This window comes from Viridibacterium curvum (assembly GCF_039544165.1).
In the GTDB taxonomy this organism is placed as follows: domain Bacteria; phylum Pseudomonadota; class Gammaproteobacteria; order Burkholderiales; family Rhodocyclaceae; genus Viridibacterium; species Viridibacterium curvum.
Genome location: NZ_BAABLD010000002.1, coordinates 224,318 through 278,662 on the forward strand (window position 1 = coordinate 224,318; position 54,345 = coordinate 278,662).

A 54,345-nucleotide genomic window follows, 5' to 3' on the forward strand; every position below is an offset into this window, starting at 1 on the left:
CGGCGTGCTGCTGGATCTGGTGGGTGGTGACGATGCCACGGCCAAGGACATCGCGATGCACATAGCGGCCAGCAAGCCGAAGTCGCTGGACGCTTCGGGCGTTGCGCCCGAGCTCATCGAGACCGAGCGTCGCGTGGCCATCGAAAAAGCCAAGGAATCGGGCAAGCCGGAAGAGATGCTGGCGAAGATCGCTGAGGGCACGGTGCAGAAGTTCCTGAAGGAAGTGACCCTGCTGTCGCAAGTCTTCGTCAAGGCTGAAGACGGCAAGCAGACCATCGAGCAATTGCTGAAGAGCAAGTCCGCATCGGTGGCAAGCTTCACGCTGTACCTCGTTGGTGAGGGCATCGAGAAAAAGGTCACGGACTTCGCTGCTGAAGTCGCTGCCCAGGCTGCTGCTGCCCAGGCTCGCTGAGTCTGCGGGGCGGGCATATGCCCGCCCTGACATTGAATACCTGTGGCGCCGTTCGGCGCCACACCAACCCCACAGGAGAAAAGATGGCTGCTGCCTACAAACGCATTCTGCTCAAACTCTCCGGTGAAGCCCTGATGGGGGATGATGCCTACGGTATCAACCAGTCGGTGGTTTCCGGCATCGTGGCCGATGTGGCCGAAGTGGCGAAGCTGGGGGTCGAGATCGGTGTGGTCATCGGTGGCGGCAACATCTTCCGTGGTATGGCTGGCGCTGCGTCTGGCATGGATCGCGCAACGGCTGACTACATGGGAATGCTGGCAACCATCATGAATGCGATGGCACTTGCCGACGCATTCAACCACGCGGGTATCGGTGCGCGCGTGCAATCGGCACTGCGTGTCGATCAGGTCGTGGAACCCTACATCCGTGGCCGCGCAATCCGCCACCTTGAAGAAGGCCGTGTGGTCATCTTCGCCGCCGGAACCGGCAATCCCTTCTTTACGACTGATACGGCCGCCGCGCTGCGCGGCAGCGAGATCGGTGCGCAGATCGTCTTCAAGGCCACAAAGGTGGATGGTATCTACACGGCCGATCCGAAGAAGGATCCGACGGCGACCCGTTATACGACTGTGACGTTCGATGAGGCCATTGCCCGCAACCTGCAGGTCATGGATGCTACGGCTTTTGCACTGTGTCGCGACCAGCGTCTGCCGATCAAGGTCTTCAGTATCTTCAAGCCAGGCGCGCTGCTGCGCGTGGTGAAGGGTGAAGATGAAGGCACGCTGGTTCACGTTTGAAGGGGCTGAATAATGATTCCCGAACTGAAGAAAAATACTGAAGCCAAGATGCAGAAGTCGATCGAGGCGCTCAAGAACGACCTCGGCAAAGTGCGTACGGGCCGTGCGCACGCTGGTCTGCTCGATCATGTGATGGTCGATTACTACGGCTCGCCCACTGCCGTTCCGCAAGTTGCCAACGTGACCTTGCTGGATGCCCGTACTCTGGGTGTGCAGCCTTGGGAAAAGAACATGGTTGCCAAGGTGGAAAAGGCGATTCGTGAGTCTGACCTAGGCCTGAATCCTGCCGTGATGGGCGACATCATCCGTGTGCCGATGCCTGCGCTGACCGAAGAGCGTCGTCGTGATCTGATCAAGGTGGTCAAGAGCGAAGGTGAGAACGCCAAGGTGGCGATCCGTAACCTGCGTCGTGATGCAAATACCTCTTTGAAGGATGCACTCAAGGCCAAGGAAATTTCCGAAGACGAAGACCGTCGCACGCAGGAAGACGTCCAGAAGCTGACCGACAAATACATTGCTGAAGTCGACAAGCTCCTCGCGCAAAAAGAACAGGACCTGATGCAGGTTTGATTCAGGCCTGACCATCACGTCCTGCGGAGCCCGGCCTCATGCCCCTGTCGCGTCTGTTCAGCTCTACGCGTGAAATTCCCGAATCCTCGGTTGTGCCCCGACATATTGCCATTGTCATGGATGGCAACGGGCGCTGGGCCAAGAAGCGCTTCCTGCCCCGCGTGGCAGGGCACAAGCGTGGCGTGGAAACGGTTCGCTCCGTAGTGCGGCTGTGCATCGACCACGGTGTCGAGCACCTGACACTGTTCGCGTTCAGCTCGGAGAACTGGCGTCGTCCGCCGGACGAGGTGTCGTTCCTGATGAACCTGTTCATGCAGGCATTGCGGGATGAAGCAGCCCGACTACACAAGAACAACATCCGCCTGCGCGTTATTGGCGACCTGTCACGCTTTGATCCTTCGCTGGTTGAAGTCATCCGGGAGGCCGAGGCGCTGACAGGGGCCAATACTGCGCTGACCCTGTCAGTGGCGGCCAACTATGGCGGCCGCTGGGATGTGCTAAATGCCATCAACAATATGGTGGCTGAGCATCCGGAGAAGGCTGGGCGTTACGAGGAGGCCGATCTGGCTCCCTATCTGACCCTGGCCGATGCGCCTGAGCCTGATCTCTTCATCCGAACGGGGGGCGAGCAGCGCGTCAGCAACTTCTTGCTCTGGCAGTTGGCTTACACAGAGTTCTACTTTACTGATCGCTTGTGGCCGGATTTTGATGCTGAAGCATTTGGCGAGGCGATTGCGTCGTTCCGTCAGCGCGAGCGTCGCTTTGGCCGCACCAGCGAACAGCTCGACAAGCCCGCTGGGGAAAACTGATACATGCTCAAGACCCGCGTCATTACCGCCCTGATTGTCGGTGCCATCCTTGCAGTGGCCTTGTTTGCCTTTCCTGATTGGGCATGGGCCTGCTTCGTTGCTGCGATCGTCTGGCTGGCGGCCGGTGAATGGTCTCGCTTGCTGAAGTCCTCAACGGTCGAGCGTCATGTTTTTGCAGTGTTGGCTGTGCTGCCTGTGCTGGGGTTTGGCGTTGCCGGTTCAGGGCCTGGCGTGAAGCAGGATCTGATGGTTCTCGGCGGAGCTGCATATGGATGCGCTTTGGCTCTGTGGCTGTTTTCGGTACCAGTCCTGTTGCGCTATGAGCTTGGTTTGAGCGGCTTTTACGGTCGTTTCATTTATGGACTGATCGTCCTGGTGCCGGCTTCCATCGCCATGGTTGAGCTACGCCGTGATGAGCCTTTGCGCTTGTTGGCGTTCATGGCACCGGTCTGGATTGCTGATACGGCCGCTTATTTCGTCGGGCGTCGGTGGGGAAAAGTCAAACTGGCGCCTACGATCAGCCCGGGCAAGAGTCGCGAGGGCGCATATGGCGCCCTGGTGGCAGTTGCGCTTTACGCGCTGGCCATGCACCTGCTGGTTCCTGCTGTGGCCAGTTGGATGCCACTACTGGCTTGGCTTGGCCTTGCCTTGGTTTATACGGCAATGAGCATTGAGGGAGATCTGTTCGAGTCTCTGCTCAAGCGTCGCGCTGAAGTGAAGGACAGCGGCAACATCCTGCCCGGACATGGTGGTGTTCTGGACCGCATTGACAGTCTGTTGCCGACGCTACCTCTGGCTGGCCTGATATGGTTGATCTGTCGCTGACATGAAGCGCCAATCCATCACCATTCTCGGTTCGACCGGATCCATCGGTTGTAGCACGCTGGACGTTGTGGCGCGTCACCCGGACCGCTTTGAAGTGTTTGCGCTGAGTGGGCACAGCCGTGTCGCAGAGTTGGCTGAGCAATGCCGTCAGCACCGTCCGCGTGTTGCCGTGGTGGCAGGGCCGTCCGAGGCACAGCAGCTGCGCACGCTGGTGGGTGCAGACACTGCTACCGAAGTGCTGTACGGCCCGCAGGCGCTGGAACAGATAGCCTCGGCGGCCGAGGTCGACACGGTCATGGCAGCGATCGTAGGCGCCGCTGGATTGCCGTCGTCCCTCGCTGCGGCGCGCACGGGCAAGCGTCTCCTGCTCGCCAACAAAGAGGCGCTGGTCATGGCCGGCGAGCTGTTTCTGGAGGCTGTGCGCACTGGAGGTGCCACCTTGTTACCCATAGACAGTGAACACAACGCAATTTTCCAGTCCTTACCAGTCGGTTTTGACTACGGTTTGCGCGAGTGTGGCGTGCGTCGCATCGTCCTGACTGCCTCTGGGGGGCCTTTCCGTGACACCCCGATCAAGCAGTTGGCCGACGTGAGCCCGGATCAGGCATGCGCGCATCCCAACTGGGTCATGGGGCGCAAGATTTCTGTGGATTCCGCCACCATGATGAACAAGGGGCTGGAAGTCATTGAAGCCCATTGGCTGTTCGGGGTAGAGGCGGAGCGCATTGCGGTGGTGATCCATCCGGAGAGTGTCATCCACTCCATGGTCGATTACATCGATGGTTCCGTGATTGCCCAGCTTGGCTTGCCTGACATGCGGACCCCCATTGCCCATGCGCTGGGATTTCCGGATCGCCTGGTGTCCGGAACCGGCATGCTGGATCTTTGTCGAACTGGCAAGCTCAGCTTCCAGGACCCCGATTTGCAGCGCTTTCCCTGTCTTCGTCTTGCCTATGACGCGCTGCAAGCCGGCGGTAGTGCCGCGACGGTGCTTAACGCGGCCAACGAAATTGCGGTCGCGGCATTTCTCGACGGGCGTTTGCGGTTCGATCGCATTGCCTCGCTGGTTGAGGCGGTCATGACGCGCATGCCGGTCGTGCACCTTGATGATCTGCCGACAGTTGCAGGCGTCGACGGTGAGGCACGTAGCCGCGCACGCGAGCAACTGGAAGCCCGGGCAGGACACTGAGGGAGCGCTCTCCATGGCCTTGCTGCAAACAATCCTGGCTTTCATTGTTGCCATTGCGGTTCTGGTGGTCATTCACGAACTGGGGCATTACCTTGTAGCGCGCTGGTCTGGTGTCAAGGTTCTGCGTTTCTCGTTCGGTTTTGGTCGCGTCCTCTGGTCGCGTCGTGCGGGTCAGGACGACACGGAGTGGGCCATTTGTGCCTTTCCCCTTGGCGGCTACGTCAAGATGCTGGATGAGCGCGAAGGCGATATCGTGCCGGCGAAAGAACTGCACCGAGCCTTCAATCAGCAGTCTGTTTGGGTGCGATCCCTGATTGTGCTTGCCGGGCCAGCGGCAAATTTCCTGCTCGCGATCGTCGTGTACTGGGTGTTGTTCATGACCGGGCAGTTTGAGGTTGCATCGACCGTGGGCAGTGTTCAGCCCGGGTCTGCTGCGCAGCGTGCCGGCCTGAACAGTGGCGATCGCATCGTCGAAGCCGGGGGAAAGGAGCTGCAATCCTGGGGTGATTTGCGCTGGGCAGTCATTGAGTCGGCTATCGACGGAGCAACCTTGTCGTTGCTCGTGCAGTCTGCCGACGGTGAGCGCGTAGAGCGCAAGCTCGACCTGCGAGGCGTGTCGATCGATGATCGTCAGCCTGACCCCATGCAGCAAATTGGTTTGCGTCCGCCCATGCCGCAGGTTTCGCCGGTGGTGGGGCGTGTGTTGCCTGGCAGTCCGGCCGAAAAGGCTGGTATCCAACCCGGGGATCGCATCGTGTTGCTGGATGAGGTGGCTATCCCGCATTTCCAGGTGTTTGCCGATACGGTGGCAGCGCTATCCGGACACACGGTGCCCGTGCGTGTTGAGCGGGCAGGCAAGCTGGTCGATCTGACCGTCAGCATCGAGTCTGTCGCGGGCAGTCAGCCGCCGCGGGGGCGTGTGGGCATCGAAGTAAAGCCGGACCCTCAGGCACAGCGGATCACGATGACCGAAGTGTTCTATGGGCCGGTCGATGCGCTGGGCAAAGCGATGGAGTCAACGTGGACTACGACAGCATTCAGTCTCAAAGTCATGTGGCGAATGTTGCGTGGCGATGTGTCACTCAGCAATGTCAGTGGCCCCTTGACCATTGCGGACTACGCAGGCAAAAGCGCAAGGGCAGGGCTGGACTCTTTTGTCAGCTTCATTGCGCTTGTCAGCATCAGCCTGGGGGTGCTGAACCTGCTGCCGGTACCGCTGCTGGACGGTGGGCACTTGCTGTATTATCTCGCTGAAATCATTCGTGGAAAGCCGCTCTCCGAGCATGTAATGGAGCTTGGTCAGCGCGTCGGCTTCGTGCTTCTCGGCTGCCTGATGCTTCTCGCTTTCTTCAACGACATCAATCGACAGTTTTCCGGCCTGGGCTGATGACCAAGACAATTCTTTCCGCGGCGCTGGCTGCTCTTTTTGCGCCCGCCGTATTCGCGCTGTCACCCTTCGTCGTGAAGGACATCCGGGTTGAAGGTGTACAGCGAGTGGAAGCCGGCACGGTCTTTAATTACCTGCCAATCCGCATTGGAGACACCGTCGATGATCAACGGATCGCACAGGCACTGAAGGCACTCTATGCCACCGGCTTTTTCCGCGACGTGCGAATCGAGGCAGAAGGGGCCGTTCTGGTTGTGCAGGTGGACGAGCGTCCGGCTATCGCACGCATCTCGATCAGCGGCAATGATGAGTTCAGCAACGATGTTCTGCTCAAAGGTTTAAAGGATGCAGGTATTGCGGAGGCCCAGACTTTTGACCGCTCCGTGCTTGACCGTGTCGAACAGGAAATCAAGCAGCTTTACCTGACCAAGAGCTATTACGGTGTGACCGTACGCACAACGGCATCGCCACTCGAACGCAATCGCGTTGCGATCAATATCGAGATCAATGAGGGTCAGATCGCGACGATCAAGCGCATTCGTATCATCGGGGCCTCGGCTTATTCCGAGAGCAAATTGCTGGATCTGATGAACCTTGGTGAGTCTGGATGGTTCACCTGGTGGAATAAACGCGATCGATATTCGCGCCAGCGGTTGCAGGGGGACCTTGAAGAGATCCGCTCCTGGTATCTAGATCATGGTTACGCTGATTTCGCCATCGAGTCTTCGCAAGTATCGATCACGCCCGACAAGCGAGACGTGTACATCACCATCGGAATTCGCGAAGGCGTGGCTTACAAGTTTTCCAATGTCAAGCTGGCGGGGGACTTCCTCGTACCCGAAACCGAGCTGAGCAAGCTGGTTAATATCAAGCCGGGCGAAGTCTATTCCCGTGAGCGTCTTAACGAGATTTCACGCAAGTTGACGGATCGCTTGGGCAATGATGGTTACGCGTTCGCCAACGTGAATCCCATTCCGGAACTGAACCGGGAAAAGCGCGAAGCTGCTGTCACCTTTTTTATCGATCCTGGTCGACGCGCGTACATCAATCGCATCAATATCTCGGGTAACAATAAAACGCAGAGTGAGGTCATCCGTCGCGAAATCCGGCAGATGGAGAGCGCCTGGTATGACAGGGAGCGTGTAGATCGCTCCAAGTCGCGTATCGAACGTACGGGGTTCTTCGAGGAAGTCACGGTTGATACCGATGCTGTACCCGGGACTTCGGATCAGGTCGATCTCAACGTTAAGGTGAAGGAGAGGCCGACGGGTAACCTGTCTGTCGGCGTGGGTTACTCTCAGACGGAAAAAGTCGTTCTCAGCGGGTCGGTATCGCAGAACAATCTGTTCGGTACAGGCAATGCACTGACCTTGCAGGTGACCTCAGGGCGCGTGAATCAGAATTTGCAGCTGTCCTACACCAATCCCTACTACACCCAGGATGGGGTCAGTCGTGGTTTTGATCTCTACCAGCGCAAGGTTGATACCGGCGAGCTGGCTGTGGGGCGTTATGCCACGCGTTCCCAAGGTGGTGGCGTGCGTTTCGGTGTGCCGGTTGCGGAAGACGATACTGTCAGTTTTGGTCTGTCGTACGACAAGACAGACATTGGGGTTTTTGACGACAGTCCTGTCAAGTATCGGACCTTCGTTCAGGAAAACGGGGATACCGCGACGACGCTTCTCGGAAATGTTGGTTGGTCCCGCGATCGGCGCGATAGCGTGATTTATCCGATGCGCGGAACCTATCAGCGTATCTATACCGATGTGGCGATTCCAGTGGCGGATCTGCGATACGCACGCGTCGGATACTCGATCCAGAGCTTCTTCCCCATGACGGAGCGCGTCGCTTTGTTGATGGCAACAGAACTGGGGGCGGCTTCTGGCTATGGTGGCAAGTCTTTGCCTTTCTATAAGAACTACTATGCTGGCGGGATAGGCTCGGTGCGTGGTTACAGGGATTCTTCTCTGGGCGATGAGGTGCTCGACAAGTACGGCAACCGTACGGGCGAGTCGTATGGAGGCGCGCGTCTTGCGACAGGCTCGTTGGAACTGCTCTTTCCGATGCCTGGCATGAAAGAGAAGGACCGCAGCATGCGTCTGAGCACCTTCCTTGATGCAGGTCAGGTCTGGCCCAAGGGCGAGGGCATGAACCTGTGGGAGATGCGCTATTCCTACGGTGTGGCCATGAGCTGGGCGTCGCCGATCGGGCCGATGAAGTTCAGTCTGGGGTTCCCGATCAACAAGAAGGAAGGGGACCGTACCCAGAAATTCCAGTTCCAGCTTGGCCAGATTTTCTAGGAGGCTTGCCATGAGCCGTTTCCTGTTTGTCCTGCTGTCATGTCTGGCGTTGTTGAACGGTGTTGTCCATGCCGCCGACGGCATGCGTGTCGGCTTCGTCAATGCCGACAAGATCATGCGTGAGTCCGCACCCGCTTTGCGCGTTCAGAAAAAACTCGACAAGGAGTTCGAGAAGCGTGATGCCGACTTGCAGCGTGTCGCCAAGCAGTTGCAGACCATGCAGGATGCGCTGGAGAAGAACTCCGTGACCATGCCGGAATCCGAGCGCAGAACGCGCGAGCGCAATTTCAACGATCTCAATCGTGAGTTCCAGCGCAAGCGCCGAGAATATCTTGAAGACCGCAACCAGCGTCAGAGTGAAGAGATGTCTGGCGTACTGGATCGCGCGAACCGCGTGATCAAACAGGTTGCCGAGGCCGAAAAGTACGATCTGATCGTGCAGGAAGTCGTGTATTTCAACCCGGCCATCGACATTACCGACAAGGTCATCAAGGCGCTTGCCGACCCTGTAGCACCACCGACCAAATGAGTGATCACAGCCGTACTCTTTCCGAGATTGCAGCCGCATTGGGCGGTGAGTTGCAGGGTAATGGACAGCTGCGCATTCGCCAGGTGGCGCCGCTGGAGCGTGCCGGAGAAGCCGAGATCGGATTCGTGGCACATGCCAAGTACCGCAAGGGTCTCGAAACGACGCAAGCGGCCGCGCTGATCTTGCCGCGCTCACTGGCGGATGCGTGGTCTGGGCCACGCATCGTTGTTGACGATCCTTACCTGTATTTCGCACGCGTCTCGCAGTTGCTGAATCCTCCGCCAGCGGTCGTGCGGGGTATCCATCCCTCGGCCGTCGTGCTCAGTCCTGTGCCTGCCAGTGCAAGCATCGGGGCTCTGGCATACGTGGGTGAGAACTGCAGCATCGCTGAAGGTGTTGTGGTGGGGCCGGGTTGCGTGATCGAGCAAGGGGTGACAATTGGCGAGGCGACGTGGTTGCATTCTCGCGTTGTCATCAAGTCAGACTGCGTACTGGGTCGGGAATGCATCCTGCACTCCGGTGTCGTGATCGGTACTGATGGTTTTGGTATTGCACGTCGCAAGGACGGGAGTTGGGAGAAGATTCCCCAGATCGGCCGGGTGGTAATCGGAGATTGCGTCGAGATTGGTGCCAACACCTGTATTGACCGCGGCGCGCTGGATGACACGCTGATCGGTAACGGCGTCAAGCTCGACAACCTGATCCAGATTGGCCATAACTGTCAGGTAGGTGACAACACTGCGATGGCGGCCATGAGTGGCATTGCCGGCAGTACGAAGATTGGCAAGCGTGTACTCGTGGGTGGAGCGTCTGGCGTGGCTGGGCACATCGAGATTGCTGACGACATTGTCTTGTCGGCGCATTCCAGTGTCACCAAGAGCCTGACCGAGAAGGCCGTCTACACCTCGGTAATCCCCGTGCAGCCGCATATCGAATGGGCACGCAATGCCGTCCAGGTCAAGCATCTGGACGCGATGGCCGATCGCATCAAACAGCTTGAAAAACGATTGAACGAACTGGAATTGAAAGAAGGGGAGAAGAACGAGTGAGCGCGATGGAAATCCTTGAGATCAAGAATTACTTGCCGCATCGTTATCCGTTCCTGCTGGTCGATCGAGTGATCGAGATGGAACTGGGCAAGCGTCTTGTCGCGATCAAGAACGTCACAATCAACGAAGAGTTCTTCAACGGACATTTTCCGCACATGCCGGTGATGCCGGGCGTATTGATTCTCGAGGCCATGGCGCAAGCCTGTGCCGTACTGTCGTTCAAGACGCAGGGCATCCTGCCGGATGACAAGACCGAGTTGTACTTCGCTGGCATCGACAATGCGCGTTTCAAGCGCCCGGTCGTGCCGGGTGACCAGCTGCGCTTTGAAGTGCAGATTGACCGCACCATGCGCGGTATCTGGAAGTACAAGGGTGTGGCCTACGTCGGCAGTGACGTGGCTGCTGAAGCTGACCTCATGTGCGCGATCAGGCTCAATAAATGATTCATCCCACAGCCCTTGTCAGCCCGAACGCGAAGATCGGCGCGCGTGTCCAGATCGGGCCGTACTCGGTGATCGAAGATCATGTCGAGATCGGCGACGACACCGTTGTCGGCTCGCACGTTGTGATCAAGGGGCACACGACCATTGGCCGTGAGAACCGCATCTTCCAGTTCTGCTCGATCGGTGAAATTCCGCAGGACAAGAAGTACGCTGGCGAACCGACGCGGCTGGAGATCGGTGATCGCAACACGATTCGTGAGTACTGCAATTTCAATATCGGTACGGCGCAGGATGCGGGTGTTACGCGTATCGGTAGCGACAACTGGTTCATGGCTTCTGTCCATATCGGTCATGATTGCCAGGTTGGCAGCCAGACCATCATGGCGAACAACGTCACCCTCGGTGGGCATGTGCACGTCGGTGATTTCGTCATCCTTGGAGGCATGGCCGCCGTGCATCAATTCACCATCATCGGCGCACACAGCATGGCCGGTGGTGGTGCGATCATCACCCAGGATGTGCCTCCCTTCGTGATGCATGCCGGCAATCCTACGACACCGCATGGCATCAACAGTGAAGGCTTGCGTCGTCGTGGCTTCTCTGCCGAGGCCATTGCTCAGATCAAGCGTGCCTACAAGGCCATCTACCGCGAAAACCTCACGCTGGCCCAGGCGCGTGAAGAAGTCGCACAGCTTGCAGCGGCAACGCCAGAGCTGCAGGTCATGATGGACTTCTTCGAAGCCTCGAAGCGCGGCATCATCCGCTGAGCATCATGCGTATCGCCATGGTGGCCGGTGAGGCCTCGGGGGATCTGCTGGCCAGCCATCTCATGAGAGCCCTGCGGGTGCATCTTCCCGATGTGCAGTTTTTTGGCATCGGTGGCCCTCGCATGGAAGCAGAGGGATTTGATTCCTGGTGGTCGGCTGAGCGTCTGGCCGTAAACGGAATCGTCGACGTGCTTTTCCGATATCGTGAGCTGCTGGGCATTCGCAATGGCTTGGTTAAGCGCTTGCGCGCCGAGCCGCCAGATCTGTTCATCGGTATCGACGCTCCGGATTTCAATCTTGGTCTCGAAGAGAAGTTGCGTAAGTCGGGGATCCCGACGGCGCACTACGTCAGCCCCACCATTTGGGCCTGGCGTGGCAAGCGCGTCTTCAAGATCAAGCGCGCCGCAGATTGCGTGCTATGCCTGTTTCCATTCGAACCCGTGCTGTTCGAAAAGCATGGCGTCCGCGCGCATTTCGTGGGCCATCCATTGGCGGACGAGTTTCCGCTGAAACCTGACCGCGAAGCAGCGCGCGAGTTGCTGGGAATTCCCAAGGCGCCCAAGGTGGTGGCATTGCTGCCCGGGAGCCGCAATGGCGAGGTCAGCAGACTGGCCGATGATTTTGTGGCGACAGCCCGAATCCTGCACGAACGTCATCCGGAGCTTCGTTTTGTCGTGCCGCTCGTGACACGGGCGACTCGCCATCTATTCGAAGAGGCCATCCGGCGGGCCGATGCACAGGAATTGCCGATCCGCATCCTCTTTGGTCATTCGCGTGAGGCCATGACGGCAGCAGACGCGGTGCTCGTTGCGAGTGGCACGGCGACACTGGAGGCTGCTCTTCTCAAGCGCCCCATGGTCATTGCTTATCGCCTTGCGAGCCTCTCGTATCACATCATCAAACGGCTGGCCTATCTACCCTACGTGGGTTTGCCTAACATTCTCGGGCGTGAGTTCCTTGTGCCGGAGTTCATCCAGGATGCCGTCAATCCAGCAGCCATGGCGGACGCTATCGAGAAATGGCTCAACGACCGTACTGCATGTGAAGCCCTGGCCGAACGGTTTGACGCGATTCATCACGAGTTGCGGCAGGACAATGCGGCGCGTGCTGCCGAAGCGCTGCTGCCGCTGTTGAGGCGGAGATGAGTGCCGTGCTGCTCATCGCGGGGGCGGATGAAGCGGGGCGTGGGCCTCTGTGTGGGCCTGTTGTTGCTGCTGCCGTGATTCTTGATCCGGCGCGCCCTATCGCTGGACTTGCGGATTCCAAGAAGCTCTCGGAAGCGGCACGTGATCGGTTAGCTCCGTTGATCCAGCGGGATGCCTTGGCCTGGGCGATTGCAGAGGCCAGTGTCGAGGAGATCGACCGTCTCAACATCCTTCACGCCAGCATGTTGGCGATGCGGCGTGCCATCGAGGCGCTGAGCGTTGTGCCGAACGAGGCGCTCATTGATGGCAACCGCATTCCTCCCGGGTTGAGAATGCCCGCCAGGGCGATTGTCAAAGGGGATGCCAAGGAGCCCGCCATTTCCGCAGCCTCCATTCTCGCCAAGACGCATCGCGATGCCTTGTTGGTGGCGCTGGACCGCGACTATCCCGAGTACGGCTTTGCCCAGCACAAGGGCTATCCCACGGCAGCTCATCTGGAAGTGTTGGCACGCCTGGGGGCGACGCCGCACCATCGCCGCAGTTTTGCTCCGGTGCGCGAGGCTCTCGCGCAGTTGCCTGTTCAGGCCTCGTTGCTGTGATGAAGCTCATCCAGTCTCGCGACAATCCGACTTTCAAACACCTGCGCGCCCTGGTCGAGGAGTCCCGTTACCGGCGCGAGCAAGGCCGGACCGTGCTTGATGGCGCCCATCTCATCAAGGCCGCCAGTGCCGCGGGCGTTGTTTTTCACCGTGTTGTGGTCACCGCCAAGGCAATGCGGCAGCAGGAGGTGCAGCGAATCGTCGAGGGCGGCTTGCCCTCGCGATGTGAGTTGCTTGAGGTCTCAGAGACCTTGCTGCGTCAGATCAGTCCAGTCGATACGCCAGCGGGCATCGCTGCAGAAATCGAGATTCCACGTCACTCGCCGGTCAATGTGTGCGGCGACGTGTTAATGCTGGAAGCCGTTCAGGATGCGGGCAACCTTGGTACTTTGCTACGAACAGCGGCGGCTGCCGGTGTTGGGCGCGTTGTGCTCAGCGCACAGTGTGCGCAGGCATGGTCACCCAAAGTCCTGCGTGCCGGAATGGGCGGGCACTTTGCACTCCACATTACTGAGGGAGCCGACCTGACAGGTGAATTGTCCACTTGGCAAGGCCCCGTGCTGGCTACTGCGCTGACAATAGACGCCGTAGACCTTTACGCCACTGACTTGCGAGCCCCCGCAGTCTGGCTGTTCGGTTCGGAGGGGCAGGGCTTGAGCGCTGCCATGCTGCAACGTGCAACGCAGCGTGTGCGCATACCCATGCCGGGCGGCACAGAGTCCCTGAATGTTGCCGCCGCCGCCGCTGTCTGCCTGTTCGAACAACTCCGTCAGCGTCGTATTTGATCTATATCCAGAAACCTTGTCGTGGTTTTCCCTAGGCTACGGACAAGGAGTGTTGTATGGATATCGAGCCAATCGAGAAAGTCGCCAGGGCTGGCGTGAGCAAAGCGGCACTGATGGTGAATGATCTGCCTCGCTACATATTGCGTTGCGTGCTGGCAGGTTTGTATCTGTCGATTGTGGTGCTGGTGTATTGGTGCCTCATCGAAAACCTGCACGGCAGTCCGTTCGGCAAAGTGCTCGCGTCTGCGTTTTTCGGTGTTGGGCTGTCGGTGATTGTTTTCACCCAGTCCGAGCTGTTTACCAGCAACAACATGTATCTGGCTGTCTCCTCTGCGGGTGGTCGAACCCTCTGGCGTCAGGCCTGGTGGCTGTGGGGCATTTGCTGGGTGGGGAATCTCATCGGCGCTTTGCTGTTGTGTGTGTTACTGGTCGGGGCGGGCGTGCTCGCCGAGTTGCCGGCCAGCCATGCCTTGCATGCGGGCGCCCTGCACAAGGCACATCAAGGAGCGCTTGCGATATTCAGCAAGGGAATTCTAGCCAACTGGGTTGTCTGTCTTGCCGTCTGGGTGGCGATGCGGGTGAAGGAAGATCTCACCAGGATTGTGGTGATGATTCTCGTGGTTTTCATCTTCCTGTATCTGGGGTTTGAGCACTCCATTGCCAATATGGGGACTTTCTCGATGTCCATGCTTGGACAGGGCACCCTGACGCTTGGGGATGCTGTGTTCAATCTCTTGTTCAGTACGCTTGGCAATATCGTTGGTGGTGCTGTCTTCGTCGGGCTGGCTTACCAGTTCCTCGAAGCGCCGAAGGCGTCTGACACAGCCAGTCGGGCGACTGTCACTGAAGCTGCGGGCGAGCCGCAAGGGCCGTTGATACGGCAAACTCGCTGAGACCCAGATTCATCGAGTCTTGTCGCGGACCAGACGTTGCTTCTCGCGCTCCCAGTCGCGCTGCTTCTCGGTCTCGCGCTTGTCGTATTGTTTTTTACCCTTGGCGAGGCCGACTTCCATCTTGATGCGGCCGCGCGTGTAGTGCAGGTCCAGCGGAACAAGCGTGTAGCCCGCACGCTCCACCCGGCCGATGAGTTTGGCGATCTCGCCCGCATTCAGCAGCAGCTTGCGCGTTCGCACAGGATCCGGATTGACGTGTTTCGAGGCCTCCGGCAGCGCACTGATGTGCATGCCGATGACTACGACCTCCTCGCCGCGCAGAATCACATAGGCCTCCTTGATCTGCACACGCCCAGCGCGGATCGCCTTGACCTCCCAGCCTTCGAGGATCAGACCGGCTTCGTATTTCTCCTCGATGAAGTAGTCGTGGAAGGCCTTGCGGTTATCGATGATGCTCATGCGGAGAAGGGCTACCGGGCGGGAAAAGGAAGAAAGAGGCTACGCGGGCTTGCGCTAGAATCGCGATTTTAGCAGCGCAGCGTCCGCCCTTACTCCCGATGGCTTCCGAAGTCCGCAAAGTCGTCCTCATCGAGCATTCCGCACAGCGCATGTTTGCACTGGTCGATGGTGTCGAGGACTATCCCGCGTTCCTGCCCTGGTGCGGCGGCGGCGAAGTGCTTGAGCGTACTGATAGCCTCACCACGGCCGTTCTGCACGTCAATTACCACGGCATTCGCACGCACTTTTCCACCCGGAACGAAAAGGTGTTTCCCGGCAGCATGCGGCTTAACCTCGTTGAGGGTCCGTTCAAGCATCTTGAGGGAGAGTGGTTGTTCAAGGCGCTAGGCAACGCAGCCTGCAAGATCGAATTCAACCTGCGCTACGAGTTCTCCAGCAAGCTGCTGGAGAAGGCGCTGGGTCCGGTCTTCAATCACATTGCCAATACCTTCGTCGAAGCATTCGTCCGGCGTGCCAACCAGCTCCAGCAGGAGAAACCATGAGCGAGCAGCAGATCCAGGTTGACGTCTGTTACGCCTTGCCCGGCAAGCAGGAGCTGGTGTCACTGACTTTGCCTGCCGGCAGCACCGCCCAGACCGCCATCGAAGCCTCGGGGCTGCTGTCGCGTTATCCCGAGATTGACCTGGAAAAGAACAAGGTCGGCGTCTTCGCCAAACTGGTCAAGCTCGACGCTCCTTTGCGCGATCGTGATCGGGTGGAGATCTATCGCCCCTTGATTGCTGACCCCAAGGAAGTCCGCCGCAAGCGTGCGGAAGAGGGCAAGGTCATGAAAAAAGGCGGCGGCACGCTCGAGGCGTAAACCGCCGCCCTCTGGCGGAGGTGCTCAGTTGCAGTCGCGGGCGATCTGGGCGCGGACGCGCTCGGCTTCGCGTGCCATCTGTTCGTCCTCCATGAAGACGCGTTCGCCGTTGGCGTCCAGCTTTGCCACGCGGCCACCCTTCTGAAGCATGGCCAGATTGCCGCGCAAGCTTTCGCAATGGCGGCGCTTCTCGTCAGCCTTGTCAGCCTCCGCCTTGCGTTTCGCCTCTGCCTCCTTGTCCGCAGCCTGCTTCTGCTTGTATTCCAGATCACGTTCCTGCCAGGTCTTCGGGCCGGACTGGGATGCCGCTGGCGAGGACTGTCCAGCGGCAGACTTGTCGCCGCTTGCCGCTTTTTCCTTGTCTCCGCCACTCGCTGTGCTGGACTTGCTGCTGTCTGAGGGCGGGCCCGGGCGGGCTGCCGGCTTGTTCGTGACCTGCGTCTTGCTGTCAGGCGGAGGTTGGTCCGAGTAATGCGTGCGCCCGTTCGCGTCTTTCCATGAATAGATCTGCGCCACCACGCCTTGCATGGCGAGCAGGCTGGCTATTGCGACGGAGGAAACGAGCAGTCTGTGCAGGGACATCGTGGGGGCTCCTGGCGGAAATGTGGCGTCGATACTGGGCTGCCGGGGGTATTTTTGCCAGAGGCGGCTGACGAACGTATAATGCGCCTTTGCAAGAGTGAGGATTATAGACATGCGTTTGATCCAGAAGGCGCTGACGTTCGACGACGTCCTGCTGGTTCCCGCCCACTCCGACGTGATGCCGCGAGACGTCAGTCTCGCCACCCGGCTCACGCGCAACATCCAGCTGAATATTCCCCTAGTGTCTGCCGCCATGGATACGGTGACCGAGTCGCGTCTAGCCATTGCGCTGGCGCAAGAGGGCGGTATCGGCATCATCCACAAGAATCTCAATCCCAGGCAGCAGGCGCAGGAAGTGGCCCGCGTCAAACGCTTCGAGTCCGGTGTCCTGCGCGATCCGATCACGATTCCGCCGACACTGACTGTGCGTGAAGTGCAGGCGCTGACGCGCCAGCACCGGATTTCGGGTCTGCCTGTACTGGATGGCAAGAAGGTTGTGGGCATCGTCACCAACCGTGATTTGCGGTTCGAGGCCAATCTCGACCAACCCGTGTCGGCCATCATGACGCCTCGCGAGCGTCTGGTGACGGTGCGGGAAGGCGCGTCGCTGGAAGAAGCAAAAACCCTGATGCACAAGCATCGCCTGGAGCGCGTGCTGGTGCTCAAGGAAAATGGCGAGCTCTATGGGCTGATCACCGTCAAGGACATCCAGAAGTCGACGGAACACCCGTTTGCGGCCAAGGACACCCATGGGCGTCTGCGCGTTGGCGCAGCTGTTGGCGTTGGCGCCGGTACCGAAGAGCGCTGCGAAATGCTGGTGGATGCCGGTGTGGATGTGATCGTCGTCGATACGGCCCATGGCCATTCGAAGGGCGTGCTGGACCGAGTGCAGTGGGTCAAGAAGAACTTCCCGCAGGTCGATGTGATCGGCGGCAACATTGCAACAGGGGCTGCCGCCCACGCCCTCGTGGACCACGGCGCTGACGGCGTGAAGGTGGGGATAGGTCCGGGTTCAATCTGCACCACTCGTATCGTGGCCGGTGTCGGCGTGCCGCAGATTACGGCCATCGACAACGTCGCGACCGCACTGGTTGGCACGGGCGTGCCGATGATTGCCGACGGCGGTATCCGTTACTCGGGCGATATCGCCAAGGCGATTGCTGCAGGCGCCAACTGCGTGATGCTGGGTGGCCTGTTTGCAGGCACCGAAGAGGCTCCGGGCGAAACGGTGTTGTTCCAGGGCCGCTCTTACAAGTCTTACCGCGGCATGGGCTCGCTCGGTGCGATGGAGAAGGGCTCGGCTGATCGTTACTTCCAGGATGCTGAGAACAACGCGGACAAGCTGGTGCCCGAAGGCATTGAAGGTCGCGTGGCCTACAAGGGCCCGGTGGGTGCCGTCATTCACCAGCTCTGCGGTGGTGTGCGTGCCTCCATGGGCTACGTGGGCTGCCCGAGCATCGACATCATGCACAGCAAGGCTGAGTTCGTGGAAATCACTTCAGCTGGCATTCGCGAGTCGCACGTGCACGATGTGCAGATCACCAAAGAAGCACCCAACTACCACCAAGAGTGATGAGTGAGGAGTGTTGAGTGAGGAGGCGCCGAGTGCGCCTCTTCGCTTTTGCTCCGCTCTCCTTACTCCTTACCCCTCACGGTTTTCAAAATGCACGACAAGATCCTCGTCCTCGATTTCGGCTCACAGGTCACCCAGCTCATCGCGCGTCGTGTGCGTGAAGCGAATGTGTATTGCGAGATCCACCCGAACGACGTGTCGGACGACTTCATCCGCAGCTTCGCGCCCAAGGGCATCATCCTGTCGGGCAGCCACGCGTCGACCTACGAAGACCACGAGCTGCGCGCGCCGCAGGCCGTGTGGGATCTGGGTGTGCCTGTGCTGGGCATCTGCTACGGCATGCAGACCATGGCCGTGCAGCTCGGTGGCGAGGTGAGCTGGAGCGACACGCGTGAATTCGGTTATGCCGAAGTTCGCGCACACGGCCATACGAAGTTGCTGCAGGACATCCAGGACTTCGCTACGGCTGAAGGCCACGGCATGCTCAAGGTGTGGATGAGCCACGGCGACAAGGTCACAGCCTTGCCGTCAGGATTCAAGCTGATGGCCTCGACGCCCAGCTGTCCCATCGCCGGCATGGCGAACGAAGACAAACGCTACTACGCCGTGCAGTTCCACCCGGAAGTGACGCACACGGTGCAAGGTGCAGCGATCTTCACGCGCTTCGTGCGCGAGATTTGCGGTTGCGCCGGTGACTGGATCATGGGCGACTACATTGCGGAGGCCGTCGCGAAGATCCGTGAGCAGGTGGGCGATGAAGAAGTGATCCTCGGCCTCTCCGGCGGTGTGGATTCTTCCGTCGCGGCCGCGCTGATCCACCGCGCGATCGGTGACCAGCTCACCTGCGTGTTCGTTGACCACGGTCTGCTGCGCCTCAACGAAGGCGACATGGTCATGGAAATGTTCGCCGGCAAGCTGCACGCCAAGGTGATCCGTGTCGATGCCAGCGATTTGTTCATGGGTGAGCTCGCTGGCGTCAGTGATCCAGAACAGAAGCGCAAGATCATCGGCCGCCTGTTCGTCGACGTTTTCAAGTCCGAAGCCGAAAAGCTCAAGCAGAGCGGGCAAGGACACAAAGGTGCGACCTTCCTCGCTCAAGGCACGATCTATCCGGACGTGGTCGAAAGCGGCGGCACCAAGACAAAGAAAGCGACGACCATCAAGAGTCACCACAACGTCGGTGGCCTGCCCGAGCAACTGGGCCTCAAGCTGCTGGAGCCGCTGCGCGAGCTGTTCAAGGATGAAGTGCGCGAGCTGGGTGTGGCGCTGGGCCTGCCGCATGGCATGGTCTACCGCCATCCGTTCCCTGGGCCGGGCCTCGGCGTGCGCATTCTCGGTGACGTGAAGATGGAGTACGCCAACCTGTTGCGTCGTGCTGATGCGATCTTCATCGAAGAACTGCGCAAATGCGTCGACGCGGCCACCGGCAAGAGCTGGTACGACTTGACCAGCCAGGCCTTTGTCGTGTTCCTGCCGGTCAAGAGCGTCGGCGTGATGGGCGACGGCCGCACCTACGATTATGTGGTGGCCCTGCGCGCTGTGCAGACGCAGGACTTCATGACGGCTCACTGGGCGCATCTGCCGTACGAGCTGCTCGGCAAGGTCAGCAACCGCATCATTAACGAAGTGCGCGGCATCAACCGTGTGGTCTATGACGTCTCCGGCAAGCCGCCGGCAACGATCGAGTGGGAGTAAGCCGGTGAGCCCGCAGGACGAAGCCTTCATGCGCGAAGCCCTCGCGCTGGCGCGTGAAGCGGGCAGCCTCGACGAAGTGCCGGTCGGCGCCGTTGTTGTGCTCGAGGGCCGGATCGTCGGCCGTGGCTTCAATCAGCCCATCCTGCGGCATGACCCCACGGCGCACGCCGAGGTGATGGCGCTGCGCGATGCGGCGCGCAATATCGGCAACTATCGCCTGCCGGGGTGTTCCCTCTATGTCACGCTGGAGCCCTGCCTGATGTGCAGCGGCGCCATCATGCATGCGCGCGTGGCGCAGGTCGTGTTCGGCGCGACCGACCCCAAGACCGGTGTGGCGGGGAGCGTGCTGGACGTCTATGCGGAAGCGCGCCTCAATCACCACGCCAGCATCACTGGCGGTGTGCTGGCCGAGGAATGCGGCCAGTTATTGTCGAGCTTCTTCGCCGCGCGTCGCCAGAAACCCCTGTTGGCCTGAAACCCTTCGTTGTGTCCGGTCCCATCGGGACTCAGGCGGCCCGTCAGGCGGAGCGCGGTGTAAGCTAATGGCCCATGAATACATCGGCTACCCGCCCTGTCATTGCCCTGGTTGCGCCTTCGGCATTCCTGCCCGATATCGAGGCACTCGATATCGCGGTGGCGACGATGCAGGAGCAGGGCTGGACAGTGAAATACGATGAGGCGCAGCTGCTCGGCCGCTTTCAGCGCTTCACGGCGCCTGATGCAGAGCGTCTTGCTGCGCTCTATGCGGCGGCTGAAGATCCGGAGGTCAATGTCGTGATGGCCTTGCGCGGGGGATACGGCCTCAGCCGGCTGCTCGGCGACATCGATTTTGCGCGTATCGCCGCCGGCAACAAGCTGTGGGTAGGGCACAGCGACTTTACTGTTTTCCAGCTGGGTCTGCTTAGGCACGCGGGCCATGCCAGCCTGGCCGGCCCGATGGCGGCGACGGATTTCGGTATCACGCAGCGCAGCTCTTTCACCCTGCAACATTTCCGCCGCTGGTTCGAGGCGCCGGACGACACGATTCACGTGCCCCTGGACTGTGGCTGGCAGGGCGAGCTGCGGGGGCTGCTGTGGGGCGGCAATCTGACCATGCTGACGCATCTGGTTGGTTCACGGCATTTGCCACGGATCGATGGCGGCATCCTGTTCCTCGAAGATGCGGGAGAGCTACCGTTTCGTCTGGAGCGATTGCTTTACCAGCTGTGGCATGCAGACGTGCTGCAGACGCAGCAGGCTCTGGTGCTGGGGCAATTCTCGGAATACCGCTTGGGGCCGCGTGACAACGGTTATGACCTGCCGGACGTCATCGCGCATTGGCAGGACAAGCTGGGCATCCCTGTGCTCAGCGGCTTGCCGCACGGCCACGTGGCGGACAAACTAAGCCTGCCCGTGGGCGGGTTTGCACACATTCAGGCAGAAGCGACGGGCTACCGCATGCGCTATGCCTTCAAGGAAGAGGTTCTGACATGACGCGTCTCGAATTCGGTGATTGGGCTAGCTTCAGCGCGGAGGCCTACGCGATCCGCCATACCGTATTTGTGCAGGAGCAGGGGGTTCCCGAGGAGCTGGAGCAGGACGAGTTCGATCCGCAGTCCCTGCACGCCCTGGTGCGTGATGCTGACGGGAAGGCGATTGCGACGGGGCGCTTGTTGCCGGACGGACATATCGGTCGGCTGTCGGTGCTGGCAAGCTGGCGCGGCAAAGGCGTTGGCCGTCAGCTGATACTGGGCTTGCTGGCGCAGGCCTACAAGCGCGGCCATGGCTCCGTGGAGTTGAACGCCCAGTGCAGTGCGCAGGGCTTCTACGAGAGCATGGGTTTTGAAGTCGTAGGGCCGGTGTTCATGGAAGCCGGCATTCCGCATCAGGCGATGCGCAAGTCCCTGTCCTGAGCGTCTGCTAGAAGTCCTCGAAGCGCTCGACGACGCGTTTGGGGTCATCAAGCAAAACCGGCAGGCCGCAGACCAGTGTGTTCTGCTGGAGCGCGTCGCTGAACGCTTCTGCGTTGCCGACACCTTCGTACACTTCCATCCAGGTCGTTGCGTCGTCGACGCGACGCATCAGGCGTCCCGCTACGCCGGTCTGTGTCTGCATCAGTGAGAACAGACGCAGAACCGCAGCCTGCACCGCAGCGTTTTGCTGCGGCGCCACCCGGTAATAGACGTAGAACGCCGTCACGCAGTGGATCGTCCCGGTTGATCGCTCAGTTGATCGCCTAGTTGATCGTATAGGGCAGGGCGCCGAGGCGCAGGGCTTGCCCCTGCAGGTTGCCAAGGTGCACGTCGCCGCTCTCGAAGGCCGAGATCTGCATCACCGCCAGTGCGTCGAAGCCACCGGCAGGGGCTGGTGAAACAGCCAGCAGCTTGCCGCAGGACTGTTCGCCGAACTCGGCCGAGAACAGGTCGGCGCCCGGCGCGGCTTCGCTGTCGAAACTCACGAGGTACATGCGCTTCTTGAGTTTGCCGAGGTATTGAGTGCGGGCAACGATTTCCTGGCCGGGGTAGCAGCCTTTCTTGAAGTCGATGCCACCGATCAGTTCGTAATTCACCATCTGCGCGACGAATTCATCCTGTGTCGCGGCGGTGATTTGGGGCACGCCGGACTGGATGTCCAGCCAGTGCCAGGCCGCTGTGCCGGCCGGCAGGGCGCCACCGGCCGAAAGCTTCTTCCACAACTCGGCAGCTTGCGCGACGGGAACCGCGATCACCATCCGGCTGGCGTCGATGCGCACCACCTGCACGCCGCCTTGCGAGACGCTCATCACTTCGGGCGGCAGCTTGAGGCCGGCGGCATCCAGCGCCTTGCCAGCGTTGGCACCGGCGAGACCGATCAGCGCCACATCGGGCGTGATGTCCGCCAGACGCAGCTTGCTGCGCAGCACGAACATCGACAGCTTCTTGTGGATGCCAGCGAGGATGTCGGCCGACAGTTGCAGCAGGTAACCGGTGTTGTCGCGCCAGATCGTGAAGCTCGCCAGCATGCGGCCCTTGGGCGAGTTGAAGCTGGAGTATTGCGCGCCGTGCAGCGGCAGCTTCTTGATGTCGTTGGAGAGCAGGTTATGCAGGAAGACGGCTGCGTCTTCGCCCTCGGCGCGCAGCAAGCCAGTGTGGGTGAGGGGGACAATCACGGTGCCGTTGGCAGCACGTTGTACGGACTCTTGAACACTGCCGATCTGTACGTTGCAGGAGGGACCTTCCTCGAACCTGGCGCCAATGTCGTCAAGAAAAACCAGCCAGGGAGATTGCATGGTGTCGATCCTCAGTGAAGCGTAGTGATACGTGTGAAGCAAGGTGCTTGCCCGGTAACGGCAGGCGACTTCGCAGAGCCGGCCAGAACGGCGGCCGGGGCAGCCTTTCAGCTATTATAGATTGGCTGGCCGCGCGGCATTTCAAGGTGTTTAACGCGCGGGATTGCATCTCGTTGTCACGCGCGCAATTCGCAGCATTACTGAAGGCTTTGGCCTCCCCTGCCTGATTCCGGTTCCTGCATGTTCCGTCTATTTTTCCGTTTGTTGCGCTGGAGTGTGTTGATTGTTGCACTCATGACAGGCGTGGCTGTCTGGTATGCGTTCCAGCCACTGCGACAGTCGGCGCCGGTGCTGGATGTGGAAGTGCCGCGTGGCGCATCCATGCGCGAAGTCGCTCGCCTCGTCGCCGAGCAGGGCATCGAGGTTCAGCCGCTGTATCTGGCCTGGCTGGCGCGCCTGAGCGGGCGGTCGCAAAAGATCCAGGCAGGCAGTTACCAGATTCAGGAAGGTGCGACGCCCTGGCAGCTGGTCGAGCTCTTGTCATCAGGTTCGACGACGTACGCGGATGTTGCCTTGATCGAAGGGCACAATTTCCGGCGCATGCGTTCGGTGCTCGATGCCAATCCGGATCTCAAGCATGACACGCTGGGCCGCAGCGACGCAGAGGTGATGGCGCAACTTGGGCTGAGTGGGCAAGACCCCGAAGGGCTGTTCTTCCCCGACACGTATTTCGTCTCGCGTGGTGTCAGCGACCTCGAAGTGCTGCGACGTGCACATGCGCAGATGAAGAAGGTGCTGGCAGCTGAATGGGAGCGACGCGCGCCCGGCCTGCCACTCAAGTCGTTACAGGAGGCGCTGATCCTGGCATCGGTCATCGAGAAGGAAACCGGAGTCGAGGCGGATCGCGACGAGATCGCTTCGGTCTTCATCAACCGGCTGCGTATCGGCATGCCCCTGCAGAGTGACCCGACCGTCATCTACGGCATGGGGGCGGCGTTCGATGGCAACCTGACTCGGCGTGATCTGCAGACCGATACGCCCCATAACACCTATACGCGTCGCGGCCTGCCGCCGACACCCATCGCCATGCCAGGCCGCGCCGCAATACATGCCGCCCTGCATCCGGCCAAGACGGATTTCCTCTACTTCGTGGCGCGCGGTGATGGCAGCAGCCACTTCTCGCGCTCGCTCGACGAACACAACCGCGCTGTGGCGCGTTATCAGAAAGGACGCGGTTGATGCGCGGACGCTTCATCACGTTTGAAGGCATCGACGGAGCTGGCAAGAGCACGCAGATCGCGGCGGTGGTTGCGACCTTGCGTGAGCGCGGGCTGACAGTGGTGCAGTCACGCGAACCCGGCGGCACGCCTTTGTCGGAAAAACTGCGCGAAATCGTGCTGCATGAACCCATGAATCTCGAGACCGAAGCGCTGCTGATGTTCGCTGCACGGAAAGAGCATCTGGCGCAGGTCATCGAGCCGGCGTTGGCGCGTGGCGAGTGGGTGGTGTGCGACCGTTTCAGCGACGCCACCTTCGCCTATCAGGTTGGCGGCCGTGGTCTGGATGCCGCCAAGTTTGCGCAGCTGGAGCACTGGGTACATCCAGGTCTGCAGCCCGACCTGACCTTCCTGTTCGACGTGGCGCCTGCGGTAGCGGCGCAGCGGCTCGCGACGGGACGTGCCGACACGGATCGCTTCGAGCGCGAGCAAACGGGCTTCTTCGAACAGGTGCGTGCGGCCTATCTGCGGCGCGCGGCAGCCTCCGGTGGGCGTTTGCAGGTCATCAATGCTGAGCGTCCGCTGAATACGGTGACGGCGGAAGTACTCGCTGTGCTGGCGGATCGTCTGCCATGAGTCAGCCGACGGATTTCCCCCCTTGGTTGCTGCCCCTCTGGCGCGCGACCATCGCGCAGGGCGCACGCCTGCCGCATGCCTTGCTGTTCGCTGGGGCGCCCGGCAGCGGCAAGCGCCTGTTCGCAGAGCAGCTTGCGCAAGCCTTGCTATGCCAGCGCCCGGATGCCGAGGGCTTTGCCTGCGGCCAGTGCGGATCCTGCAACTGGTTTGGCGCCGACAACCACCCGGACATGCTGCGCCTGGTGCCTGCGGCGGACGAGGCAGGGGAGGACGAGGCTGAAGGCGAAGCCGACAGCGGCAAGAAGGAAAAAAGGAAGTCGCAGCAGATTGTCATCGACCAGGTGCGCGGCATGCAGGGCCTTCTGGAAATCAGCGGCCACCAGGGCGGGCGGCGAATCGTGTTGATCGACCCGGCCGAGGCCATGAACGTGGCAGCTGCCAATGCCCTGCTCAAGTCGCTTGAAGAACCGCCTATCGATGCCGTATTCCTGCTGGTGAGCCACGCCCCGCGCCGTTTGTTGCCGACCATCCGCAGCCGCTGCCAGGTGCGAGACTTCCCGGTGCCGGACGCCGGCGTGGCGACGCAATGGTTGAAAGAGCGCGGGGCTTCGGAGGCGGACGCCGTGCTGGGATTTGCGAGTGGACTGCCGCTGGCGGCGCTCGACTATGTGAAAGGGCCGCTGGCCGAGGCGCGCAAGCGTTTTGCCAACGACATGCTGGGCTTGCCGAAGTCCGACCCGCTCAAGCTGGCCGCGTCGTGGGACAGTTGGCTCAAGGGCAAGGATGCCGAGAAGATCGGCCTCAACATGAGCCTGCTGGTGGGCTGGTTGCAGCGCTGGCTATCGGACGGTGCCCGGCTGGCGGTGGGCGGTCAGGCGCGTTTCTTCCGCGACTTCGCGCCGCAGCTGTCGGTGCAGGTGGCGGGGCGTCTGGAAGTCTGGACGAGTTGTTACAATGAATTGCAGGCGTACCGGCGGGTTGCGCAACATCCGCTTAATGCACGATTGTTTCTCGAAGATGTGTTGTTGCGTGTGGCAAGATCGACCCGGTAGTTTTTCTCCTTGATCGAGGACTGAATGGAAGCTCGCCCCTCTGCTGCCCGCCCGAGTGTGTTGTCGCTCAACATCAACTCCCGCTCGGCCCTGCATGCCGCTTACATGCCCTTCATCAAGAATGGCGGCCTGTTCATTCCGACGCCCAAGGCCTACAACCCCGGCGATGAAGTGTTCATGCTGCTGCAGCTGATGGACGATCCGGCCAAGCTGGCCATCAAGGGCAAGGTTGTGTGGATCACCCCGGCCCACGCGCAGAACGGAAAGACGCAGGGCGTCGGCGTACAGTTCGCGCCGGATGACGCCAGCGCAGCGGCCAAGATCAAGATCGAGCAGGTGCTGGGCAGCGCGCTGGGTTCGAGCCGGCCGACGCACACGCTTTGAATCTGTGAGGAGTAAGGAGTCAGGAGTGAGGAGTTAACATTTCAGGGCCGCAGAGCGGCTCGCTGACTTCAACTCTTCTCTCCTCCCTCCTCACTCCTCACCCGCCTCAAATGTTCATCGACTCCCACTGCCACATCGATTTTCCGGATCTTGCAGATCAGGGCGAAGCCCTGTTCGAGCGCATGGCTGCGGCGCAGGTCGAACAGGCTGTGTGCATCGGCGTCACCATCGAAAATCTGCCGCGTGTGCTGGCGCTGGCCGAGTTGCGGGACAACATTTTTGCCACCGTGGGTGTGCACCCGGAGCACACCGAGGGCGAAGATCCCAGTCTTGAGCGCTTGCTGGATCTGGCAAAGCACCCCAAGGTGGTTGCCATCGGCGAGACCGGGTTGGACTACTACTGGCACAAGGACAAGCCCGAATGGCAGCGTGAGCGTTTCCGCACGCACATTCGCGCCGCAAAGGCCTGTGGCAAGCCCCTGGTGATTCACACACGGGACTCGGCAGACGACGTCATCCGCATCCTGCAGGAAGAGGGCGCTGAACAGGTGGGGGGTGTGATGCACTGCTTCACGGAGACGCAGGCGGTGGCTGATGCGGCCATGGCACTGGGTTTCTACATCTCGTTCTCGGGTATCGTGACCTTCAAGAACGCGCAGCAAATCAAGGGTGTGGCCGCAACAGTACCGCTTGATCGCATCCTCATCGAGACCGATTCACCCTATCTAGCACCCGTACCGTATCGCGGCAAGATGAACGAGCCTTCCTACGTGCCGCACGTGGCAAAGGAAGTCGCCAGCCTGCGTGGCATCAGCGTTGAAGAGTTGGCGGCGGCTGCGAGCGCGAATACGCGGCGACTTTTTACCGGCATGGCCTGTTGAGTTGAACGTTTGCCGCCGCAGGAAATGAAAAAGCCCTCGCTTGAGCGAGGGCTTTTTGTTGCAACAGCCTGCAATCAGAGCGCGCTGACGTCTGCCGTCGTTACGTCACACTGTGCGGTGTCGGACTTCCACTTCTCGCCCAGTTTGGTCGAAGCGTCCGTAGTACGGGTGCCGACGTAGGCATCACATACGGTGGGCGTGCCGCTCTTGTAGTCCTGGATCTTCAGGTTACGCAGGATCGCCTTGTCCGGCACGTTGTAGGGCGAGGGTACCGTGCTGTCCCAGGTCGTATCGATACCGACGATGGTGCTGATGCCGGGACCGCTGAGGCGGGTGCCTGCTGCGTTCTGGTACTTCACGGTCAGGCCATCCAGGTCGATTGTGCGGCCACCTTTGTTCGAAGAGCAGTCACCACAGGTACGCAGGATCTTGCCGGAGCTCGTGTACTTGGCCAGCGAGATCGACTTGCCGGACTTGTCCTTGGTCGTCGTCGCTGTCAGGTCAGACTGGACCATGATGGCGGTGAAGTTGCGTACATACATCTTCGAGTTGAAAGCGTTGTCCTGGAAGAACTTGTCCGGCTTGCTGCCATGCTCGTAGGCGTTATCCAGCATCTGGTAGGCAGTGCTGTCGTAAATCGAGAACGTGCCGCCTTCCGAGTAATTGCCGGCTGCGTGTTCGCAGACCTCTTCCCAGACCACGTTGCGCAGCGTGCAGTTGCCTGCCAGGCAGGAGATACCGTGGCCGCCGCCACCCGCAGCAATGCGGACGTTCTTCACGATGGCTCCATTTTTGAGCGAGAGCACCGAGGGTTGACCTTCCTTGTCTGCCGAGCAGCCGTCAAAGCCATCGACACCCTTTAGCGAGAGCGTCTTGCCACCGCAATCGACTTCGACGCCGTCGATGGTGCCGCCTGCGACGCAGAGGCTGCTGGCACCGGCGGCGGTGCTGGATGTGGCTGACGAGGCTGCAGAAGAGGCCGCCGAAGACGTCGCCGAGCTGGCAACGCTGGAGCTGCTGGTCGTCGTGGCGCTGTAGGAACACCAGGCCGTGCTGGTAAAGGTATTGGTGGGGTAGGCACTGAGATCGCACGCGAAATTGCCTGTCTTGGTGGCATAAACAAAGCTGCCGGCTTTACCCAGTGCTGTGCTGCGGGTGCCTGTCATGGTGCAGCTGCTGCCAACCTGTACGCACTTCGTGTAACCGCTGGGGTAGTCGGTGGCGGCCTGTGCGCCAGAGGCGATACCGGTGAAAAGTGCTACAGCCATCATCCTGCGAATCATTCGTGTCTCCCTGAACTTGAGCTGGTGTTGCGCCACATGGTGCGTGGCCAGAGACATCGACTTCTCATTTCGGCGTTGCCTGTTTGGCAATCTGTGAGTGCAATTTAATTCATCAAAAACATCAATTCCACCATTTGTATGATGAATTTGACGATTCGGTCACGGGGTTCTCTGGCCCGCATGGCGGGTGCCCTGCAGGGGGATGAACACCATCCGACGCCAAGCCGCACCAATACTGGCGCGGTTTGGCGGGGGGTGAAACGATCGTATGAATGCGGAGAAGTTGAGCCCACCCGTCTGGAGACGAGTGGCGTTTCGCTTGGCGGATCGAGGCTGTTTCGGCAGACCCTTGCGGCCTACCGGCAGGTGTTGCCCGCGCTTGAACCCGGATAGGGAATCGAAATTCCCAGGCCGATGGTCCGGTGGCGCTGGTTGTAGTCGATAAGGCTCTCGCCGTAGCCATTGAAGTAATGCAGGTGCCACTGCATCAGCTTGCAGCTGAAAAGGCCGGGAATGCCGAACGGGAAGGCAAAGTCGATCTGCGCGGAGCGCTTTCGGGCAATCAGCGACAGGCTGCTCTCGCGTGACCACCAGTAACGCATCTCCAGGTCGCCGTAACCGAGGTACTTGGTGAGGTCCGGATTGTCGTTGTCCGACGGCCGCTCTGGGATTCGCCACCAGGGGCGGATCTGGATCGCGAAGCTGGTCCCGTCCTGCCAGGTCTTCTCCAGTCCCAATCGGGCGTAGAGACGATTCCAGCTCCGTGATTGCGGCAGGGGCTCGCCATTTGACTGGTGCACGAAGCCAATGTTGAGCATGCGCGGCGTCATCCCGCCCAGGCTGAACTTCTCGCGGAATGCATCGGAGAAACGGTAGGAATAGATTGCCTCCGGCTCGTAGTCACTCGCGCGGAAGGAGCGCGAGTGCTCACCGTCGAACACCTGCCAGTGTGACTGTTGCGAATAGGCGCCCCACAGGCTGTGGCGTTCATTGCCAGCCACCAGTGACTTGAAGCTGAACAGGAACTTGCCTTCGCGCGTGTCGTAGGGGCCTTCCTCCCGCACGACAGCGCTGCGCGTCGGGCTGTGCGCCTCGTTGTTGGGTGAGTGGGTATAGGTCGCCAGCAGGTAGCTCTGTTTGTACTGGCTGAATACGCCGCGGTTTTCCCTCTTGCCGTCCACGTCCGGCGCAGGTGTCCACAAGGTGTCGAGCCGGCTTTGCGGGAGTTCTGCCTTGGGGGCCGAACCCGTATCGGGCGGCGCGACCGCAGTCACTGGCGCATTGATCGGCGGCAGACCGGCCTCGCGACGAAAGCAGTCGAGCTGCTTGGCGACATCGAGATTGCCGCAGGCCTGCAGGGCCTCGATCGTTGGCGTCGGTGCTGCGGCCATCGCGGCGTTCACGGAGCCGAACAGCAGGCCGGCAAGGAGCGGGTGAGCGTTGCGCAATAGATTCATCGGAGATCAGTACGTGTGTTCGACGGCGGGGAAGCTGCCGTCTTTGACCGCAGCGACATAGCTGGCGACAGCGGCCTCGATGCTGGCAGCGCCATCCATGAAGTTGCGCACGAAGCGTGCCTTGCGACCGGGATACACACCCAGCATGTCGTGCAGTACCAGCACCTGACCATGCGTGTCCTTGCCTGCACCGATGCCGATGGTGGCCATGGTAGTCAGTGATTGCGTCAGGGCTGTTGCCAGCTGGGCCGGCACCATCTCCAGCACGACCATGGCAGCGCCGGCCTGTTCCAGCGCCAGGGCATCGTCGCGCATGTGCTGTGCACTCTCTTCGGTCTTTCCCTGCACGCGGTAACCGCCAAGTTGGAAGACCGACTGCGGTGTGAGGCCGATATGGGCACACACTGGCACGCCGCGTTCGACGAGAAAGCGCACCGTCTCGGCCATGAAGGCGCCACCTTCCAGCTTGACCATATGCGCGCCGGCAGCCATCAGCGTGGCGGCATTGCGCATCGCCTGTTCCCGGCTCTCGTGATAGCTACCGAAGGGCATGTCAGTAATCAGCCAGGGGCGCTTGCTACCGCGCGCGACACAGGCCGTGTGGTAGACCATGTGTTCAAGCGTCACGGGCAAAGTGCTGGTCTGCCCCTGCAGGACGTTACCCAGCGAATCGCCGACCAGCAGCACATCGACGCCAGCGTGTTCGCACAGCGACGCGAAGCTCGCGTCATAGCAGGTCAGCATGGCGATCTTCTCGCCGGCTGCACGCATCTTGCCGAGGTCGTGCAGGGTGACGGATTTGATTTCGGCTTGCGCACTCATGAAAGCCTCCTTGCTGTCTTATTGCGAGTAACTGAAGAATTCGCGATAGCCTCGCATCGCGAAAAGGCGCTTGATGAGGAGATCGAGATCCTCTTCGACTTCGACCGGGTTGAGCACCTCGGCGTTCACGATGAATAGTGGCGAGCGGTCGTAGTGATGGAAGAATTCGGCGTAACGCACCGCAACGCGCTCAAGGTAGCTTTCAGTGATGCGGCGTTCGCTGTCCATGCCGCGACGGCGTACGCGTTCAATGAGGGTCTCGGGCTTGGCTTGCAGGTAGATCACCAGATCCGGAGCCGGGGCCTGCGGATGCAGGCTGCGCCAGGCGCGACGGTACAGCGACTCCTCCTCTTCGCCCAGCGTGAGGCCGGCGAACAGTGGGTCCTTGTCGAGCAGGAAGTCGCTGATGACGCGGTGCCCGTCGCGCTTGTGAGCGTCGAGTCCGCGCAGCAGTTCGGTGCGCTGGAAGAGGAACTCCAGCTGCGTGGCGAGCGCCCAGCGATCCATGTTCTGGTAGAAGCGGCCGAGGAATGGGTTGAGCTCGGGCTGCTCCAGCAGCAGGCTGGCATTGTTCAGACGCTCTGCAAGGCGGCGTGCGAGGGTGGTCTTGCCGGCCCCGATGGGGCCTTCGACGACGATGTAGCGGGATTTTTCGAGCATTGGGCGTTCTCTCAGGCTCGGAAGATGAAGTACGCCGCGCCCATCATGCACAGCGCAGCCCAGAGGTAATCCAGCTTGAACGGTTCGTTCATGTAGAACACGGCGAAGGGGGCGAAGACCGACAGGGTGATCACTTCCTGCATGATCTTGAGTTGCCCGAGGCTCAGCGTCTGCGCTCCGATGCGGTTGGCCGGCACCTGTAGCAGGTACTCGAACAGCGCGATGCCCCAGCTCACCAGCGCGGCGACGACCCAGTGCCGCGTGTTGAGGTGTTTGAGATGGCCGTACCAGGCGAAGGTCATGAAGACATTCGAGGCGATGAGCAACAGGATGGTGACGAGCCAGGGAGGCAAGGTGCTCATGGATCAGTCTCCGCTGCTGCTGGAGTCGGAAGAGCTGGAGTCGCAACTGCTGCTATCGGAGCTGCTGGAGGAACTGTCGCTCACATCGCAGCTACTGCGTGAATCGTTGTCGTCGCTACTCGTGAGGTAGCTGCTGCTGGAGTAGTCGGAGGTGCTGCTACTGCTGCTTGTCACGTTGTCCGTCGCGCTCCAGTTGTCGTTGTCGCGGACGGAGGGTTGCGTACGGATCAGGTGCAGGACCAGAGCAGTGAAGCCTGCGATGAAGGTGACGAAGATGGCGATCTTCAAAGGTGCCGCGATCCAGCAGAACACGACGCCGATGATCAGGATGACATTGAGAAGCAAGGCGACCTCAGGAAAGGGTGCTGATGCTCTGATCCTGCACGGCGGCCAGCAAGGTGCTGACGATGCCACGTCCGGGAATCTCCAGGTCGGGGTCGATCTCGGCCAGTGGTGCGAGGACAAAAGCGCGTTCGTGCATGCGCGGGTGGGGGACGATGAGGCCGTGCTGATTGATCTGCCGGTCGCTGAACAGCAGCAGGTCGAGGTCCAGCGTGCGTGGAGCGTTGGGCGTGCTGCGCACACGGCCGAATTGTTTCTCGATGGCGAGCAGGGTTTCGAGCAGCAAAGCCGGGCCCAGCGCGGTTTCGATGCGGGCGACCGCGTTGATGTAGTCCGGCTGCGGTTCGCCACCGATGGCGGCCGTGCGGTAGAGCGCTGAGTGCGCCTGCAGACGACAGTGCGGGGCCTTGCCGAGTGCTGTGATAGCACCGCGTACGGCCTCAGCCGGGTTGTCGCCGATGTTGGCGCCGATGCCGATCCAGGCGCTGACCGTAGGAAGCAGCATCTCTTCGCCCTCGTCAGTCCGAAGCCGGAGCGGCGCCTTGGCCGGGCTTCTTGCGCGGGCGACGGCGGCGCTTGCGGGCGCCATCACCGGCCTTGTCTGCAACCAGCATGCCTTCGCGGGCGTCCGGGTTGGCGTGGGCAAAGGCATCCCACCAGTCGGGCAAGGCCATCTCGATTTCGCCGCTTTCGGCGCGCAGGCGCAGGAAGTCGTAACCGGCGCGGTAGCGCGGTTGCTCCAGCAAACGATAGGGCATCTTGCCGGCGCGCTTTTCGAAGCGCGGCTGCAGCGCCCAGATCTCGGTGATGTCGGCCGAAATGCGGCGCGTGATGGCGAGTTTCTCGGCCTGCTGGTCGAGCACTTCCGTCATCGCGGCGAAGAGTGCCGGCGTGGTGTGCTCGCCGGCGTCGCGGCGCGCATTCCAGTTGGCCAGCACTTCGTGCCACAGCAGGGTGGCGAACAGGAAACCCGGCGAGATGGGCTTGCCGTCGCGCACGCGCTGGTCGGTGTTCTCCAGCGACAGCCAGACGAATTTCTCGCCCATGGGCTGGTCGAGGATCACGTCGAGCAGGGGCAGCAGGCCCTTGTGCAGGCCTTCTTCGTGCAGGCGCTTGAGGCAGACGACGGCGTAGCCGCTGGTGAGCAGCTTGAGCATCTCGTCGAACAGGCGCGCGGGGGGCACGTTTTCTAGCAGGCTCGACATCTCGCGGATCGGCTTGCGCGCAGCCGGGTCGATGATCAGGCCCAGCTTGGCGGCCAGCCGCACGGCACGCAGCATGCGCACCGGGTCTTCGCGGTAGCGCTGCACCGGGTCGCCGATCATGCGCAGGGTCTTCTGCTTGAGGTCGGCGACGCCGTGGTGATAGTCCACTACCACTTCGGTGGCCGGGTCGTAGTAGAGCGCGTTGACCGTGAAGTCGCGCCGCGTGGCGTCTTCTTCCTGAGTGCCATAGACGTTGTCGTTGAGCACGCGGCCGTGTTCGTCGGTGACCGTGTCTTCATCGTGCAGGGCGCGGAAGGTGGAGACCTCGATGGTCTCGTTGCCGACCATGACGTGCACGATCTTGAAGCGGCGGCCGATGATGCGCGAACGGCGGAACTGGGCGCGCACCTGCTCGGGCGTGGCGTCGGTGGCGACGTCGTAGTCCTTGGGCGGGATGCCGGCGATCAGGTCGCGCACGGCGCCACCGACCACGTAAGCCTTGAATCCCGCCTCTTGCAGGCCGGCACAGACGCGGCGGGCAGCCGGGGAGAGATCGTCACGGCGGATGCCGTGCAGGGCGACGGGAATCTGGGCAGGTTCGGCCGTCTTGCGCGGTTCCCGCAGGAACACGCGGCGCAACAGTTTGCGGATCATCGAGGCTGGAGGCGCTTCTTGGCTTTCAGAACAAGGAATTATAGCGGGCTTCAGCCTTGCGGCGGGTTGCGCTGCGGCGTTGCCCTGCTGCGGCCTGTTCCTGATTCAGCCGGGCTTCGTGATTGTCCCGCTCAAGTACGCAGGCGCTCGACCTTGCGGCCATTGATCAGGGCATACAGTGCCGGGATCACCAGCAGGGTCAGCACGGTCGAGGAAATCATGCCGCCGACCATGGGCGCGGCGATGCGGCTCATGACTTCCGAGCCGGTGCCGGTGCTCCACATGATGGGCAAGAGGCCCGCCATGATGGCGACGACGGTCATCATCTTGGGGCGCACGCGCTCCACGGCGCCTTCCATGATCGCGGCGTAGAGGTCGGCCGCCGTGGGCGGGCGGCCCTCGGCGGCGCGCTGGGCGCGGATGTGTTCCCAGGCGTGGTCAAGGTAGATCAGCATGACGACGCCGGTTTCGGCCGCCACGCCGGCCAGCGCTATGAAGCCCACGGCCACGGCGACGGAGAGGTTGTAGCCCAGCGCCCACATCAGCCACACGCCGCCGACGAGGGCGAAGGGCACGGAGAGCATGACGATCAGCGTTTCGGTCAGCCTTTTGAAATTCAGATAGAGCAGCAGGAAGATGATCAGCAGGGTGACCGGCACGACGATCTTCATCTTCGCAATGGCCCGCTCCATGTACTCGAACTGACCGCTCCAGGTGGCGTAGTAGCCGGGCGGGAACTGCACCTGCTCGGCGACGGCCTTGCGTGCGTCGGCCACGTAGGAGCCGATGTCGCGGTCGCGGATGTCGACGTAGATGTAGGCCGATAGCAGGGCGTTTTCGGTGCGGATGCCGGGCGCGCCGCGGGCGATTTCGACGCGCGCGACCTGACCCAGCGGCACCATGGCGCCATCCATGGTCGGTACCAGCACATTGGCAGCAATGGCCTGCGGGCTGTCGCGCAGCTCGCGCGGATAGCGCACGCTCACGCCGTAGCGTTCCCGCCCCTCGACGGTGGTGGTGACCATCTCGCCGCCCAGTGCGGTGGCGATGACCTCCTGTAGCGCGCCGACACCGAGGCCGTACCGGGCGAGCTTTTCGCGGTCAGGCTCGATGTTGAGATAGAAGCCGCCAGTGATGCGTTCGGCGAAGGCGCTCGTAGTGCCCGGCACCTGCTTGACGACTGTCTCGATCTGCCGCGCCAGCGTCTCCATCTCGTCGAGATCCTTGCCGAAGACCTTGATGCCGATGGGCGTGCGGATGCCCGTCGCCAGCATGTCGATGCGCGCCTTGATCGGCATGGTCCAGGCGTTCGATACGCCGGGGAACTGCAGCGCGCGGTCCAACTCGGCAATCAGCTTGTCCATGGTCATGCCTGGTCGCCACTGGTCTTCAGGCTTGAGGTTGATGACGGTCTCGAACATCTCGGTCGGTGCCGGGTCGGTGGCGGTGTTGGCGCGGCCGGCCTTGCCGAACACCGACTCGACCTCGGGGAAGCTCTTGATGATGCGGTTCTGCGTCTGCATCAGCTCGGCCGCCTTGGTGATCGACATGCCGGGCAGCGAGGCGGGCATGTAGAGCAGGCTGCCTTCGTTGAGCGTGGGCATGAACTCGGTGCCCAGCTTGGACGCGGGGTAGAGCGTGGCGGCCAGCGCGACCAGCGCGAGGAAGATGGTGGTGGCTTTCCAGCGCATCACTGCCGCGATGACGGGGCGATAGGTCCAGATCAGGAAGCGGTTCACCGGGTTCTTCGCCTCGGGCAGGATGCGGCCGCGCACGAACAGCATCATCAGCACCGGAACCAGGGTCACCGACAGCAGGGCGGCGCCCGCCATGGCGAAGGTCTTGGTGAAGGCGAGCGGCGAGAACAGGCGGCCTTCCTGCGATTCCAGCGTGAATACGGGCAGGAAGGAGACGGTGATGATCAGCAGCGAGAAGAACAGCGCCGGGCCGACTTCCTTGCACGCTGCGATGAGGGCTTCGGCGCGCGTGCGTGCGCCCTCGTCGTCATTCCCGCGAAGGCGGGAATCCAGTGGCTTTGCAGCGGTTGTTAACGTCGCTGGATTCCCGCCTTCGCGGGAATGACGGGCGGCACTTGTTGGCATTGGGGCCAGGGGAGAGAGTGGCGTCGTATCGCGCCCTGCCTCCCATCGTTCCAGATGCTTGTGCGCGTTCTCGATCATCACGATGGCCGCATCAACCATCGCGCCGATGGCAATCGCGATACCGCCCAGGCTCATGATGTTTGAACTCATGCCCAGCAGATGCATGACCAGGAAGGCGATCAGCACGCCCACCGGCAGCATGATGATGGCGACCAGCGCCGAGCGCACATGCAGCAGGAAGACCACGCACACCAGCGCGACGATCAGGCTCTCTTCGAGCAGGGTATTGCGCAGCGTGTCGATGGCGCGGTGGATCAGCTCGGAGCGGTCATATACGGCCTGCACGCTCACGCCCTCTGGCAGGCCGCTGGCGATCTCGCCAACCTTCTGCTTGATGTTGTGGATCACCTCCAGCGCGTTCTGGCCGTAGCGCGCCATGGCGATGCCCGACACCACTTCGCCCTCGCCATCGAGCTCGGCCACGCCGCGTCGTTCATCCGGCACCAGCTCGACGCGCGCGATGTCGCGAATCAGCACGGCCGTGCCGCGCTCGCTCTTGACGACCAGGTTGGCGATATCGGCCGCCCCGCGCAGATAGCCCTTGCCGCGCACCATGTACTCGGTCTCGGCCATCTCGACGATGCGCCCGCCCACATCGCGGTTCGATTCGCGGATGGCCTGCGTGACGGTGGCAAGCGGAATGCCGAAACTGCGCAGGCGGGCCGGGTCGACCGTGACCTGGTAGGTCTGCACGAAGCCGCCCACCGAGGCCACCTCGGCCACGCCCGGCGCCTTGGCGAGCTGGTAGCGCAGGTACCAGTCCTGCACGGTGCGCAGCTCCGCAAGATTCTGCTTCGCGCCGATCACAGCGTACTGATAGACCCAGCCCACGCCCGTGGCGTCCGGCCCCAGCTGCGGGCTGACACCCTGCGGCAAGCGGCCGGCTGCGGAGTTGAGATATTCGAGCACGCGCGAACGCGCCCAGTAGATGTCGGTGCCGTCTTCGAAGATCACGTAGACGAAGGAGGCGCCGAAGAACGAGAAGCCGCGCACGACCTTGGACTTTGGCACCGACAGCAGGGCCGTGGTGAGCGGATAGGTGACCTGGTCCTCGACCACCTGCGGCGCCTGACCGGCGTAGTCGGTGTATACGATGACCTGTACGTCCGACAGGTCGGGCAGGGCGTCGAGCGGCGTACGTAGCACGGCCCAGATGCCGGCGATGACGACGAACAGGGTAGCGAGCGCAACGAGGAAGCGGTTGCGGGCCGACCAGTCGATGATGCGGGCTAGCATGCTTGCGCTCGTCCAAGGGGTGCGCTGCCTTTGTGCGTCATTCCCGCGAAGGCGGGAATCCAGCGGCGTTGAAAGTCACTGGGTTCCCGCCTTCGCGGGAACGACGGATGTGTTGCCGCAGTGGCTGAGCTGGAGTGATCGCTCATGGTTTGGCTTTGCTGATGCGTGTGATGACCCAATCACCCGGCTTGCGTTCCACGAACTCGAAGTCCACTGCCTGCCCGGCCTTGAGGCCCGTGGCGAGCGAGGGATTGGCGAACTGGAACTCCATGGTCATCGCTGGCCACTTGAGCGAGGGCACAGGTTCGTGCGTGAGCATGGCGCTCTGCATGCCGGCATCCAGTGAGTCGACTTTGCCGGTGGCCTTGTGCACGCCGGATGCAGGTGTCGCCGCTGGCGTGCTGGCGCTGCCGAAGCCGCCCAGCGCTGCGCGCAGGTTGCTCTCGGCATCAAGCAGGAAGTTGGCTGCCACGACGACGAGCTCACCTTCGCGCAGCCCCTGCAGCACGCTGACGTAGTGATCGCTGCGAGCGCCCAGCTTCACTTCACGCGGTTCGAAGCGGCCTTCGCCGGTCTGCACCAGCACCGTGGTACGCGTGCCGCTGTCGATGACGGCGCTATCCGGCACGCTCAGCACGGGCTTGCTGGCGCCTGACGAGAGTTCGATCTGCGCATACATCGCGGGCTTGAGCAGGCCCTGCGGGTTGGCGAGCTCGACACGGATGGGAATGGTGCGCGTGGCTTCGTTGAGCGTGGGATAGATGTAGGTGATGCGCCCCTCGAATGCCTTGCCCGGCTGTGCGGCAAGGCGCACGCTGGCCTTGCTGCCGATCTTCACCAGAGCGATGTCCTGTTCGAACACGTCGGCAATCACCCACACGGACGACAGGTCGGTGATCTGGTAGAGCGTTTCGCCGGGCATGAAGCGCATGCCCTGCAGGGCCTTCTTTTCGGACACGATGCCGGTGACGGGTGAGCGAAAGGGCAGGGTGCGCCGGGCTTCCTGCGAGCTGCCGAGGGCCTTGATCTCCGCTTCCGGAATCTCCCAGTTGCGCAGGCGCGTCAGGCTGCCTTCGGCAAGCTGGCGCATGCTGCGCTGGGTCTCTTCGTTGCTGCCCTTGAGCGCTTCGAGGCCCTGCATGGCAATGGCGTATTCGCGCTGGGCCGAGACGAGTTCGGGGCTGTACGCCTCGAACAGCAACTGGCCCCTGCTGACGGTTTGCCCGCTGGCGTTGACGTGCAGGCGCTCGACATAGCCTTCGAAGCGCGGCGCGATGGCATAGGTGCGGCGTTCATCGGCTTCGACGCGGCCCGCTGCGCGGATGATGCGGTCGAGCACGCGCAGGCTGGCGGCTTCGCTGCGCACGCCCAGCTTCTGCACTTTGGCTGTGCTGATCTTCAGGCTGCTGTCGTTGGCTTCCGGCTCCTCTCCGGCATAGACCGGGATGTAGTCCATGCCCATCTGGTCTTTCTTGGGTACGGGCGAGGTGTCGGGCAAGCCCATGGGATTGCGGTAGTAGAGGATCTTCCGTTCGCCTGACAGTGCGGCTGAAGCGGGCATGGCTTCGGCGCCAGTGGGCGTGGGGGCGCGGCGGCCGAGGCCGTAGCCAAGGGCCAGGGTGGCTGCCAGTGCAAGGGCGCCCAGACTCAGGGCGACAGGGCGTTTCATGGGGCTTCTCCCAGCATCCTGGTGATTTCGGTCCAGCGCATTTGCTGGTCGGCCTGGGCCTTGAGCAGGCCGATGCGTGTCTGGCTGATCTGGCGTTGCGCTTCGAGCAGGGTGGCGAAGTCGAGCTTGCCGTTCTCATAGGCCGCCAGTGCCGACCTGTAGGACAGTTCGGCTTGCGGCAGCAGGCTGCTGCCCAGCTCGCGCTCGATGCGCGCCGAGACCTCCATCGCTGTCAGGCTGGCAGCCAGCTCGCCGCCGAGGCGCTGCGCAGCCGCTTCCTGGCGTGACTGCGCAGCCGCCTGCATGGCCGTGGCCTCGCGCTCCTGGCCCCTGCGTGCGCCCTGCTGCAGGGGGATGTTCATCTGGAGCATCAGCTCCCATTCGCGGATGGCATTGCGCGTCTGGATGGGCGCGACGCCCAGCGTGAAGTCGGGGTAGCGCTCGCGGTAGGCCAGCGCGCGGCGCTGTTCTGCGGCCTGTACGCGGGCCGCTTCGGTCTGGATCTGCGGATTGCTGTCGGCCAGGCGCCGCGCCAGGTCGGCGAACTGGCGGCCAGCCGGGGTGGGCAGGGCTGGCAGGTCTTGCGCATCAGCCAGTGCCTCATCCGGCGAGCGGCCCAGCAGGGCGTTGAGGCGCGTCTGCAGGGTCAGCGCTTCGCCTTCCAGCATCACGATGTCGTTGCGCATGGCGGTCTGTTCGAGCTGGCTGCGCAGCACGTCCTGCTGCATGGCCAGGCCGCTGGCATAGCGTGTCTGCGCGATCTGTTCGAGGCGGCGCAGGGTGTCCAGCACCTCCCGGCTCAGCTGCAGATTGCGCGCAAGGAAGTAGCGCTGGATGTGGGTCTGGCGAATGGCTGCTGATAGATCGACCCAGCTGCCGCGTTGCTGCAGGCTGGCGGCGCGTGCTTCACTGCCGGCAATGTCGCTGCGCAGCCCGCGCTTGCCGTACCAGGGCAGGTCCTGCATCAAGAGGTAACGCGTGCTGCCGACGCGCGAGGGGTCGAGCGTGGCGCTCTGTTCGCCCATGCGCGTGAGGTCGCGCAGCTCCACCTGCAGCTTGGGGTCGGGCAGGGCACCGGCGGCGGCAATGCGCGCCTCGGCCGCCGCGCTCTCGTAGCGCATGGCGGCGTAGTCGGCGCTGTGCTGGCGGGCATGGTCGAGCAGGCCTTGCAGCTGGCTGCCCAGTTCCGCAGCGTGCGCGGCGGGCAGCAGCAGAACCATGGCGGCCGTCAGGAGATGACGCAGCAGACGCATGGCGCGCTTACTTTGCCTTGACGATGTCGGTGACCAGCAGGGCGTCTGCCGTCTGCTCGACCTGGAACAAGACCTTGTCGCCGGGCTTGAGTGCATCGAGCTGGGCGGGGTTGCGCGCCTTGAACACCATGGTCATGGGGGGCATGTTCAGCGCTTTTATTTCGCCGTGCTTCAGCGTGACCTTGCCGGCGGCCTTGTCGATCTTGCGCACTTCGCCCTCGGCAGGGGCGGCGGCAAGCAGGGCGGCACTTTGCAGGAGCAGGGCCAGGGCGATGGTCAATGTTTTCATGGAGCTTCCTCAGGGTTTGACGGTGACGCGGCCGCGCATGCCTGCCTGGTAATGGCCGGCGATGAGGCAGGCAAACTCGAAGTCCCCGGCGCGATTGAACTGCCAGACCAGCTCGCCGGTCTTGCCCGGCGGCACGTGGGCCATCCAGGGTTCGTCGTGTTCCATGTTCGGGAATCGCTGCATCAGCGCGGCGTGCTCTGCCAGCGCGGCAGGGGTGCCGATAACCAGCTCGTGCAGCACCTGGCCGCTGTTGTGGATGCGCAGGCGCAGGGTGTCGCCACGGCGCACCTGCAGGCGGTCTGGCGTGAATCGCATCTGGTCGTCCATGCGGATATCGATCGTGCGGCGCACGGCCTTGGGCTGGCCAGCGATGCCCCAGGCGGTCTGCTCGCGTGTGGTGGTGGCCTTGCCGGCATGGTTGTCGCCATGGGCGAAGGCAGCGCCACAGCCGAGCAAGAACAGGAGGGTGAGGAGGATCTTCATGTCAGGCATGGTGTTGCGTGTCACCCCACAGAAACCTGACGCCTGGATTACAAATTTGTAATCATCCGGACAAAGCCGTGGCGACCGCGCAAAATCCCGCCATGCGATTGACCCACAAGTGCGCCCCATGAAGATCCTGGTGGTCGAAGACGAGCCGAAGACCGGCGACTATCTGAAGCAGGGCCTCAGCGAGGCGGGCTTCGTGGTCGACCTTGCACGCGATGGCAAGGATGGCTTGCACCTGGCGCTGAGTGAGGACTACGCGCTGGCGATTCTCGACGTGATGCTGCCGGGCCTTGATGGCTGGCAGATCCTCGCTGGCCTGCGCCGTGCGGGGCGCGATATGCCGGTGCTGTTCCTGACGGCGCGCGACCAGGTGGAAGACCGCGTGAAGGGCCTTGAGCTGGGCGCTGACGATTACCTCGTCAAGCCTTTCGCCTTCGCCGAGCTGCTGGCCCGTGTGCGCACCCTGCTGCGCCGGGGCAGCAAGGCAAGCGAGGGTGATCTGCTGAGCATTGCCGATCTGGAGCTCGATTTACGTCGGCGCCGCGTCACGCGCGCAGGGCAGCGCATCGACCTCACGGCCAAGGAGTTCGCCTTGCTCGAACTCCTGATGCGTCGGCAGGGCGAAGTGCTGCCGCGCTCGCTGATTGCATCACAGGTGTGGGACATGAATTTCGACAGCGACACCAATGTCATCGAGGTGGCTGTGCGTCGCCTGCGTGCCAAGGTCGATGATGGCTTCCCGACCAGACTCATCAACACCGTGCGTGGCATGGGCTACGTGCTGGACGCGCCGTGAGCCTCCTGCAGCCGGCACGTCGCCCCTCGCTGAGCCTGCGCCTGACGCTGTTCTTTGCTGCCGCGTCTACGGCTGTGCTGCTGGCGCTGGGTTACATGATCCTGCGCGCTGTTGACCGCCACTTCATGGAGCAGGATGCCGCGCTGCTGGAAGGCAAGATCGCACTGGCTCAGCACGCCTTGCGGAGCGCCCGCAGCGTGGCCGACCTGGCTGCCTTGCCGCAGAAGTTCGATGATTCGCTGATCGGCCATCATGGCCTGGTGGTGGCCGTGATCGCTGCCGATGGCAGCCGGCTGTTTGCTTCACGCGACATGCAGGTGCCCGAATCACTGCTGGCGCCCGAAGCGGCTTTGCCGGAAGCAGAGTTCGAACACCTCGCACATGCAGGCCACGCCGCCAACATCCGCACGGCGCAGCTTTCCGCCTGGCAGACGTCGGCCGGCAACTTCCGTGGTCTGGCTGTCGCGATGCATACCGGCGTCGCCAGCATGGCGCCGGTGACGCTGATCGTCGCGACCGAGATCTCGCACCACACGGATTTCCTGCGCGAGTTCCGCGTCACGCTGTGGGTGTTCGTGGCCTGCGCGGCCTTGCTGACGGGCTTGCTGGGCTGGCTTCTTACGCGACATGCTCTGTTGCCGCTGCAGGCCATGCGCCGTACGGCGGCCGAGGTGACTGCGGACAACCTGCACTTCCGCCTGCCGCTGGCTGACGTGCCGAAAGAGCTGGCAACGCTCGCCGAATCGCTCAACCAGATGCTGGCGCGCCTTGAAGACTCGTTCAGGCGTCTGTCGGATTTTTCGTCCGACCTTGCGCACGAACTGCGCACGCCGGTCAGCAACCTGATGACGCATACGCAGGTGGCACTGTCGCAAACGCGCAGTGCCGAGGAGTACCGCGACGTGCTGTACTCAAACCTTGAAGAATTCGAGCGCCTCTCCAGCATGGTGTCCGAGTTGCTGTTCCTGGCCAAGGCGGACAATGGTTTGATGGTGCCGCGTCACGAACTGGTGCGGCTCGAAGACGAGATGCGCAAGCTCTTCGATTTCTACGAGGCGCTCGCTGAATCCGCGCAACTGACGCTGCAAGTCGAAGGGCAGGGCGCCGTACCGGGCGACGGATCCATGTTGCGGCGTGCGCTCTCCAACCTGTTGTCGAACGCCGTGCGCCACGCCACGCCGGGCACGGCCATCGTTGTGCGCATCGACGACAGTGACGGCACACACGTGCAACTGGAAATCGAGAATCAGGGCGAGACCATCGCCCCCGAACACCTGCCGCGCCTGTTCGACCGCTTCTACCGTGCCGACGCTTCGCGCCACCGCAGCAGCGAAGGCGCCGGGCTGGGGCTGGCGATAACGCATGCCATCGTCGTGGCACATGGTGGCAGCCTTGCTGTGACGTCGGAAGATGGCGTCACGCGCTTCACGATGCGATTGCCTGCACCCAGGCCTTGATTTTTTCAGCCTGCGGAATCGACGCATTCGCCGGGCTCGTCGACGGCAGGCGTATCAGCTCGGCCTGCAAGAACGGCAAACGCGGCAGCACATGCCGCCGGAACAAGGTGTCGGCGGCCGTACCGTTGAAGCAGACGCGTTCGATGCCAGGCTGACGCGCAAAGAAAGCCGCGAAGTCGTTCGGCACGATGCTCTCCGCCTCAATATCTGCATCCAGACTGCCCTCGCGTACGCAGGTCTGCAGCACGTCCCACACCGCGATGCCCTGCGCTTGCAGGGCTGACACACGCGCGGCGTAGTCAGTGGTTGCGTCGAAGCGCAAGGCGCTGCCCAGCGCGCGCCAGAACAGGTTCTGTGGATGGGCGTAGTACTGCTGCGCACGCAGCGAGGCGATGCCGGGCATGCTGCCGAGGATCAGTAGCCGGGCAGACGGTGGCTCGATGGGTGGAAAGCTGTGGACGCGTGCCATGGTTTCAGTCCGTCAATGATCACGGTGCGCAATGCGCACCAACGCGTCTGGACAGTTCAGCGCAAACTGATCACTGACCAGCCCGACTTCTCGGCATGCGCCCGCAGCGTCGGATCCGGGTCGACGGCGACAGGATTCGTCACCAGCGACAGCAGTGGCAAGTCATTGAGCGAGTCGCTGTAGAACCAGGTCTTGTCGAAGCTTTGCAGGTTCAGCGCCAGCGATTCCAGCCAGGTGTTGACGCGCGTGATCTTGCCTTCCTTGAAGGCCGGTAGGCCGCGTGGCTCGCCGGTGAAGCGGCCATTCTCCTGAGCCGGAATCGTGGCGATGCAATGCGAGACGCCGAAGGCGCGCACGATGGGCGCGGTGATGAAGGCGTTGGTGGCGGTGACGATGGCGACGAGGTCGCCTGCGTCGAGATGCTTCCGCACCAGCGCCTGACCCTGCGGCAGCATCATGCCCGCGATGCGGCTCTGCATGAACTCGGCGTGCAGGGCGTCGAGCTGCGCGCGCGGGATGGCGGCGAGCGGGGCCATGACGAAGCGCAGGAAGGCGGCGTTGTCGAGCGTGCCGGCCTTGTAGTGCTCGTAGAACTCATTGTTGCGCGCCTCGTACTCGGCGCGGTTGACGGCGCCACGCTCGCAGATGAATTCGCCCCAGGCGTGGTCGGAGTCGCCGCGGAGCAGGGTGTTGTCGAGGTCGAAGAGGGCGAGATTCATTGCGGCAGCCAGCAGTGTTCGGGGAGGCTGACGACCTTACCAGATTGCGGCGCCAGCAGTTTGCCGCCGTACCGGTTCAGCGCAGCAAGCCCCAGGCGGCCAGGCAGACCAGGCCGAGCAGCGCGACACCGGGTAGGAGCAGGCGTTGCGGGGCGATGCCTGGGCGGCCCTTGGGTGGGTAGGGTACGTCGGCGATAGGCGGCTCCGCCTCACGGGGCTGCGCAGCTTGCGGCGTCGAGATCACAATGGGGTGAGCAGGTTCGGGTAGCAGGCGTGGCAACTCGCAGCCGCAATGCACGCAGTAGCGCCCCTGCGCTTGTTGCGCGCCACATGCGACGCATTGTCGCAGGACCAGGCTGACGATTTCGACAGGAGGTTTGGCCGCAACGATGGGGCGCGGAGGGTTGACCAGTGTCGAGTCCGCCGGATCTTTTGCCGCGACAGGTGCGCTCAGCGACTGCGCTGCATTCAGGTTGCCCGGACGCGGAATGGCGATGGTGGTTTCGGCCTCCAGCAAAGCGTTGCGGAAGGTGTGCGGCGTCAGCGCGGTCTTTTCGAGCTCGGCGCGGATCGGCGTTGTCGCGGTCACCGTGGCAAACGATGGCGGCGGCAGGTTGGTCTCGTCGCGGATCAGGGCGTTGAGATAGGCCTGCCCGGCAAGTTCGGTCTTTTCGAGGTCGGGCAGGTTCTGGTTGGTGGCGATCAGGTCGTGGTCGACCATGGTCTGGGTGAGATTCATCTCCACCTGGGTGGCGGTCATGTCCGCCCCGTCTTCGAAGCGCCTGAGTGGCTGATGAACCTCGGTCGCGGAAAGCGACTGTTGCTGACGCATGATTTCGTGGATGTTGCGTGAAGTCGCAGTCAGGGCCGAGGGCTCCGGTCGCTGCTCCTGCACCCGGATGGGCGTCGTGACGGCTGGCGTTGCCTGCTTGGTGGCTGCGGCGGGCGTGGTGTTCGCCGCTCCAGGCTGCGCCTCGGCCACGACGCGCATGCCGATGCTTTGCAACCGGGCTGCGTAGCGGCGTGCTTGCTCGGCGTCGAGGTCCTTCTTGATGACGGTCTTGCGGCCCGAGAACATCTGGGCCAGCTGTGGCGGCGTGGCACGCAGTCTATCTGCCGCAGCTTCCATCACGGCTTCGCGCGTAAAGCCTTCCAGCACGCTCCCTGCGAAACAGATCCGATAACGCGGGGTGTCGGCGGCCGGAGTGGCGGGCTGTGCCAGAGCGGGCTCAGGCTCTACCAGGATTCGCATGCCCAGCTCGCGCAGCTCGATGGCGTATCGTTTGGCGACGTCCATGTCGACGCCGCGCTTGAGGATGACGGTCTGGCCGCTGAACAGGCGATCGGTTTGTGCCGGGTTGGCGCCGAGTCGACGTGAAGCGCGTTGACGAATGACTTGGGGGTCGTGGCCGGGTAGCAACTCGCCCTTGAAAACGATCCGGTAACGCTTGTCCATCAATACTCCCTCGGCTTTGCAGCGCGCCGCTGCAAATTTGTTATTTATGACGAATTATCGCTGAATCACAGTCGTTGTCATTGCCCTTTAGGGGCAGGGCGAGATCGCCTTTGCAGGATTTTTCACGCGGCCCTTGCAATTCCACAAATACTGTATAAAACTACAGTCATTGCATCGAGCGCTGCCGAATTGATTCGGCTGACCCGACAAACGCTTCCGAGTCGTACCACTTCGAGACCACGTGCCTGTTACAGAGCCATGGAAAAACTGACCGAACGCCAGCAGCAGATTCTCGACTTCATCCGTGAAGTCCAGGAAGCAAACGGCGCACCACCTACCCGGCTCGAGATCTGCGCTGCCTTCGGGTTTGCGTCGCCCAATGCGGCCGAAGCGCACCTCAAGGCGCTTGCCAAAAAAGGCGCGCTGTCGCTGGAGGCGGGTTCTTCGCGGGGTATCCGTCTGGCCGAGGCGCTGGGTTTGCCCGTCGTGGGGCGCGTCGCGGCCGGTTCGCCCATTCTGTCAGAAGGGACTGTAGATCGCCATGTGCGGGTGGATCCGGCCATGTTCGAGCCGCGTGCCGACTTCCTGCTGCGTGTGCGTGGCCTGTCAATGATCGAGGCCGGCATTTTCGAGGGTGATCTGCTCGCGGTGCATCGCACGGCGGACGTGCGCGACGGCCAGATCATCGTGGCGCGCGTCGATGATGAAGTCACTGTCAAACGCCTGCGTCGTGCCAAGGGCCGCATCGAGTTGTTGCCTGAAAACCGCAGCATGAAGCCCATCGTGATCGATCCTGAACGTCAGAGCCTCACCATCGAAGGGTTGGTTGTAGGGCTGATCCGCGACGATTTCGCTTTCTAGGCAGACGGTGTCCATCTCATGTCTGCCTCTTCTTTCCAGTTTGCCGTTTGCAGGAGCAATACCATGAAGTCCCATAGCATCGTTCCGGAAGCCAGCCGTCAGTCCTTGCCCGTGGGTCGCATCATCAGCACCTATCCGTGGGCGCAGGCCATGCTGGATGTGTTGCAACGGCGCGGTCGCAGCTATGGTTTGCTGGCCATGTATGAAGAGTCGCGCCTGACCGTTCCGCGTTGAGCTGCGCCAGACATATCAGTTTCATGGGCCACAAGGCCTGAGCGGGGTCTCCCGATCCCGCTTGTGCGGAAGTCAGCGTGTCACAGAGCTGATGGATGCTTTGAAGATTGCCGGCACATGCAGCCCTCGTCACCTTGTTGCATGTGCCCACACCGAGCAGTACAACCAGTCGATCGCTAGTCGCCGGTTGCCGCACTGCCGGGCAAGGAAGGTATGGGGCGCTCACCTCATTCCTTGCCCGCGCAGCGTGGTTTTCAAAGCGCTGTGCTGAATGGTGCGCACCGCATTACCCCATTTGCCCGGGTTTTTATCCGTTCAGCTGCCGTCTGCTTCAGCCTGGCGCAAACGTGCGACTTGCCGTGCTGCGGCGAGTCCTGAGCGTACGGCTGCTTCGATGGTGGCCGGGTAGGGCGATTGCAGGTAGTCACCTGCCAGCACCAGATTCTTCAGCGGGGTAACCGGAATCGGGCGCCACATCGACGGTGTGCAGGAGAAGGTTGCGCGCTTTTCGGTAATGACCGTCGACCAGCTGGGCGCGGCCAGCCGTGGCAGCAGTGTCTCCACCGCTTCATGGGCGCGTAGCGCCAGTTCGTCGCGGCTCAGTTCGGAATGTGGGCCGCGTGCCGAGATCACGGCGGCGATCAGTCCTTTGTCTTCACCGAGCTGCCCCCGATCGAACAACCACTGGAAGCTGCCTGAAGCGAGGCCAAGCATGGGCTCGGGCAGACGCACCGCGGCGTCGTACTGCAGGTAGACGGTCGTGATCGGCTGGTGAGGGATGGCGTCGATCTGTTCGCGCAGCAGCGTCAGTTCGGGGAGTGGGGCCAGGAGGTCGCTGACGTGATAAGGGGCTACCGCGAGTATGACCTGTGAGAAGCGTTCGCCTTCGAAGGGATTGCCAAGCAGGCGGAAGGCGTCTTCGTCCTGCTCTATCCCTTTGACCGGTGTGGCGATATTGACGGTGCCATTGTTGCGAGCCAGAAATTGCGCGGCCGGCACTGGCAGCAGTTCGGAGAGGTCAACGCGCGGGATCAAAAGCTCGCTGGCTGTGGCGCTCTGCGTCAGCGAGTCGCGCAGTACATTGATGAATACCTGCGCGGAGGCTTGATCCGACGGGGTGTTCAGGGCTGCGACGCACAAGGGCTCCCAGAGGTGCTGACGCAGCAGATCTGTCTGTGCTGTATCGCTGAGCAGCTGATTGACACTGCAGTCTTGCTGCAGCGTGTAGCGGATGCGCTTGATATGGCGCATCAGCCGCACGGCTGCGAAGCGGTCAGACCAGGTCAATTGCTTTGAACGCCACAGGGCCACTGCGAGGTGCAAGGGCGCTGGCAGATCGGGAGCGCGAATGTCGAGCTTGCCCGGGACGTGCCAGGTGAAGGGGCGACTGAGCAGCTGACGCGGTGGTACGCGCAGCAGGCGTAGCAGTTTGAGGGTTTCCGTGTAGGCGCCGATGAGCAGATGCTGACCGTTGTCGATGCGGCGACCGTCCTTCTCGACGACACGGGCGCGGCCCCCGAGGACGCGGGATGCTTCGAACAGTGTGACGGGGATGCCGAGGCGAGCCAGTTCGACGGCTGCGCTCAGGCCAGCATAGCCCCCACCGATGACGGCCACACGCCTCATATCAGCCCCTGATCCAGGTGGTGACAGCGATCCACAGTTTACGGATTGGCGTCAGCGATGTGCGCTGGCTCAGGACCTTGCAGCCGTCGCGCTTGATCTCGTCGAGTGTTGCGCGGTAGATGGCTGCCATGATCAGGCCGGCACGCTGGGGCTTGCGATCCACTGCAGGAAGATGTGCCATGGCCTGTGCGTAGTAGCGCTCGGCTCGTTCGATCTGGAATTCCATGAGCGCACGGAATTTGTCGCTGTACTGGCCGTCGGTGATTTCGCGCGCAGTGACGTTGAACTGCTGCAGCTCGTCGATAGGCAGGTAGATACGGCCACGGCGTGCGTCTTCGCCGACGTCGCGGATGATATTGGTGAGCTGGAAGGCGATGCCCAGGTCGTGCGCGTACTTGAGCGTCTGGCGGTCGGTGTAGCCGAAGATCTCGGCTGCGAGCAGGCCAACCACACTGGCCACGCGGTAGCAATAAAGCTGGAGTCCCTTGAAGTCGAGGTAGCGAGATTGCTGCAGATCCATCTGCATGCCTTCGATGATCTCCAGCAGCTGTTCGCGCGGCAGGTTGATGGTCTTGACTACTTCGGCGAGAGCCTGGGTCACCGGATGTGTGGGAGACCCACTGTGGATCTCGCAGGTTTCCTTGCGCCACCACTCCAGCTTGGTCTGGGCAATCTGCGGGTCAGGAATGTCGTCGACAACGTCATCCACCTCGCGGCAGAACGCATACAGCGCCATGATGGCGCGGCGCTTTTCAGGTGCGAGGAAGCGGAAGCTGTAATAGAAGCTGGAGCCGCTGGCGGCGGCTTTCTGCTCGCAGTACTCGAAGGGATTCATGCAGGTTTTCTTGTCATGGTGATGGCGCGCCAGACGAGGCGCAGCCAGTCTGTCTTGCCCAGGGTGGGGCGACGGCGGAAAACATCGTAGTCCACGGCCTCGATTTGCTCCAGCGTGCGCAGGCCTCCCTGCACGATCAAACGCAGCTCCCAACCGATGCGGCCGGGCAGGGCGAAGGCAAGCGGGGCGCCCCGCAGCATCATGTCGCGGGCACGCTCGACCTGGAACCGCATCAGGGTCCGCCAGTTGTCATCGATGCGTCCCTCGGCAATCTGCGTCTCGCTGACGCCGAAGCGCAGCAGATCCTCCTGAGGCAGGTAAACGCGGTTCTTGGCCCAGTCGACGGCAACGTCCTGCCAGAAGTTGATGAATTGCAGGCTGGAGCAGATGTCATCCGAGTTCGAGAGATTGCCGGGCGTGGCGGCCTTGTAGAGATGCAGCAGAAGCCGCCCCACAGGGTCGGCAGAACGCCGGCTGTAGTCACGCAGTTCGGCGAAGTCGGCATAACGGGTCTTCACGACGTCCTGTGAGAAGGCGTCGAGCAGGTCGCGCAGCAGGATTACGGGCAACTGGTGCGCCCGGACATTGCGCGCCAGGCGGGCAAACATGGCAATGTCAGGGATGCCGCCGCTATCAATGGTGTTGAGTTCGCGACGGTAGTCGTTCAGCGCGGCGAGGCGTTGCAAGGGTTCGGCATCGCCTTCGTCCGCGATGTCGTCTGCGCTGCGGGCGAATGCATAGATGGCTTCCACCGGCTCGCGCAGGTGGCTGGGCAACAGCAGGGAAGCGACGGGAAAGTTTTCGTAGTGATCGACGGGCATTTGTCCGGCTGACATTCGCGGGCAGGGGAGTATAGCCAAGCTGGTATACTTCGGCCCGCTCGCCGGCTGGACCGGCAGCTTTCCACCTTGCCCAGGTGGCGAAATTGGTAGACGCACCAGATTTAGGTTCTGGCGCCGCGAGGCGTGGGGGTTCGAGTCCCTTCCTGGGCACCAAACGAGACGCATGGCGTACAAGCGGAATGAGTGAGCCTTTGCCAGTCCACCGCCGTAGCCGGCGCACGTTGTGGCGTGTCCTCACAGTGGGCGTGGCCCTGCTGATCGCGTATGGCTCGCTCTACCCCTTCCATTTCACTACCGACGTCGACCTGACGCAGGCCAGACAGGCGCTGTGGGAACGGGCGGGCGATCTGTGGACGAACTTTCCCGATGTCACGGGCAACGTGTTGTTGTTCTTGCCGTGCGGGCTGTTGATCGCGTTCATGGCGGGCCATGCAAAGGCGCAGCTGTCACAGTTTTTCGCCTGGGTGATGTTTGCCTTGCTGGTTCAGATCGCGCAGTTCTGGGTGCCGGAGCGTTCGGCAAGTCTGGCCGACGTGCTCTGGAATGGCGTCGGCTGCGCCGTTGGCGTGGTGGCAGGACTGGCCTATCGACGCCTGGATGCGGCGCGTGACAGGCAGGAAATCCCTTTCGAGCCGCTGAGCATGATTGTCGCCTTGTGCTGGTTGGGTGCCGAGCTGGCGCCCTTTGTCCCCAGTCTCGATGTGGGGCAGGTGCGCAGCGCACTGCGGCCACTGCGTGATCCTTTCAACATCGATTTCGTGCATGCCGGCGTTGTGGCGGTTCAATTCCTGGTAGCTGCCTTTGCCTTGCGCAGTGGAGTGGGACGTTACAAACCTGCATTGATGATCACCGGCATGGCGGCGATTTTTCTCGGGACCAAGCTCTTCATCGTGGGGCATGCATTACATCCGGGGACCTTGCTTGGGCTCGGTGTTGGCTGGCTGGCTTTCCTCATCTGGCGCAGGCGCGAGACGCCTTGGGGCGTATTGCTGGGTTTGCTGTTGGTCAGCTATCTGCTGGATTCTCTGGCGCCATTCCAGTTTCCAGGTTGGCAGAGTGATCTGCACTGGTTGCCGCTCTTCGCTCGGCTGGAAGGCAGCATGCTGGCCAACCTGGTCAGTCTGCTGCGCATCGCCTACATAAGTCTTGCCGTGATCTGGCTCTTGCACGGTATGCAAGCCAGGGTTTTCGCTGCCAGCGTAATCATCGCCATCTGCTTTGCAGGTGTGGAGTATCTGCAGACCTGGGTGGCAGGGCGAACGGGGGACATGACCGAGCCCTTTGTGCTGCTGTTGCTTGCATGGGTACTGCGCAAACCACTCGTGCATGCCGACAGGGCGGAATTGAAGAAGAGGCAGGTGGTGCCTGCCTCTTCACCCGTTGCTTCACGGTAACGGCAAGGCGCAGACGCTGTCAGGCCGCGACGGCTACCGGTTTGTCGGGCCGGCACTCACGGGTCAGCACGGTTACGCCATTTTCATCGACAGTTTCGAGCTTGACCGTGAAACCCCACAGCCTTGCGACGTGCTTGAGCATTTCTGCCGTGCTCTTGCCCATGGGCCTGCGCTTGAAGGATTGATGGCGTAGTGTGAGGCTGCGATCACCACGCATATCGACGTTCCATACCTGGATGTTGGGGTCGCGTGAGCCGATGTTGTACTGCTCCGATAACGTCTGGCGAATCGCGTGGTAGCCCGCATCGTCGTGGATGGCTGAGACTTTCAGGCGCGGGGCCTGATCATCGTCTTCGATCGCGAACAGTCGCAGGTCGCGAATCAACTTCGGTGACAGGAACTGCGCGATGAAGCTCTCGTCCTTGAAGTTGCGCATGGCGAAGTCGAAGGTTTCACGCCAGTTGGAGCCGGCAATGTCCGGGAACCACTTGCGATCTTCTTCAGTGGGGTTTTCGCAGATGCGCCGGATATCCGTCCACATCGCAAAGCCCAATGCATAAGGGTTGATGCCGCGGTACCAGGGTACGTTGTAGGCGGGTTGCATCACCACGTTGGTGTGGGAATGCAGGAACTCCATCATGAAACTGTCTGCCAGCAGCCCCTCGTCGTACATGGTGTTTAGCAGGGTGTAGTGCCAATAGGTGGCCCAGCCCTCGTTCATGACCTGGGTCTGCCGTTGCGGGAAGAAGTATTGCGAGACCTTGCGAACGATGCGTACGACTTCGCGCTGCCAGGGCTCCAGCAGAGGAGCACTCTTCTCAAGGAAGTAGAGAAGGTTTTCCTCTGGCTCGGCAGGGAAGCGGCGCTCGGCTTGTTGTGACGACTTGGCCTCGGTTTGTGGCAGCGTGCGCCACAGGTCATTGACCTGCGATTGCAGGTAGTCCTCGCGCTCCTTCTGGCGCATCTTTTCTTTTTCAAGCGACAGCTTGGGCGGGCGCTTGTAGCGGTCTACTCCCACGCTCATCAGCGCGTGGCAGGAGTCCAGCAGCAGCTCGACCGCCTCCTCACCATGGCGCTCTTCGCATTCGGAGAGGAAGTTTCGCGCGAAGATCAGGTAGTCGATGATGGCGTCCGCGTTGGTCCAGGTGCGGAACAGATAGTTGCCCTTGAAGAAGGAGTTGTGGCCGTAAGCCGCATGTGCAATCACCAGGGCCTGCATCGTCATGGTGTTTTCTTCCATGAGGTAGGAGATGCAGGGGTTGGAGTTGATCACGATTTCGTACGCCAACCCCATCTGACCACGCCGATAGCCTTTCTCGGTGGCAATGAATTGCTTGCCGAAGCTCCAGTGGTGGTAATTCACCGGCATGCCGACGGAGGCGTAGGCGTCCATCATCTGCTCGGCAGTGATGAGCTCGATCTGGTTGGGGTAGGTGTCCAGGCCGTAGCTTTCGGCGACGCGCTGGATCTCCTTGTGATACTGGTCGATGAGCTCGAAGGTCCATTCCGACGGGGCGGGCAGGGGCTTCTTTGCGCGTTTCTTCGTAGTCGGGCTCATAGGAGTGTCTTCTTGAAGAGTTCGCGGAACACGGGATAGATATCGGCGTAGTTCTCGATACGTTGCATCGCGAATGCGGGCGTCGTGCCGATGATTTTTTCGTACTCGCGCCACAGGTTCTGCGGTTCGCCGGGTGTGATTTCGATGTAGGCGAAAAACTGCACGAAGGGCAGGATGGTCTGCGACAGGATTTCGCGACAACGCGGTGAGTCGTTCTCCCAGTTGTCGCCGTCCGACGCCTGCGCGCCGTAGATGTTCCACATGCCGGTGTTGTAACGCTCGCGGATGATGTCGCGCATCATGTCCAGCGCGCTGGAGACGACCGTGCCGCCCGACTCACGCGAGTGGAAGAAGTCTTCTTCGTCCACTTCGCGTGCCACAGTGTGGTGACGGATGAAGACCACCTCGATGTGCTCGTAGGTGCGCGTAAGGAACAGGTAGAGCAGCATGAAGAAGCGTTTGGCCGTGGCCTTCTTCTGCTCATCCATCGAGCCCGACACGTCCATGAGGCAGAACATCACAGCTTGAGTCGAGGGCTGCGGCACCTTGATGCGGTTGTTGTAGCGCAGGTCGAAGGTGTCGAGGAAGGGGATGCGTTCGAGTTTTGCGCGCAGAGCGCCGGCTTCTTCCTTGAGCTTCTGGATTGCTTCTTCGTCGCGCGGCGTGGACTTTTCCAGCTCGTCGATCTCGGCGTGCAGCTCACGTAACCTGGCGTTGTAGGGCGAGCCGAGTGCCAGACGGCGCCCCAGTGCGCTACGCATCGAGCGCACCAGGTTCAGGTTGGTCGGCGTGCCGTCGTTCGAGAAGCCAGCGCGTTGCGACTTGTAGTCGGGGATCTTGGCGAGCTGTGTCTTGACGAGGTTGGGCAGGGCCAGGTCGTCGAAGAACACGTCAAGGAACTCCTCGCGCGAGAGCTGAAAGACGAAATCATCCTCTCCCTCGCCATCTTCGCTCGCGCTTCCGCCGCCTCCGCCACTCCCACCACCTCCCAACGGACGATTGATCTCGTCGCCGGAGGCGAACTGATCGTTACCGCTATATACCTGTTCCCAGGTGCCGCCTTCCCCATGCTGGAAATGCGGCTCGGACAGGTCCTTGGAGGGGATGGTGACGCTCTCCCCGTTGTCGAGATCC

At 61.8% G+C, this 54,345-nt stretch carries 58 protein-coding genes and 1 tRNA gene (2 of these 59 only partly in view); 34 read left to right on the forward strand and 25 right to left on the reverse strand.

The features are described from left to right. The 16 genes from tsf to ABEA02_RS02285 all read left to right on the forward strand — a co-directional run. On the forward strand, positions 1–412 hold the 3' portion of the coding sequence (tsf, locus tag ABEA02_RS02210; protein WP_345531188.1) for a translation elongation factor Ts. It extends 485 nt beyond the left edge of the window; only the last 412 of its 897 coding nucleotides appear in the window; its start codon lies beyond the left edge, outside the window; the stop codon is at positions 410–412. A gap of 83 nt (positions 413–495) precedes the next feature. Further along, the gene (gene pyrH, locus ABEA02_RS02215) at positions 496–1,209 is read left to right on the forward strand and encodes a UMP kinase (protein WP_345531189.1); all 714 of its coding nucleotides are present in this window, start codon (positions 496–498) and stop codon (positions 1,207–1,209) included. A 12-nt stretch (positions 1,210–1,221) separates the two neighbouring features. Next, the gene (gene frr, locus ABEA02_RS02220; RefSeq protein WP_345531190.1) at positions 1,222–1,779 is read left to right on the forward strand and encodes a ribosome recycling factor; all 558 of its coding nucleotides are present in this window, start codon (positions 1,222–1,224) and stop codon (positions 1,777–1,779) included. Between the two features lie 38 nt (positions 1,780–1,817). Further along, positions 1,818–2,588: a polyprenyl diphosphate synthase gene (gene uppS, locus ABEA02_RS02225; RefSeq protein WP_345531191.1), complete on the forward strand. Its 771-nt coding sequence runs from the start codon at positions 1,818–1,820 to the stop codon at positions 2,586–2,588. A gap of 3 nt (positions 2,589–2,591) precedes the next feature. Next, entirely contained in the window at positions 2,592–3,413 is an 822-nt protein-coding gene (locus ABEA02_RS02230) for a phosphatidate cytidylyltransferase (RefSeq protein ID WP_345531192.1), read from the forward strand. 1 nt (position 3,414) lies between these two features. Next, on the forward strand, positions 3,415–4,602 hold the full coding sequence (gene ispC, locus ABEA02_RS02235) for a 1-deoxy-D-xylulose-5-phosphate reductoisomerase (RefSeq protein ID WP_345531193.1): 1,188 nt from the start codon (positions 3,415–3,417) through the stop codon (positions 4,600–4,602). A gap of 13 nt (positions 4,603–4,615) precedes the next feature. Beyond that, a complete protein-coding gene (gene rseP / locus ABEA02_RS02240; protein ID WP_345531194.1) occupies positions 4,616–5,989 on the forward strand; it encodes an RIP metalloprotease RseP in 1,374 nt (457 codons plus the stop codon). Continuing rightward, positions 5,989–8,286 (forward strand): outer membrane protein assembly factor BamA, encoded by a 2,298-nt coding sequence (gene bamA / locus ABEA02_RS02245; RefSeq protein ID WP_345531195.1) that lies wholly within the window; start codon positions 5,989–5,991, stop codon positions 8,284–8,286. The genes rseP and bamA overlap by 1 nt, the downstream gene beginning before the upstream one ends. Positions 8,287–8,296: 10 nt before the next feature. Then, a complete protein-coding gene (locus tag ABEA02_RS02250) occupies positions 8,297–8,815 on the forward strand; it encodes an OmpH/Skp family outer membrane protein (protein ID WP_425584650.1) in 519 nt (172 codons plus the stop codon). Beyond that, positions 8,812–9,864 (forward strand): UDP-3-O-(3-hydroxymyristoyl)glucosamine N-acyltransferase, encoded by a 1,053-nt coding sequence (lpxD, locus tag ABEA02_RS02255; protein ID WP_345531196.1) that lies wholly within the window; start codon positions 8,812–8,814, stop codon positions 9,862–9,864. The genes ABEA02_RS02250 and lpxD overlap by 4 nt, the downstream gene beginning before the upstream one ends. A 5-nt stretch (positions 9,865–9,869) precedes the next feature. Then, entirely contained in the window at positions 9,870–10,307 is a 438-nt protein-coding gene (gene fabZ, locus ABEA02_RS02260; protein WP_345531197.1) for a 3-hydroxyacyl-ACP dehydratase FabZ, read from the forward strand. Beyond that, a complete protein-coding gene (lpxA, locus tag ABEA02_RS02265; RefSeq protein ID WP_345531198.1) occupies positions 10,304–11,074 on the forward strand; it encodes an acyl-ACP--UDP-N-acetylglucosamine O-acyltransferase in 771 nt (256 codons plus the stop codon). The genes fabZ and lpxA overlap by 4 nt, the downstream gene beginning before the upstream one ends. 5 nt (positions 11,075–11,079) lie before the next feature. Then, positions 11,080–12,219, forward strand: a complete 1,140-nt coding sequence (gene lpxB / locus ABEA02_RS02270) for a lipid-A-disaccharide synthase (protein ID WP_345531199.1) — start codon at positions 11,080–11,082, stop codon at positions 12,217–12,219. After that, entirely contained in the window at positions 12,216–12,818 is a 603-nt protein-coding gene (gene rnhB / locus ABEA02_RS02275; RefSeq protein ID WP_345531200.1) for a ribonuclease HII, read from the forward strand. Before lpxB ends, rnhB begins: the two co-directional genes overlap by 4 nt. After that, the gene (locus tag ABEA02_RS02280; protein ID WP_345531201.1) at positions 12,818–13,603 is read left to right on the forward strand and encodes a TrmH family RNA methyltransferase; all 786 of its coding nucleotides are present in this window, start codon (positions 12,818–12,820) and stop codon (positions 13,601–13,603) included. Before rnhB ends, ABEA02_RS02280 begins: the two co-directional genes overlap by 1 nt. 56 nt (positions 13,604–13,659) lie before the next feature. Continuing rightward, entirely contained in the window at positions 13,660–14,496 is an 837-nt protein-coding gene (locus ABEA02_RS02285) for a formate/nitrite transporter family protein (protein WP_345531202.1), read from the forward strand. Positions 14,497–14,505: 9 nt separating this feature from the next. Here ABEA02_RS02285 and smpB read toward each other — a convergent pair whose 3' ends face one another. Next, the gene (smpB, locus tag ABEA02_RS02290) at positions 14,506–14,955 is read right to left on the reverse strand and encodes an SsrA-binding protein SmpB (RefSeq protein WP_345531203.1); all 450 of its coding nucleotides are present in this window, start codon (positions 14,953–14,955) and stop codon (positions 14,506–14,508) included. Positions 14,956–15,053: 98 nt separating this feature from the next. Here smpB and ABEA02_RS02295 point away from each other — a divergent pair, with 98 nt between their 5' ends. Beyond that, the gene (locus ABEA02_RS02295) at positions 15,054–15,497 is read left to right on the forward strand and encodes a type II toxin-antitoxin system RatA family toxin (RefSeq protein ID WP_345531204.1); all 444 of its coding nucleotides are present in this window, start codon (positions 15,054–15,056) and stop codon (positions 15,495–15,497) included. Further along, positions 15,494–15,814, forward strand: coding sequence for an RnfH family protein (locus tag ABEA02_RS02300; RefSeq protein ID WP_345531205.1), 321 nt, complete (start codon positions 15,494–15,496; stop codon positions 15,812–15,814). The genes ABEA02_RS02295 and ABEA02_RS02300 overlap by 4 nt, the downstream gene beginning before the upstream one ends. Before the next feature lie 24 nt (positions 15,815–15,838). Here ABEA02_RS02300 and ABEA02_RS02305 read toward each other — a convergent pair whose 3' ends face one another. Then, the gene (locus ABEA02_RS02305) at positions 15,839–16,396 is read right to left on the reverse strand and encodes a DUF4124 domain-containing protein (protein ID WP_345531206.1); all 558 of its coding nucleotides are present in this window, start codon (positions 16,394–16,396) and stop codon (positions 15,839–15,841) included. A 112-nt stretch (positions 16,397–16,508) separates the two neighbouring features. On the opposite strand from ABEA02_RS02305, the gene guaB reads away from it, so the two are divergent. The 5 genes from guaB to ABEA02_RS02330 all read left to right on the forward strand — a co-directional run bounded on the left by guaB (position 16,509) and on the right by ABEA02_RS02330 (position 21,556). Beyond that, the gene (gene guaB / locus ABEA02_RS02310) at positions 16,509–17,969 is read left to right on the forward strand and encodes an IMP dehydrogenase (protein ID WP_345531207.1); all 1,461 of its coding nucleotides are present in this window, start codon (positions 16,509–16,511) and stop codon (positions 17,967–17,969) included. Positions 17,970–18,059: 90 nt separating this feature from the next. Beyond that, positions 18,060–19,664: a glutamine-hydrolyzing GMP synthase gene (gene guaA / locus ABEA02_RS02315; RefSeq protein ID WP_345531208.1), complete on the forward strand. Its 1,605-nt coding sequence runs from the start codon at positions 18,060–18,062 to the stop codon at positions 19,662–19,664. A gap of 4 nt (positions 19,665–19,668) precedes the next feature. Next, positions 19,669–20,139, forward strand: a complete 471-nt coding sequence (gene tadA, locus ABEA02_RS02320) for a tRNA adenosine(34) deaminase TadA (RefSeq protein WP_425584651.1) — start codon at positions 19,669–19,671, stop codon at positions 20,137–20,139. A gap of 74 nt (positions 20,140–20,213) precedes the next feature. Then, positions 20,214–21,137 (forward strand): LD-carboxypeptidase, encoded by a 924-nt coding sequence (locus tag ABEA02_RS02325; RefSeq protein ID WP_345531210.1) that lies wholly within the window; start codon positions 20,214–20,216, stop codon positions 21,135–21,137. Next, the gene (locus ABEA02_RS02330) at positions 21,134–21,556 is read left to right on the forward strand and encodes a GNAT family N-acetyltransferase (protein ID WP_345531211.1); all 423 of its coding nucleotides are present in this window, start codon (positions 21,134–21,136) and stop codon (positions 21,554–21,556) included. The genes ABEA02_RS02325 and ABEA02_RS02330 overlap by 4 nt, the downstream gene beginning before the upstream one ends. Before the next feature lie 7 nt (positions 21,557–21,563). On the opposite strand, the gene ABEA02_RS02335 is transcribed toward ABEA02_RS02330, so the two are convergent. Further along, positions 21,564–21,842, reverse strand: a complete 279-nt coding sequence (locus ABEA02_RS02335) for a DUF4936 family protein (RefSeq protein WP_345531212.1) — start codon at positions 21,840–21,842, stop codon at positions 21,564–21,566. A gap of 37 nt (positions 21,843–21,879) precedes the next feature. Beyond that, positions 21,880–22,911: a CAF17-like 4Fe-4S cluster assembly/insertion protein YgfZ gene (gene ygfZ, locus ABEA02_RS02340; RefSeq protein ID WP_345531213.1), complete on the reverse strand. Its 1,032-nt coding sequence runs from the start codon at positions 22,909–22,911 to the stop codon at positions 21,880–21,882. A gap of 240 nt (positions 22,912–23,151) precedes the next feature. Between ygfZ and mltG the strand changes: the two genes are divergently transcribed. The 5 genes from mltG (at position 23,152) to ABEA02_RS02365 (ending at position 27,081) form a co-directional block, all read left to right on the forward strand. Beyond that, the gene (mltG, locus tag ABEA02_RS02345) at positions 23,152–24,150 is read left to right on the forward strand and encodes an endolytic transglycosylase MltG (RefSeq protein WP_345531214.1); all 999 of its coding nucleotides are present in this window, start codon (positions 23,152–23,154) and stop codon (positions 24,148–24,150) included. Further along, positions 24,150–24,764 (forward strand): dTMP kinase, encoded by a 615-nt coding sequence (gene tmk, locus ABEA02_RS02350; RefSeq protein WP_345531215.1) that lies wholly within the window; start codon positions 24,150–24,152, stop codon positions 24,762–24,764. The genes mltG and tmk overlap by 1 nt, the downstream gene beginning before the upstream one ends. Then, complete coding sequence (gene holB / locus ABEA02_RS02355; protein ID WP_345531216.1) at positions 24,761–25,816, forward strand: DNA polymerase III subunit delta'; 1,056 nt, start codon at positions 24,761–24,763, stop codon at positions 25,814–25,816. The genes tmk and holB overlap by 4 nt, the downstream gene beginning before the upstream one ends. Before the next feature lie 24 nt (positions 25,817–25,840). Continuing rightward, positions 25,841–26,200 carry a PilZ domain-containing protein gene (locus tag ABEA02_RS02360; protein ID WP_345531217.1) on the forward strand — a complete coding sequence of 120 codons (360 nt, stop codon included), beginning with the start codon at positions 25,841–25,843 and terminating at the stop codon, positions 26,198–26,200. A 110-nt stretch (positions 26,201–26,310) separates the two neighbouring features. Beyond that, positions 26,311–27,081, forward strand: a complete 771-nt coding sequence (locus ABEA02_RS02365) for a TatD family hydrolase (RefSeq protein WP_345531218.1) — start codon at positions 26,311–26,313, stop codon at positions 27,079–27,081. 74 nt (positions 27,082–27,155) lie between these two features. Here the strand turns inward: ABEA02_RS02365 and ABEA02_RS02370 are convergent, their stop codons facing one another. The 13 genes from ABEA02_RS02370 to ABEA02_RS02430 all read right to left on the reverse strand — a co-directional run bounded on the left by ABEA02_RS02370 (position 27,156) and on the right by ABEA02_RS02430 (position 40,958). Continuing rightward, on the reverse strand, positions 27,156–28,364 hold the full coding sequence (locus ABEA02_RS02370; RefSeq protein WP_345531219.1) for a pectate lyase: 1,209 nt from the start codon (positions 28,362–28,364) through the stop codon (positions 27,156–27,158). A 356-nt stretch (positions 28,365–28,720) separates the two neighbouring features. Continuing rightward, positions 28,721–29,821 (reverse strand): phospholipase A, encoded by a 1,101-nt coding sequence (locus tag ABEA02_RS02375; protein ID WP_345531220.1) that lies wholly within the window; start codon positions 29,819–29,821, stop codon positions 28,721–28,723. A gap of 6 nt (positions 29,822–29,827) precedes the next feature. Beyond that, entirely contained in the window at positions 29,828–30,643 is an 816-nt protein-coding gene (panB, locus tag ABEA02_RS02380) for a 3-methyl-2-oxobutanoate hydroxymethyltransferase (protein ID WP_345531221.1), read from the reverse strand. 18 nt (positions 30,644–30,661) lie between these two features. Continuing rightward, on the reverse strand, positions 30,662–31,303 hold the full coding sequence (locus ABEA02_RS02385; RefSeq protein ID WP_345531222.1) for a deoxynucleoside kinase: 642 nt from the start codon (positions 31,301–31,303) through the stop codon (positions 30,662–30,664). Positions 31,304–31,314: 11 nt separating this feature from the next. Further along, positions 31,315–31,665, reverse strand: coding sequence for a DMT family protein (locus ABEA02_RS02390; RefSeq protein ID WP_345531223.1), 351 nt, complete (start codon positions 31,663–31,665; stop codon positions 31,315–31,317). Positions 31,666–31,668: 3 nt separating this feature from the next. Next, entirely contained in the window at positions 31,669–32,010 is a 342-nt protein-coding gene (locus ABEA02_RS02395) for a hypothetical protein (protein WP_345531224.1), read from the reverse strand. Positions 32,011–32,017: 7 nt separating this feature from the next. Further along, positions 32,018–32,512, reverse strand: coding sequence for a 2-amino-4-hydroxy-6-hydroxymethyldihydropteridine diphosphokinase (folK, locus tag ABEA02_RS02400; RefSeq protein ID WP_345531225.1), 495 nt, complete (start codon positions 32,510–32,512; stop codon positions 32,018–32,020). 13 nt (positions 32,513–32,525) lie between these two features. Continuing rightward, positions 32,526–33,866, reverse strand: a complete 1,341-nt coding sequence (gene pcnB, locus ABEA02_RS02405) for a polynucleotide adenylyltransferase PcnB (protein WP_345531226.1) — start codon at positions 33,864–33,866, stop codon at positions 32,526–32,528. Between the two features lie 131 nt (positions 33,867–33,997). After that, positions 33,998–37,264, reverse strand: a complete 3,267-nt coding sequence (locus tag ABEA02_RS02410) for an efflux RND transporter permease subunit (RefSeq protein WP_345531227.1) — start codon at positions 37,262–37,264, stop codon at positions 33,998–34,000. A 142-nt stretch (positions 37,265–37,406) separates the two neighbouring features. After that, positions 37,407–38,933: an efflux RND transporter periplasmic adaptor subunit gene (locus ABEA02_RS02415; RefSeq protein WP_345531228.1), complete on the reverse strand. Its 1,527-nt coding sequence runs from the start codon at positions 38,931–38,933 to the stop codon at positions 37,407–37,409. Then, the gene (locus ABEA02_RS02420; RefSeq protein WP_345531229.1) at positions 38,930–40,186 is read right to left on the reverse strand and encodes a TolC family protein; all 1,257 of its coding nucleotides are present in this window, start codon (positions 40,184–40,186) and stop codon (positions 38,930–38,932) included. The genes ABEA02_RS02415 and ABEA02_RS02420 overlap by 4 nt, the downstream gene beginning before the upstream one ends. A 7-nt stretch (positions 40,187–40,193) precedes the next feature. Beyond that, the gene (locus ABEA02_RS02425) at positions 40,194–40,475 is read right to left on the reverse strand and encodes a copper-binding protein (protein WP_345531230.1); all 282 of its coding nucleotides are present in this window, start codon (positions 40,473–40,475) and stop codon (positions 40,194–40,196) included. A 9-nt stretch (positions 40,476–40,484) separates the two neighbouring features. Then, entirely contained in the window at positions 40,485–40,958 is a 474-nt protein-coding gene (locus ABEA02_RS02430) for a cupredoxin domain-containing protein (protein WP_345531231.1), read from the reverse strand. Between the two features lie 127 nt (positions 40,959–41,085). On the opposite strand from ABEA02_RS02430, the gene ABEA02_RS02435 reads away from it, so the two are divergent. Further along, positions 41,086–41,760 carry a heavy metal response regulator transcription factor gene (locus tag ABEA02_RS02435; RefSeq protein ID WP_345531232.1) on the forward strand — a complete coding sequence of 225 codons (675 nt, stop codon included), beginning with the start codon at positions 41,086–41,088 and terminating at the stop codon, positions 41,758–41,760. Further along, positions 41,757–43,217, forward strand: a complete 1,461-nt coding sequence (locus ABEA02_RS02440) for a heavy metal sensor histidine kinase (protein ID WP_345531233.1) — start codon at positions 41,757–41,759, stop codon at positions 43,215–43,217. The genes ABEA02_RS02435 and ABEA02_RS02440 overlap by 4 nt, the downstream gene beginning before the upstream one ends. Here the strand turns inward: ABEA02_RS02440 and ABEA02_RS02445 are convergent. From ABEA02_RS02445 to ABEA02_RS02455, 3 genes are all read right to left on the reverse strand, one after another. Continuing rightward, positions 43,186–43,686 carry a DNA-deoxyinosine glycosylase gene (locus tag ABEA02_RS02445; protein ID WP_345531234.1) on the reverse strand — a complete coding sequence of 167 codons (501 nt, stop codon included), beginning with the start codon at positions 43,684–43,686 and terminating at the stop codon, positions 43,186–43,188. The genes ABEA02_RS02440 and ABEA02_RS02445 overlap by 32 nt on opposite strands. A gap of 56 nt (positions 43,687–43,742) precedes the next feature. Then, complete coding sequence (locus ABEA02_RS02450; protein WP_345531235.1) at positions 43,743–44,405, reverse strand: histidinol-phosphatase; 663 nt, start codon at positions 44,403–44,405, stop codon at positions 43,743–43,745. 76 nt (positions 44,406–44,481) lie between these two features. Further along, positions 44,482–45,861 (reverse strand): hypothetical protein, encoded by a 1,380-nt coding sequence (locus ABEA02_RS02455; protein ID WP_345531236.1) that lies wholly within the window; start codon positions 45,859–45,861, stop codon positions 44,482–44,484. Positions 45,862–46,119: 258 nt separating this feature from the next. Here ABEA02_RS02455 and lexA point away from each other — a divergent pair, with 258 nt between their 5' ends. Next, on the forward strand, positions 46,120–46,722 hold the full coding sequence (gene lexA / locus ABEA02_RS02460) for a transcriptional repressor LexA (protein ID WP_345531237.1): 603 nt from the start codon (positions 46,120–46,122) through the stop codon (positions 46,720–46,722). Positions 46,723–46,785: 63 nt separating this feature from the next. Then, complete coding sequence (locus ABEA02_RS02465) at positions 46,786–46,956, forward strand: hypothetical protein (RefSeq protein WP_345531238.1); 171 nt, start codon at positions 46,786–46,788, stop codon at positions 46,954–46,956. Between the two features lie 315 nt (positions 46,957–47,271). Here ABEA02_RS02465 and hpnE read toward each other — a convergent pair whose 3' ends face one another. The 3 genes from hpnE to hpnC are packed head-to-tail and all read right to left on the reverse strand — an operon-like array spanning position 47,272 to position 50,238. Next, on the reverse strand, positions 47,272–48,582 hold the full coding sequence (gene hpnE, locus ABEA02_RS02470) for a hydroxysqualene dehydroxylase HpnE (RefSeq protein ID WP_345531239.1): 1,311 nt from the start codon (positions 48,580–48,582) through the stop codon (positions 47,272–47,274). 1 nt (position 48,583) lies between these two features. Then, entirely contained in the window at positions 48,584–49,417 is an 834-nt protein-coding gene (hpnD, locus tag ABEA02_RS02475) for a presqualene diphosphate synthase HpnD (protein ID WP_345531240.1), read from the reverse strand. Beyond that, positions 49,414–50,238, reverse strand: coding sequence for a squalene synthase HpnC (gene hpnC / locus ABEA02_RS02480; RefSeq protein WP_345531585.1), 825 nt, complete (start codon positions 50,236–50,238; stop codon positions 49,414–49,416). Before hpnC ends, hpnD begins: the two co-directional genes overlap by 4 nt. 89 nt (positions 50,239–50,327) lie before the next feature. Here hpnC and ABEA02_RS02485 point away from each other — a divergent pair. Beyond that, positions 50,328–50,412: transfer RNA gene (locus ABEA02_RS02485), tRNA-Leu, on the forward strand. A gap of 92 nt (positions 50,413–50,504) precedes the next feature. Next, positions 50,505–51,653, forward strand: coding sequence for a VanZ family protein (locus tag ABEA02_RS02490; protein WP_345531241.1), 1,149 nt, complete (start codon positions 50,505–50,507; stop codon positions 51,651–51,653). Positions 51,654–51,672: 19 nt separating this feature from the next. Here ABEA02_RS02490 and ABEA02_RS02495 read toward each other — a convergent pair whose 3' ends face one another. Continuing rightward, the gene (locus tag ABEA02_RS02495; RefSeq protein ID WP_345531242.1) at positions 51,673–53,211 is read right to left on the reverse strand and encodes a SpoVR family protein; all 1,539 of its coding nucleotides are present in this window, start codon (positions 53,209–53,211) and stop codon (positions 51,673–51,675) included. After that, positions 53,208–54,345, reverse strand: partial view of a YeaH/YhbH family protein gene (locus ABEA02_RS02500; protein ID WP_345531243.1) — the 3' portion only. Its footprint extends 131 nt past the window's final position; the window shows 1,138 of its 1,269 coding nt (coding positions 132–1,269); its start codon lies off the right edge, out of view; the stop codon is at positions 53,208–53,210. The genes ABEA02_RS02495 and ABEA02_RS02500 overlap by 4 nt, the downstream gene beginning before the upstream one ends.

What these genes read in the sequence shown, in the direction of transcription:
- pyrH (WP_345531189.1), top strand. Translation starts at nt 496, where the DNA reads ATGGCTGCTGCCTACAAACGCATTCTGCTCAAACTCTCCGGTGAAGCC.
- frr (WP_345531190.1), top strand. Translation starts at nt 1,222, where the DNA reads ATGATTCCCGAACTGAAGAAAAATACTGAAGCCAAGATGCAGAAGTCG.
- uppS (WP_345531191.1), top strand. Translation starts at nt 1,818, where the DNA reads ATGCCCCTGTCGCGTCTGTTCAGCTCTACGCGTGAAATTCCCGAATCC.
- ABEA02_RS02230 (WP_345531192.1), top strand. Translation starts at nt 2,592, where the DNA reads ATGCTCAAGACCCGCGTCATTACCGCCCTGATTGTCGGTGCCATCCTT.
- ispC (WP_345531193.1), top strand. Translation starts at nt 3,415, where the DNA reads ATGAAGCGCCAATCCATCACCATTCTCGGTTCGACCGGATCCATCGGT.
- rseP (WP_345531194.1), top strand. Translation starts at nt 4,616, where the DNA reads ATGGCCTTGCTGCAAACAATCCTGGCTTTCATTGTTGCCATTGCGGTT.
- bamA (WP_345531195.1), top strand. Translation starts at nt 5,989, where the DNA reads ATGACCAAGACAATTCTTTCCGCGGCGCTGGCTGCTCTTTTTGCGCCC.
- ABEA02_RS02250 (WP_425584650.1), top strand. Translation starts at nt 8,297, where the DNA reads ATGAGCCGTTTCCTGTTTGTCCTGCTGTCATGTCTGGCGTTGTTGAAC.
- lpxD (WP_345531196.1), top strand. Translation starts at nt 8,812, where the DNA reads ATGAGTGATCACAGCCGTACTCTTTCCGAGATTGCAGCCGCATTGGGC.
- fabZ (WP_345531197.1), top strand. Translation starts at nt 9,870, where the DNA reads ATGGAAATCCTTGAGATCAAGAATTACTTGCCGCATCGTTATCCGTTC.
- lpxA (WP_345531198.1), top strand. Translation starts at nt 10,304, where the DNA reads ATGATTCATCCCACAGCCCTTGTCAGCCCGAACGCGAAGATCGGCGCG.
- lpxB (WP_345531199.1), top strand. Translation starts at nt 11,080, where the DNA reads ATGCGTATCGCCATGGTGGCCGGTGAGGCCTCGGGGGATCTGCTGGCC.
- rnhB (WP_345531200.1), top strand. Translation starts at nt 12,216, where the DNA reads ATGAGTGCCGTGCTGCTCATCGCGGGGGCGGATGAAGCGGGGCGTGGG.
- ABEA02_RS02280 (WP_345531201.1), top strand. Translation starts at nt 12,818, where the DNA reads ATGAAGCTCATCCAGTCTCGCGACAATCCGACTTTCAAACACCTGCGC.
- ABEA02_RS02285 (WP_345531202.1), top strand. Translation starts at nt 13,660, where the DNA reads ATGGATATCGAGCCAATCGAGAAAGTCGCCAGGGCTGGCGTGAGCAAA.
- smpB (WP_345531203.1), bottom strand. Translation starts at nt 14,955, where the DNA reads ATGAGCATCATCGATAACCGCAAGGCCTTCCACGACTACTTCATCGAG.
- ABEA02_RS02295 (WP_345531204.1), top strand. Translation starts at nt 15,054, where the DNA reads ATGGCTTCCGAAGTCCGCAAAGTCGTCCTCATCGAGCATTCCGCACAG.
- ABEA02_RS02300 (WP_345531205.1), top strand. Translation starts at nt 15,494, where the DNA reads ATGAGCGAGCAGCAGATCCAGGTTGACGTCTGTTACGCCTTGCCCGGC.
- ABEA02_RS02305 (WP_345531206.1), bottom strand. Translation starts at nt 16,396, where the DNA reads ATGTCCCTGCACAGACTGCTCGTTTCCTCCGTCGCAATAGCCAGCCTG.
- guaB (WP_345531207.1), top strand. Translation starts at nt 16,509, where the DNA reads ATGCGTTTGATCCAGAAGGCGCTGACGTTCGACGACGTCCTGCTGGTT.
- guaA (WP_345531208.1), top strand. Translation starts at nt 18,060, where the DNA reads ATGCACGACAAGATCCTCGTCCTCGATTTCGGCTCACAGGTCACCCAG.
- ABEA02_RS02325 (WP_345531210.1), top strand. Translation starts at nt 20,214, where the DNA reads ATGAATACATCGGCTACCCGCCCTGTCATTGCCCTGGTTGCGCCTTCG.
- ABEA02_RS02330 (WP_345531211.1), top strand. Translation starts at nt 21,134, where the DNA reads ATGACGCGTCTCGAATTCGGTGATTGGGCTAGCTTCAGCGCGGAGGCC.
- ygfZ (WP_345531213.1), bottom strand. Translation starts at nt 22,911, where the DNA reads ATGCAATCTCCCTGGCTGGTTTTTCTTGACGACATTGGCGCCAGGTTC.
- mltG (WP_345531214.1), top strand. Translation starts at nt 23,152, where the DNA reads ATGTTCCGTCTATTTTTCCGTTTGTTGCGCTGGAGTGTGTTGATTGTT.
- tmk (WP_345531215.1), top strand. Translation starts at nt 24,150, where the DNA reads ATGCGCGGACGCTTCATCACGTTTGAAGGCATCGACGGAGCTGGCAAG.
- holB (WP_345531216.1), top strand. Translation starts at nt 24,761, where the DNA reads ATGAGTCAGCCGACGGATTTCCCCCCTTGGTTGCTGCCCCTCTGGCGC.
- ABEA02_RS02360 (WP_345531217.1), top strand. Translation starts at nt 25,841, where the DNA reads ATGGAAGCTCGCCCCTCTGCTGCCCGCCCGAGTGTGTTGTCGCTCAAC.
- ABEA02_RS02365 (WP_345531218.1), top strand. Translation starts at nt 26,311, where the DNA reads ATGTTCATCGACTCCCACTGCCACATCGATTTTCCGGATCTTGCAGAT.
- ABEA02_RS02370 (WP_345531219.1), bottom strand. Translation starts at nt 28,364, where the DNA reads ATGATTCGCAGGATGATGGCTGTAGCACTTTTCACCGGTATCGCCTCT.
- ABEA02_RS02375 (WP_345531220.1), bottom strand. Translation starts at nt 29,821, where the DNA reads ATGAATCTATTGCGCAACGCTCACCCGCTCCTTGCCGGCCTGCTGTTC.
- panB (WP_345531221.1), bottom strand. Translation starts at nt 30,643, where the DNA reads ATGAGTGCGCAAGCCGAAATCAAATCCGTCACCCTGCACGACCTCGGC.
- ABEA02_RS02385 (WP_345531222.1), bottom strand. Translation starts at nt 31,303, where the DNA reads ATGCTCGAAAAATCCCGCTACATCGTCGTCGAAGGCCCCATCGGGGCC.
- ABEA02_RS02390 (WP_345531223.1), bottom strand. Translation starts at nt 31,665, where the DNA reads ATGAGCACCTTGCCTCCCTGGCTCGTCACCATCCTGTTGCTCATCGCC.
- folK (WP_345531225.1), bottom strand. Translation starts at nt 32,512, where the DNA reads ATGCTGCTTCCTACGGTCAGCGCCTGGATCGGCATCGGCGCCAACATC.
- pcnB (WP_345531226.1), bottom strand. Translation starts at nt 33,866, where the DNA reads ATGATCCGCAAACTGTTGCGCCGCGTGTTCCTGCGGGAACCGCGCAAG.
- ABEA02_RS02410 (WP_345531227.1), bottom strand. Translation starts at nt 37,264, where the DNA reads ATGCTAGCCCGCATCATCGACTGGTCGGCCCGCAACCGCTTCCTCGTT.
- ABEA02_RS02415 (WP_345531228.1), bottom strand. Translation starts at nt 38,933, where the DNA reads ATGAAACGCCCTGTCGCCCTGAGTCTGGGCGCCCTTGCACTGGCAGCC.
- ABEA02_RS02420 (WP_345531229.1), bottom strand. Translation starts at nt 40,186, where the DNA reads ATGCGTCTGCTGCGTCATCTCCTGACGGCCGCCATGGTTCTGCTGCTG.
- ABEA02_RS02425 (WP_345531230.1), bottom strand. Translation starts at nt 40,475, where the DNA reads ATGAAAACATTGACCATCGCCCTGGCCCTGCTCCTGCAAAGTGCCGCC.
- ABEA02_RS02430 (WP_345531231.1), bottom strand. Translation starts at nt 40,958, where the DNA reads ATGAAGATCCTCCTCACCCTCCTGTTCTTGCTCGGCTGTGGCGCTGCC.
- ABEA02_RS02435 (WP_345531232.1), top strand. Translation starts at nt 41,086, where the DNA reads ATGAAGATCCTGGTGGTCGAAGACGAGCCGAAGACCGGCGACTATCTG.
- ABEA02_RS02445 (WP_345531234.1), bottom strand. Translation starts at nt 43,686, where the DNA reads ATGGCACGCGTCCACAGCTTTCCACCCATCGAGCCACCGTCTGCCCGG.
- ABEA02_RS02450 (WP_345531235.1), bottom strand. Translation starts at nt 44,405, where the DNA reads ATGAATCTCGCCCTCTTCGACCTCGACAACACCCTGCTCCGCGGCGAC.
- ABEA02_RS02455 (WP_345531236.1), bottom strand. Translation starts at nt 45,861, where the DNA reads ATGGACAAGCGTTACCGGATCGTTTTCAAGGGCGAGTTGCTACCCGGC.
- lexA (WP_345531237.1), top strand. Translation starts at nt 46,120, where the DNA reads ATGGAAAAACTGACCGAACGCCAGCAGCAGATTCTCGACTTCATCCGT.
- ABEA02_RS02465 (WP_345531238.1), top strand. Translation starts at nt 46,786, where the DNA reads ATGAAGTCCCATAGCATCGTTCCGGAAGCCAGCCGTCAGTCCTTGCCC.
- hpnE (WP_345531239.1), bottom strand. Translation starts at nt 48,582, where the DNA reads ATGAGGCGTGTGGCCGTCATCGGTGGGGGCTATGCTGGCCTGAGCGCA.
- hpnD (WP_345531240.1), bottom strand. Translation starts at nt 49,417, where the DNA reads ATGAATCCCTTCGAGTACTGCGAGCAGAAAGCCGCCGCCAGCGGCTCC.
- hpnC (WP_345531585.1), bottom strand. Translation starts at nt 50,238, where the DNA reads ATGCCCGTCGATCACTACGAAAACTTTCCCGTCGCTTCCCTGCTGTTG.
- ABEA02_RS02495 (WP_345531242.1), bottom strand. Translation starts at nt 53,211, where the DNA reads ATGAGCCCGACTACGAAGAAACGCGCAAAGAAGCCCCTGCCCGCCCCG.